The organism is Chitinophaga sp. GbtcB8 (assembly GCF_019091455.1).
Taxonomy (GTDB): Bacteria; Bacteroidota; Bacteroidia; order Chitinophagales; family Chitinophagaceae; genus Chitinophaga.
Genome location: NZ_JAGXJN010000006.1, coordinates 1 through 57,671 on the forward strand (window position 1 = coordinate 1; position 57,671 = coordinate 57,671).

A 57,671-nucleotide genomic window follows, 5' to 3' on the forward strand; every position below is an offset into this window, starting at 1 on the left:
TGGCCAACTGGATCATGAAGGTAAAACATCATAAAGGCCCGGATGGCAAGCCGCTTACAGAGCAGGAAGAATTTGAAGCTTCCGGCCCGCATGCAGGTGAAAGCACCTGGGACCAGAAGAAAGCGCTGGTAGAACATCCCGGTGGCCATAACAACGGAAAGCTGAGCCGCTTTGATAAGCTGCGTAACCGGTATTTACGTTTTATTGACAGGATGATGCCTTACCGCAAACCCATTGTAACCGCTTACCTGCTGATAGTTTCGGGTATCGTATACCTGCTTATTACCAACATTGGGCGTGATGTGTTGCCAAAGGTGAATGGCTCCCAGTTCCAGGTACGTATGCGCGCGCCGGATGGTACCCGTATTGAAGAAACAGAGAAGAAGACCATACAGCTTACCAATGCGGTGAATGATATAGTAGGGAAGGAGAACGTGTCCATTACCTCTGCCTTTGTGGGCCTGCACCCGCAGCTGTTTTCCACAGCGCCCATCTTTTTATGGATGGCAGGCCCGCATGAAGCGGTATTGCAGGTAGCGTTAAGCGGGCATTATAAAACCGACCTGGATGGGCTGAAAGATAAGATCCGGGACCGCATGCACAGCATAGACCCGCAGGTACAGCTTTCTTTTGAGCCGATAGAATTAACGGATAAAATATTGAGCCAGGGATCGCCCACCCCTATAGAAGTACGTTTTGCCGGCCGTAATAAAAAGCTGAATGAGCAGTATGCGGCAAAGATGATAGAGAAATTAAAACAGATCCCTTACCTGCGCGATGTGCAGCTGGGCCAGTCTATCCACTACCCGGCCATGAACATTAACATTGACAGGATACGTGCTGCGCAGCTGGGAGTGGACCTGAATGATGTAACCCGTTCCCTGATAGCCAGCACCTCCTCATCCCGTTTAACGGAAAAGAATATCTGGGTAGATGAGCGTGCCGGCCTGAGTTATAACGTACAGGTGCAGGTGCCGGAAAACCAGATCACCAGCCGGAATGATATAGGTGAAATTCCGCTGTTGCGCAACGCGGCGCGCCCCATCCTGAGCGATGTGGCTACCATTACGCCGGACCGTACCTACGGTGAAAATGATAACCTGGGATCCTTACCGATATTAACGGTAACGGCTAACCTGAGTGATAAAGATCTTGGAGATGCTTCTGATGATGTGCGTAAGGCCATTGCCTCCCTGGGTGACTTACCCCGCGGGTTAAACGTGGAGCTGATAGGTTTAAGCAGCACGTTAACGGATACACTGGATAGTTTGCAAAGCGGTTTGATAGTAGCCATTGTGGTAATATTCCTGATGCTGGCAGCTAACTTCCAGTCTTTCAAAGTATCTGCCATTGTACTGGCTACGGTGCCGGCCGTGCTGTTAGGCTCCCTGTCCCTGCTGATGCTGGCCGGATCTACGCTGAACCTGCAGTCTTACATGGGGATGATCATGTCTGTAGGGGTATCTATAACCAACGCGGGATTATTGAACACCAATGCGGAGCAGATCCGCGTACACAACGGGGATGCGCTAACATCTGCCAAAGAGGCTGCTGCCCTGCGTTTGCGTCCCATCCTGATGACCGCCCTGGCAATGGTGGCAGGTATGATACCTATGGCCAGCGGCCTGGGTGAAGCCGGCGACCAGTCGTCACCTTTGGGCCGTGCGGTAATTGGCGGGCTGATAGCCTCCACCTTTGCGGCGCTGTTTATTTTGCCTTTGGCATTTGCATGGGGACAGGGCAGAACCACTACCCAAAGCGTATCCCTGGATCCGGAAGATGCGGACAGCATTCACTTTATACCTGTAAAAGCATAAAATTATGAGCGAGAATATAAAAGCGAATAAAATTCATTTTATGAAACGAAGCATGATAAACATTTCTCACACAGGGACATGGATATGCGGAGTTCCATCCGGCCAGATTAAAAAGACAAAAAATATGCGGATGAAACGAATATCAAAAAGCGCCCTGCTGCTTTTGCCAGTAGCGGTACTGGCGGTGATCCTGCAGAGCTGCGGTTCTTCACAGGCAGAGAATGAGAAACCGAAGGAAACAGCTGCCGCTGCACCGGCGCTGGAAGCCTTTAACCTGCAAAAAGGGGAGCTGTCATCCTCCATTCAGATACCCGGTGAGCTGGTTGCTTTTCAGCGTGTGGATCTGTATGCCAAAGTAAGCAGCTTTGTGAAAAAGCTGTATGTGGATGTAGGTAGTGAAGTAAGCACAGGGCAGCTGCTGGTAACCATGGAAGCACCGGAAGTGAACTCCCAGCTGTCTGGCGCAGAATCCCGCCTGAAATCACAGGAAGCAGTTTACCTGTCCAGCAAAGCTACTTATGACCGTTTGCTGGAAACCAGCAAAACGCCGGGCACTGTTTCGCAGAACGACCTGGATATTGCTTTTGCCAAACAAAAGTCAGACCTGGCGCAGCTGGATGCGGCTAAAGCATCTTATAACGAAGTAGGGGCTAACCGTAATTACCTGGAGATCCGCGCTCCCTTCAGTGGTGTTATCAGCCGCAGGAATGTGAGCGCCGGTGCGTATGTAGGCCCGGCCGGCAAGGGTTCAGACCTGCCGATCTTTACCCTGCAGGAGCAAAAGAAATTACGTTTAGTGGTAAGCGTGCCTGAAGCATATATTGGTTACCTGGGTAATAAGAGTGAGGTGGATTTTACCGCTAAGTCCTTACCTAATCAAAAGTTCAAAGCTAAGATAACCCGTTTGTCCGGCGTGCTGGATGAGCGCCTGCGTGCACAAAGCATAGAAATGGATGTAGAGAATAAGGAAAAGAAGCTGCTGCCCGGTATGGTGGCAGAAGTATCTATTCCCTTAACCAGTGAGGATGCCGCTGCTTTTGTGGTGCCTTCCAGCGCAGTGCTGAATTCAACACAAGGTGTGTACGTAATAAAAGTAGCTGGCAATAAAGCTGACTGGGTGCCGGTAAAAACCGGCCGCCGCGTGGATAACAGAACGGAGATCTTTGGCGACTTAGCCCTGAACGATGTGATTGTAAAAACCGCCAGCGAGGAAGTAAGAGATAGCTCGGCATTAAAGAATGTAAAAGTTATAGCAGAAAAATAGCATACGGGAACCATGCAATCAGGAAAGAACCTGCCGGGCCTCAACCCCTGGCGGGTTTTTCATGTAAGGCCACCAGGCATTAAAATGGTAAAGTAATAGCCTTTTTCATTTAGGAGCATTTCGGCTCTCCAAAGCCCGATTAAATAGCCGGGTATGATCATGAACAAACGGATAGGATGTAGAGCGTACTGTTCTGATATTACCATCCACCGGTTATATTCAAACTAATCATTTGCTGTTGCCCGCTACTCAGGCCGCAGTGGTTTTTATTGAACGGGATGTGAATTATTTTGCCTAAATTGGTACGGTTGCATACACCGGGCAGTCTTTGCTTTTACTCTCTCTTGCTACTGCAACAATGATCAATAGCCAATTTTTTGCTGACGGATCTGTAGAAAGTTGTTTATTCCTACATTAGTTATATTGTACCGGGATCCGCAGTTGTGTATGCCTCCTTAATTTCCAAGCATGAAAAGTCACAGTGATCAGGGTCAACATTTTATTATTGCCATAGGCGCTTCTGCCGGTGGTATTGAAGAGCTGCATTCTTTTTTTGATCATACTCTTCAGGACCACGCATCCTATATAATTATACAGCACCTTTCCCCGGATTATAAAAGCCGGATGGTGGAAATATTATCGAAACACAGCGTGTTAAAGGTAAGCGAGGCAACCAACGAAATGCTGGTGGAGCCGAACGAGGTATACCTGATCCCCAGCCAGCAGTATATGACCATCTATAACGGACGCCTGCTGCTGCGCAATAAGGAAAAGTCCGGTTTGCCGCATAAAACGATCAATACATTCTTCAATGCATTGGCTGTTGACTGCGGCCGCAAGGCCATTGCCATTGTTTTATCCGGCACCGGTGATGACGGCAGTGAAGGGATTATGAATATTAAAAAGGCCGGCGGCCTGGTAATGGTACAGGACCCTGCTGCTGCGCAATACAGCAGTATGCCTATGAACGCCATCGCTACTGGGGCGGTAGACCATGTTCTTTTACCGGAAGATATGCCGCCTGTGATAACGCAGTATATCAATAACAACGGGCATGATGCTACTTCTGTCGCTAAAAGCATACTGGAAGAAAAAAGTGTGCTGGCGGTTATTAACCTGATAAGGGAAAGATTACCATTCGATTTTTCAGATTATAAGCCTACCACCATATTGCGGCGTATTAAACGGCGGATGACCTATCATAATTTTGAGCAGGCGGATGATTACTACCACTATTTGCAGGCACACTCCGATGAGGTTGAAACGCTGGCCAAAAGTTTTATGATCAGTGTTTCCGCTTTCTTCAGAAATGCAGAGGCATTTGATATTATTGAAAGCGCCGTGCTGCCTGAGATCATCAAGGCTAAAAATGATCAGGATGAAATAAAGATATGGGTAGTTGGATGCGCTACCGGCGAGGAGGCGTATTCACTGGCCATTCTGCTTTATGAACAGCTGGCCGCTGCCCATAAAACAATTAATGTAAAGGTATTTGCTACCGACATCGATAAAGGATCGCTGGACTATGCCGGCAAAGGCATATATGCTGAACATATTGCCAATGAAATATCGCCGGAAAGACTGAAACAGTATTTTATAAAAGAGGGTAATACCTACCGTGTTAAACAGCACATCCGCAAAATGCTGATCTTTGCGCAACATAATGTAGTAAAGAATCCGCCCTATTGCAATATGGACCTGATCAGCTGCCGGAACCTGCTCATTTACATGAATATAACCCTGCAAGCCAAAGCATTGTCCATGCTGCATTTTGGCATGCGGCAGAACGGTTTTCTGTTCCTGGGCTCCAGTGAAAACCCCGGTATGCTGATGCCTCACCTTGACGAGATCAGTAAAAAATGGAAAATATACCGCAACCAGGCATCCTCTAAGCTGGTGCGGTTTGATATGTTTACTCCTTCCCTGGTGCCTAACCCGCAGACAGCATTGCTTACGCAGTCTAAAAAAACCGGCAGAACAGATAAAAAAAACAACCTGATGGAAGAAATAACCGAAATCCTGATGGAAGAGGGCAACTGTGCAGGTATTTGTGTAGATCAGGATAATACTGTTGTAAGATCTTTTGGGAAGGTCAACAATTTCCTACTGCAAAAGATCTTCAACTTTAACCTGATGGAGCTGTTGCCCAAATTGCTGGCCGTAGCCTTTATTTCCGCTTCCCGTACAGCCTGGAAGCAAAATGAGCCGGTAACGGTAACGGGTATACCCATCCCGGATCATACGCATGCAAAAGTGGTGACCATGAAAATAAGGCCCCTGAGCACCGGGGAAACCGGGGTACAGCTGCTGTTAGTGCTTTTTAAAGAAGAAGCGGCGGTAGCAGAAGGCCCGGCGGCATTGGCGTTTGATCAGCAATTATACCTGGACTCCGGTGTAATAAGCCTGGAAGAGGAGCTGCAGGAAACCAAGTCCCGGCTGCAGGAGTCACTGGAAAAACTGGAAGCCTCCAATGAAAATATGCAGTCCTTTAATGAGGAGCTGCTATCGGCCAATGAAGAAATGCAAAGCGCCAATGAGGAAATGCAATCTGTAAATGAAGAGCTACAAACCATTAACGCGGATTACCAGCTGAAGATCAAAGAGCTGATCGTGCTGAATGATGATATGGACAATTATTTCCGCAGTAACCTGAACGGGCAGCTGTTTGTGGATAAAGACCTGCTGCTGAAGAAATTTTCCCCGGCTGCCGTCCATCACATTAATCTGCGGGAAAGTGATATTGGCCGGCCTATCCATAATATTACCAATAATATCAGGAGCAGCACTATGGAGCCGGATATAAAGGCGGTGATCAGTACCGGGCAGCCCCTGTCAAGAGAAGTGGAAGCGGAGAACGGCCACTGGTACCAGATGATGATCATGCCTTACATCCGGCAGTCTGATAATCAGCAGGACGGCGCTATTATTTCCTTTAATGAAATAACGGAGCTGAAAAAAGCCCAGTCGGACCTGAACCGTACCAACCAGAGCCTGAAACGCATCAATGAAGACCTGGACAATTTTGTGCACTCCGCCTCCCATGATCTGCTGGGGCCTTTAACCAGCATAGAAGGGCTGATGAAATTGCTGAATGAAAAGCTGGACATGCAGGACCCCGACGTGAATTTATATGCCAGCATGATACAAACGTCTATTATCAATTTTAAGGAGAACCTGCGGGAGCTGGCAGAAATAGGTAAGGTAGAAAGCGAAATGCTGAAAGACGCAAAGATGGTGAACATAGCAGAAGTGCTGGAAGAAGTACTTTTCAGCATCCAGGATAAAATAGCGGCTGCGGGGGCTACCATTTTTAAAGACCTGAAGGAAAAGCAACTGCTTTTCTCAAAAAAGAACCTGCGCAGCATCCTGTATAACCTGATCAGTAATGCGGTAAAATTCGCGGCTTCTGGCCGTACTCTGCAGCTGCATATCAGCAGCTACCCGGAAAATGGCTACCTGGTGCTACAGGTAAAGGATAATGGGATCGGAATAGAAAAAAGTAAGCTGTATAACGTTTTTAACATTTATAAGCGCCTGCATCATGACATAGATGGTACCGGCATTGGGTTATACCTGGTGAAAAAGATTGTAGATGCTACAGGTGGGATGACCAAAGTGGAGAGCGAAGTGGGGAGGGGCAGCACCTTCAGCATTTATTTTAAGCGCGATCAGGCTTTGAATTAGTAAAAGCCCGCAGGCTTAAAATGTAAAGTAATAAATGTAAGATCTTAAATGTAAAAGTGGAATGTCACGAATAATAACCACGGCATTCCACTTTTATATTTTAAATTCTTTATTCTGTTACCGTAAAAGTAGCTTCGTTCACTTTATTTAAGCCGCTCATGCCGCCGGCCTGGTATACCACTTTGTAGGCACCCGGTTTGGTAACAGCATATCCTTTCAGTATATCCACCGTTGTAGTTACACTATCATGCGCCGGCACTTTCATGTAGGCTGCAGGGGGCGGGGGCATGATCCGTTTAGCCATAACGCCCCTGTATTGCGCGTTTTCGCCGTTAGCATCTGTAATATCCAGGTAAGCCGCCATAAAGCCTCCTGAGCCTTCAAAAGGCGTATGCCATTTGCAGAATGTAAGCGCCTTGCCGGTATTGTTCTTAACGGTAAAGGTTAACATAACCGGGCTGCCTGTTTTTACAGCGGCCGGTAAGGATAGTACAGTTTCCAGTTCGCCGGTGCCGGAAGCAGCAGTGGTGTGTTGCGAATGCTTACAGGCGCTAAAGCTAAAGAGCGACAGGCATGCTGCCGTGAAAATCAGGTTTTTCATTTGTTGTTGATTGTTTGCGGCCGCCAAATTAGTGAAATTATTCATAAACGCGGGCCCGCAGGTTTTAAATACAGGAGCGTACATGCAACTTTTGCGCCACAATAGCGACTATATAATGGTATAAATTCCTTATTTTAATTCTAAATGAACCTACTATGAACAGGAGAAAATTCCTGCAAGCCGGCTCCCTCACCAGCCTGGGTGTAGCCGCGGCCAGCTTAAGCGGCTGGGCCACTACCGCTGGTCCTGCATTTGCTTTGGAAGAAATAACCATTGCGCAGCTGCAGGAAAAAATGCAGCAGGGCCAGGCCACTTCCGTTTCCATTACACAGCTGTATATTAACCGCATTAAAACCATGGACCGCCAGGGCCCTAAGATCAATTCCGTAATTGAGCTGAACCCCGAAGCATTGTCTATTGCAGCTGCTTTGGACAAAGAACGGAAGCAGGGCAGGGTAAGAGGCCCGCTGCATGGCATTCCCGTACTGGTAAAGGACAATATTAATACCGGCGACCAGATGATGACCACCGCGGGCGCACTGGCCCTTGCCGGTAATAAAGCAAAGGAAGATGCCTTTATTATCAAACAATTACGTTTAGCCGGGGCCGTGTTATTAGGTAAAACAAACCTGAGCGAGTGGGCTAACTTCCGCTCAGAAAACTCAACCAGCGCGTGGAGCAGCCGTGGCGGGCAAACCAAATGCCCTTACATCCTGGACCGCAATCCTTCCGGTTCCAGCTCCGGCTCAGGCGCTGCTACAGCGGCCAACTTGTGCGCCATCAGCATAGGTACGGAAACAGATGGCTCTATTGTAGCACCAGCATCTATTAACGGCCTGGTAGGCATTAAACCTACGGTGGGTTTATGGAGCCGCTCCGGCATTATTCCTATTTCTGCCACACAGGATACGGCCGGCCCTATGGCCCGCAGCGTGCAGGATGCCGCTATTTTACTGGGCGCCCTTACCGGTGTGGATGCGGCAGATGGCGTAACCAAAGAAAGCGATGGCAAATACCTGAAAGACTATACGAAGTTTCTGGATAAGAATGGATTAAAAGGTAAACGTATTGGTATAGAAAAATCGCATTACAAAGTTTACCCTGGCCTGCTGGGCCTTTTAAAAGAGGCTATCAGCATACTGGAAGCGCAAGGCGCTACAGTAGTGGAGGTGGACCTGTTCAAGGCCCTGGAGCCTATTGAACGCCGGGCTGAGTTCCAGGTATTGCTGTATGAGTTTAAGGATGGTGTGAACCGTTATCTGGCCGGTACAGATCTGAAAGTGCGTACGCTGGAGGATGTAATTGCCTTTAATAATGCCAATGAATCCAGGGCCATGCCCTTCTTTAAGCAGGAAACCCTGATCAAGGCCAACGGCAAAGGAGATCTTAACAGTAAAGAATATACGGAATCAAAAGAAAAAACGCTTAGCTCCCGCAAGATCATTGCTGACCTGATGGCGGAACATAAGCTGGATGCTTTGTCCGGCATTACAAATGGCCTGGCCTGCTGTATTGACCTGGTGAATGGCGATTATGATAACGGGCCTTCCTTATCCACGCCCGCTGCTATTTCAGGCTTTCCGCATATTACAGTGCCTATGGGTTTGGTGCATGGGCTGCCGGCCGGTTTTTCCTTTTTTGCAACTGCCTACCAGGAACCGCAGCTGATAGCAATGGCCTATGCATATGAGCAGGCATCGCACAAGCGGCAGGCGCCCACATTTAAAAAAGACCTGTTAGGGTAATTGAATGTTGCCTAAACATTCAAACAAGCGGTTTATATCCTGCTGATCATTGTAAACATGCGGTGCAATACGGATGGCATTACCGCGGAAGCTCACATGGATATTGTTTTCCGGGAGCGCTTTTCTAATGGCCTGCAAATAGCCAACATCCGGTATGGTAATGCCACGCATATGGCCTGCATATTCAATATCCTCGCATTGAACAAACGGCAGCTGTTTGGCAAGCGCGGGTATGCTGCCGGTAAGTGCGGAAAGATAGTTATGGATGGGCTGTACACCCCATTCATTCAGCTGTTCCACTGCTGCCAGCGCAATGGGCGCCAGGTTAAGCTGTGAATACTCGCCCATATCAAAGCGGTGCGCGCCGGGTTTATAATGCTCCGTATAATTTACCAGCTGCGTAAAATCTTCACTGCCTTTGCGGGTAAGCCAGGAATATTCCAGCGGTATACCTTTTTCCTGCCAGGCAGGATTAACATACAGGTAGCCCAGTCCATAAGGACCTAACATCCATTTATAACCTGCGCAAACGGCAAAATCCGGCGCTATTTCATCAATATTAATTGGATACGCGCCCAGGCTCTGGCTAAGGTCCAGCACCAGCGGTATGCCCAGCGCGCGTGTTTTTTTACTGATGGCATCCAGGTGCAGCAAAGACCCGTCTGTCCAGTGGCATTGTGGGAGGGCCACCAACCCGGTTTGCTCATCTATTGCGGCCAGCACGGCATTGGTCCAGTTCCCGCCAACGGCCCGCGTTACGGTTTTTATGTGTAATTGCTGCGCCTGCGCTAATTGCTGCCATACGTAATAGTTGGAGGGAAACTCACGGTCCAGCAGCACAATATTTTTTCCTGCAGTTATTTGCATATTCCTGGCTGCTGCGGCCATACCATAACTTACAGAAGGTACCAGCGCCACATTATCCGCAGCTGTTTGAAAGATCTTTGCGGCTGCTGCACGCAATTGCTCCGGCTCATTAAACCAGTCTGCCGCCTGGTATACCCAGGGGTGCTGTTTTTTGTGGAGTGCGTTAATACCTTTGTCAGTGGCAGCTTTCAGCTGTGGCGACATATTAGCGCAGTTCAGGAATGTAATGCCGGCCGGAATATCAAAGCTTGTTTTTTGGAACATGTAGATCGGTTTAGAAGGGGAGGTAGTAAGATACGCAAATATACAATGACGCGCCACCCGTGTTTTGAAATCCGGATTATAATTTTTACTTTAGGTACAGCTATTACCCCTTAATAGAAATTAAACCCCAATTAGTTATGTCTGATGTTCCCCCGGGATCCCCATCAACCAATAACGCGCCGCCGGATACCAGCTGGCAGCTGAAATTGCTCCCCTGGATGATTCTTTTGCCAACAGTGCTGATCGGTGTTTTTATTGTGCAGGCTACCTCGCGGATGAAAAAGTTTGAAACATTCGTATACCAGCAGGAGCGCTCCATTTTTGAAAAAAGCCTGCCATCCCCTGCAGATACGGGCAACGCCATCACCAGGGATACTCACTATCAGCAATTGTATGTGCTGGCGCGTATGGAAGAGTATACTATTAATAAACGTTACAACCAGGCGGGCATCATTACTATGTCTACCATTTACACCAAGTACCTGGGCTTCCTCACCGGTATGATCCTGGCTATTGTTGGATCGGTGTTCATTATTGGTAAATTAAGGGAAGATCAGACGCAGACCGAAGGCTCACTGAAAGATGTATTGACGTTTAAAGTAGTATCATCCTCACCAGGTGTGATCTTTGCCATATTAGGTACTGTGTTAATGTCGGTGAGCATTATCAGTAAAGGCGAGGTAGATGTGAATGATGTACCGCTGTACCTGAACGGCGCCAATTTTATGAATGTACAGGATAGCACTACCCGGAAAATAGACAGCAGTAAAATAAACAAGCTGCCCGTTACTATTACAAAAGAACAGGCAGCATCCTCCCACCCCTAAAAAACAGCGTATGCGGATCTTAATTTTCATCCTCGTCATGCTGACATGCAAAACGGCTCTTTCACAAATACAGGTAGACCGTGCAAGGCTCATCAAACTTTTACAGGAAGGAAAAACAGGCGAAGTATTTAAGGAAGCCAACCGCCTGCGTGATAGCGTGTATGGTAAATGCGCCCTGGTAGATTATTTTATTGCAAAGAGCCTTTGCATGGATAAGTATTATGACAGATCCGGCATCTGGTTTGATTATATTTTAGCTAAATACCCGATGGACGATGGCTCACTGGCATTCATACGGCAGGAGAAAAATGCCTGCCAGCCCGGAAGGCCCGCGCCACTGGCTGCTGGCAGCACCTTGCTAACGTCAATGACTATCCCGTTACCCAAAACAGGCGCCGGTGTACGGGGCAAGATAGGTAAAGGCGGTTACATAGTGGAGGGCTGTTATGAGAACAAAGCCCTGGTGAGCTATGATAACATGCTGCCTGATGAAGCTCTGGCTGCGCGCATTTTTAACCTGGACCAGCCGGATACAGCGCTGGCAAAGCTGCAAAGCTTTTTACCGGCGGCCTATGAAGCCAAAGTGTACAAACGGTTTATACTGGTTACGCTCAAAGACAGATCCTACAACGAAGCCAACCTGGAAAGCGTAGCAGGCAGCCTGGATCGTGCATACAATTTTTACATACAACATTATTCCCTGCGGCCGCTGAATAAATTTATAACAGTATACCTGCTGCCCTCGCAAGCCGCATTGCAGGCTGCTGCGCAGGAGGTGCATCATATTAAGATAGGCAATGATGCCCTGGGGTATTCCATCCTGTCAGACCTCAGCCTGCTGGGTATTGCAGAAGATGATCCATCCACCATAGGCACCTTATATCATGAGCTCTGGCATTTAGTGATCCGTGGCGATGCAGGCGATATTCCGGCCTGGCTGGATGAAGGCATTGCCGGCCTGTATTCCAATTCTTACTGGGAGAATGATGTATTGCTGGGGAATAAAACAACCTGGCGGCTGGATGATCTTCGCAGTAAACGCCTGTCAGAGATAGGAGAGACCGTGCCCTCCCTGGAAGAGCTGCTGGGATACGACTGGAATAACTTTTACGGCGGCGCAGATAAGAACCTGTGTATGGCAACGGTGAATTATGCGCTTTCTAATTACTTCATGATCTATTTGCAGGAGCAGGGCGTGCTGCAGCAGCTGATGCAAGCCGTGAAAAACCGCCGTCCGCCGGGGATAGACAGTGCTGCTAACATACAGGACATAACCCTGCTGCCGGCGGTTACCGGTAAAGATGTAAGCGCGCTGCAAACTGCTTTCCGTGCCTGGTTTAAAAAAGCCTATTCCTTTGACCCATATGATAGCCCGCTTACACGAACTACGGCAATCATGAAGTTTAATTTTCAGCAGGAGCAGGATTCCCTGAAGCAAATACTATCAAACAAGCGGATGCAGGGCCGTATTAATATTGAGCAGTATAACCGTTACATGAACCGGATCACAAAAATTGAAACCGGCTATACCACTGCTGCAAAAAAGATCGATGAATTTAATGCACAGCAACGTACTCAGCACCCACCGGCGAATATGAATAATATGGTAGCCCAGCAACAAATGCAGCAACAGCAGCAAACGCAATCAGAAAATAAAAAGGTAAGCAGGTGGCGGAAGAAAATGAATCATGCCAAGGCAGACCTGATGAAGCTGAAGGAGAAGATCAACAGCGATGCGTTTTAACCGGCAGCACTTATAAAATATTCACACTACTTTTTCATTAATCCCCGTTTGCAGATAACAATATTTGGTACAACATGTTTTTCACGGCCGTTGCTGCGGAGCATCAAAGAACGGTCATGTGGTATTAGTTGTACAAAATAGCATATAATAATTGTACGAGTGACACTATTAAAATTCGTTTTGATCGCAAGCTTCTAATTTTGAGGTGTATAGATCATATTAAGGTAAGATGCCCGCGCGTAAATTTTCTGCATGCCATAACATCTACATGTGATAAAGATATGATACGCTGCCAGTATCTTTACAACGTTAAAAGTAGATAACTATCCCTATCCTATAGCCTTATACCTTGTTGTAACTCATTCTATGATTGTAACATGTTTTTCAATAGCCGTTCCACAGAGCGGCTATTTTTTTGTTGTTAAACCGCGCTTTCTTTTTGTTTTCCGGGTTAAAATTTGAAGATTTGCAAGGACCATTTACGTAACGCTATGAAAGTTAAACGGATTGTTACTAATATAACAGCTACCGATGTAGCTGCAGCCCAACGTTTTTACAGGGAGGCCCTGGAGCTGGATATTGTAATGGATCACGGCTGGATTGTCACATGTGGGGCCGGGGAGCAAATGCCTATTCAGATAAGTTTTGCTACAGAAGGTGGAAGCGGAACACCGGTGCCGGATTTGTCCATTGAAGTAGATGAGCTGGAAGTGGTTTATAAACGCATGCAGGAAGCTGGTTTTCATATAACATATGGCCCCGTAAATGAAACCTGGGGCGTACGTCGTTTTTTTGTACGGGACCCATTTGGCAAGCTGGTGAATATTCTCAGTCATACCTGACCCCTTTTCGCTCACATGATATGATTATTGAAAAAGGAACGGCGGTTCCTTGGAAAGCACTGTAAAATGGGCTAACTTTTGGAAGTTAATCTATATCCTTTCCCTTAAAAAAAGCATCATGAAAAAAATCCCATCAAAAAAACTGTCGCTATCGAAGATCCGGATTGCCAGCTTAAGCAAAGACAGGCAACAAACGCTGAAAGGCGGTTCCATTGAAACCTTTGACAGGAACTGTAAAACCTGGTATGTGGAATGTGGTACTGGTCCTTTCACAATTGCAAGAACCTGCGTAGAATAATTAAAGGAAGGTAACTTATTGGTAAAAGCCCGGTAGCATACTACCGGGTTTTGTTTTTAAGGAAAGCGCAGCACCGGTCCCGGCTACATGATAATTAGAAGATTTGTCTTATTATTAGGCTTTAATATCAAAGGGACCATGAGCAAATTACTATCGCCCATCACTATTGGGAACACCACTTTTAAAAATCGTATAACCATATCACCCATGTGCCAGTATTCGGCGGTAGGTGGTTTTGCTACTGACTGGCACCTGGTGCATTTGGGCAGCCGCGCTGTAGGCGGTGCAGGATTAGTGATGCAGGAAGCCACGGCCATAAGCCGGGAAGGCCGCATCAGCTATGGAGACCTGGGCATCTGGGAAGAAGAGCAATGTGTGAAGCTGCAGCAGATCGTAGCTTTTCTGCACGGGCAGGGTGCAAAAGCCGGTATTCAGCTGGCGCATGCAGGCCGCAAGGCCAGCTGTGAAGTACCCTGGAAAGGCGGGCAGCAGATCCCGTCAAATGCGGCAGATGGCTGGCAAACTTTTAGCGCAAGCGCTTTGCCATTTAAGGAGGGCCAGGAAGCGCCTTTAGCATTGGACCAGGCTGGCATTCAACAGGTGATCAGTGATTTCACGGCAGCGGCTACACGTGCCATACGGGCAGGGTATGATGTGATTGAGATCCATGCCGCGCATGGTTATTTATTACACCAGTTCTATTCGCCGCTAAGCAACCAGCGTACAGATGAATATGGCGGCTCTTTTGATAACCGGGTTCGTTTAGTGGTAGCCGTAGTACATGCCGTGCGGCAGGTATGGGAAAAAGGGAAACCTTTGTTTGTGCGCATTTCCTCTACCGACTGGACGGAAGGTGGCTGGACCATAGAAGATTCCGTAAAGCTGGCCCTGATCTTAAAAGAGGCAGGAGCAGATCTGATAGATGCCTCATCCGGGGGCAATGTAGCTGCAGCCAAGATCCCTGTTGCACCCGGCTACCAGGTAGGGTTTGCAGAACAGATTAAAAAACAAAGCGGCATTCTTACAGGTGCAGTAGGCATCATTACCACGCCGGAACAGGCAGAAGAAATTTTAACCAATGAACAGGCAGACCTCATCTTTATAGCGCGGCAAAGCCTGCGTGATCCTTATTTCCCATTACATGCTGCCACTGCTTTACAGGATGATATACAATGGCCGCTGCAGTATGAAAGGGCAAAGCTTAAACCATAGTTAACGTTCCTTTACCGTAAAATAAACAAGCGGCCGTCGCTATTCTATTAGCGGCGGCCGCTTGTTCACTCCCTGCAACAAAATGCCTCCTACAATTCCTCTGTTAAACTCTTCTTCAGATCTGCCAGGAACTCCGTTACAGTAGTAGCTTTACCGGATTCCGGCATTTGCGTAGCACAATTCATCTTCACATATTTGTTTACATCCGCCATTTGCCAGATGCCGGCGCCGGTCATACCCGGGTACTCCTTTTTAAACCGGATCATTTCAGCTTTGATCTCATCCGGTGATTTACTGTTATGATCCGTGGCGCAGGTGCTGAATGCCCCGCGGCAAAGGAATATCGGGTAAATGGGTACATCCGTGGCCAGGTGTGTTTTCCAGGGGCCGGGCGTATTGCGCGTGCCGCCGTCATAACATTGTACATAGATGGCATCTATCAGCCCTTTCTTTGATCCGTCAAGAATGCCTTTCCAATAGGAAAATTTTGTATACGGGCACAGGGTCATGTGCATGTTCAGCTTACCGATCATTGATCCTAACCGTATAATTGAAATCGCATCGTAAACAGATTCATCGTCAATACAGACAGCATCAACGCCTACCGCATCTTTTAATACCTTACATATTTTATACAGGGTGCTGTTGGTGCCGGTGCCGGTAACAACGCCCGCAGGAGCGGTTGAATCATTGGCCCAGGTCCTTATATAATCATAAGTGTTCGGCGGCTGGTTATACCATCTGCCCTCAAATAAGATCTCGATCCGGGTAATGGAAGTTTTACCCTGTTTTAAAGAAGCTACCCGTTTAAGCCACTCGGGGTTGCCCACATACTTGCCATCGTGAATGATAGGATTTCTGCTATCATCGCCGGAATACAGGTCGCCATTGGAACGTATATAAAAGCTGGACAGGATCACGGTGGTGAACCCCGACTGTTTTAAATGTTCGTAAGTACTATCCTCACCCGGGTAAGTACCGCGGCCAAACATGGTCAGGTTGGTAGCGGCCGGTGATGCCGGATCTCCGGCTGCAAGCGGCCGGGCAAAACACACGTTTGAAAAAATGCCGGACACCAGCAGGATAAAAGTTAACAAGCGTAATTTCATGACATAGGTTTAAGGAGGTGAAATTAATGAACTAATCTTAAAGCATACAACCGCTTATCCTTAATGGCATAATAGGATATTCCCTCAAAAGCTAATAGTATATTATTTATTACGAGTTGATTTATAGTAGCTTAATTTCTTGTTTGTAGAAATATTTGTAAGTAAATAAACGTTTACTTACTTTTGAAATGTAAATGAAAACACAGTATGCGGCCTAAAAATTTAGAAAAAGAGCAAGCCATCCGCACGGTTGCGCTGGACATTATTGCCAAAGAAGGATTGGAAAATTTAAGCATGCAAAAGCTGGCTAAAGCAGCCAATGTTTCACCCCGTACCATTTATATCAAATACGAGAACAAAGAAGATTTCCTGGTTAAGCTGTTTATTAATGAAGTGCTGGAAGTATACGAACAGGCCGTATTAAAAGACTTTGATGAGCACATGGAGTTTGCCGACGGTGTAAAAAAGATCTGGATGAATACTTTCCAGTACCTGAAAAATAACCGCCCTGCTTTTGCGCTCCTCCAATATAGCAGAAGCTCGCCTTTATTAAATAAGGCCTATCAGCAGCAGCACATTCAGCAGGGACAGTTCTTTGCGCCCATTCACCGTTTTATAGCAGCCAATATTAAAGCCGGTACTATTAAGAACTTTCATTTTGATGTATACCGTGCAATGATATTCCCTGTGCTGCTGGAGCTGGTGAGTGAATACTTTGACTATACCGAACGGCCTAAGCAGATCATTACAGAAAAGGTGCTGCAGGAGTGCTGCGCCACTGTAATAAAAGGCATCATGAAATAATTTAAAAACACTGCATAATGAAAACAATTAAGCATAAGCAGATCGCCATTGTAGGTGGCGGTCCGGGCGGGCTAACGCTGGCAAGGATCTTACAAATGAATGGCGCCAGCGTAAAAGTTTATGAGCGGGATGTGAACCGGAACGTACGCGTGCAGGGCACAACGTTAGACCTGCATTATGACTCCGGTTTAAAAGCGCTGCGTAAAGCCGGTTTAATGGACGCATTTAATGCCAGCTACCGCCCCGGTGCAGATAAGCTGTGTATTACAGATAAACAGGCAAACATTCTGCTGGATGAATTTGCTATTGAGGAAGGTGAAAGCGCCCGCCCTGAAATAGACCGCGGCCCGCTCCGCAACATCCTGCTGGATTCATTGCAGCCCGGTACCGTGGTATGGGACAGCAACTTTGCATCACTGGAAAGGCAGGTTTCTTCCATTAAAATTGAATTTAAGAACGGTACTACTGCTGATGCTGATCTTGTGATTGCAGCAGATGGGGCTAACTCTAAGATCCGTCCTTACATTACTGCTGTAAAACCTTTTTATGCGGGCGTTACCGCACTGGATGGCACTGTGTATAATTCCGAAACTACTGTTCCCGGTATTCACAGGCTGTTAAACGGTGGGAAGATCTTTGCAATGGGAGATGAAAAGTCTTTGATGTTAAGCGCTAAAGGTGATGGCAGCCTTTCGTTTTTAATAGGTTTTAATGCAGATGAATTTTGGGTAAAGAACAGCGGGATCGATTTTGCTGATAAGATGCAGGTGCTGGCCTGGTTTAAAACAGCCTTTGCCGGCTGGGCGCCCATCTGGGACGATCTGTTTGTACATGCCGGCTCCGCATTTATACCCCGCCCGCAATACTGTATGCCGGTAGATCAAACCTGGGAAGCATTGCCGGACCTTACTATGCTGGGTGATGCTGCGCACCTGATGCCGCCCTATGCGGGCGAAGGCGTGAACATGGCCATGCTGGATGCATTGGAGCTGGCAGAGTGCCTGCTGAGTGATGATTTTGCAGATACACACACTGCCATAGCAGCCTATGAAAAACAGATGCGCGCAAGAGCTGCTGAAATTACACAAATGACGCTGGAACAAACCGCCGTCTTACATTCACCACGGGCGATTGCTCATTTGCTGGAAATGTTCCGCCCTGTTGAATAATGGCCTCATGGCCTGGGTTTCCAAAGATCCTTCAGCTGTTTAAGCATGAGCAGAAAACCCGGGCCAGGCATATCTCCATGGCCAAAACCATCAAACTCATACAGGTAAGTTCTTTTGTGGCCGGCCAGCTTCATCATCCTGGCCAGGTAGGCATTTTCCTCATACCGTCCCAGCATTTCCATTTCCCGGTCACCCGTGTAAAGGTACAAGGGGGGCGCATCTGCACGCACATGGTATAAGGGTGCATATTTATCAATGATGGGTTGTGTATCCCGAATGCCTTTTTCCTTGCGTACGGTAAAATGTGTGATAGCCTGCCCGCTAAAGGGGAACAGGGCTGCAATGCGGTTGGCGTCAATATTATATTTGGCTAAATATTCCTTATCCAACCCGATCATCTCTGACAGGTAACCGCCCGCAGAGTGGCCGGATACAATGATCTTAGCGGTATCGCCGCCATATTCCCTTGCGTGGCTAAACACCCAGGCCACTGCAGCTGCAGCATCTTCAATATAAGCCGGGCAGGATACTTTAGGGCTCAGGCGGTAGTTGGCCGCAATGATGATCATTTTATGACGCTTCAATTCTTCCGGGATGTTTTTGCTGCCGCCGGTTATTCCGCCGCCATGGAACCATACGATCACGGGTGCATTGGCATGTTTAGCCGGGTAATAAATATCCAGCCGGCAACGCTCTTTCATATAATCCGTCAGCTCCCCGCTTCTGTATAAAATATCTTTCTGCTCCAGGTAAGTAGTGGTATCCTGCGCCAGCACAGGCAGCGCAAAGCAGATCAGCAGCAATAAGAGCCGGTATTTCATGATAAAATGATTTACTTGTAAAGAAAATAAAAAAAACAGGAACATCCACATTCGGTCATGAAAAGAATAGGCATTCCGGGCACCATTTTTGAAACGATGGCACATCAATCATTCTAAACCAAGAGTATTACAGTATTACGTAGCAGTTATTCTTTATTAAAAACCTGTTCTCACATGAAAAAAACGTTAATCCTTTTTTCTGCCGGGTTATTGATTGCCTGGCTTTCCGGCTGTAGTAAAAAAGATGACAAAACACCTCAGGAAACACAGAACAAAGACATGGCCGGTTGCCTGGGCTATGCATCCGGGTACGCTAATTCCGGCGTTATGGGCGCCGCCAACACCTACGATTTTAAGTCGGCGCAGAATAACCAGTTCTTTGCAGGAGAAGTGAGCATACAAAAGGGCTTCTGGAATAATATTCCTGCTGAGGTACATGTATTGTATGAAAGCAGCGCAGACTACCGTAACGCATATGCCAGCCCGGATGGTAAGATCCTTTTTGGATATGAAATGTTCTACTACCTGGTGCGTTCTTTCAGCAAAATAGAAGGCAGCGATAACCTTTCGCCTTTACCGGTAGATGGTGTGCTGGCCCATGAATGGGGGCATCGTGTACAGTTCACCGTAGGATGGACGGATTATGCAAAAGCCTCTTACCGGGAGCTGGAAGCTGATTTCTTCTCCGGCTACTACATGGGACTGGCCAAGCAATGGTTATGGGCGCAGATCCAAACCTATTATAATGCCATTTATGCCTCCGGGGATTATTATTACAATTCCCCTGACCATCATGGTACGCCGCAGCAACGGCTGAATGCAGCTTACGCAGGGCTGACCGTTGCAGTGTATGAGCTTAATAACAATGTGCATTATACCTACAATCAGCTGCACAGCATTTTTAATCAGAAAGTGCATAGTGAAATAGGCGCCCGCAAAAGCAACGTATTCCCGGAAGTGGAGTATCCTAAAGATCTGACAAAAGAAAAAATAGAACGATTATATCCCACCCTGTAATGCCGGTTTAACCGGCATTACGCCTTTATAACCCCAAATAATTTTACCGGTTTCTGTTTTTTATTACTATTTTTATCCAGGTAACAGGATAAGATGCAGACTATGAGCGTTACCGTTTTTCAATCCCTATATAACCGACAATCCCAATCAGCAGTAAATTAACCTTTACAGATGTTCGATTCCCCTGTACTAAATGTGGTGATAGGGCTCACCCTGATCTATCTCCTATACAGCCTGCTGGCCAGCCTCCTGGGCGAGTTATTATCAACCACCTTTAACCTGCGTTCCCTTTTGCTGCGGGTAGCATTGGAAAGAATGCTCAATGATGGTTATTATGCCAGGCGGGATAAATGGCGCAATCGCTGGAGCTCTGTAGTGAACGCGGTACGGTGGTTTTTCCTTTTCCCCAATCATAATTTTAAGAGCAGCCTGGCCGGCCGTTTTTATGAGCACCCTTCCATTAAATATCTCGCCAAGGCAGAACGGCCTTCACCGTTTGCAGAAACGCGCCCCTCTTACCTTACAGACGTATATTTCGTAAGTACGTTCATCCGCATGCTTATAGAAATGGGCATGGGAACTACGGATGATGAAAAGATAGCCTCTGCCCTGAAGCTGAACACCCTGCACATGCAGCAGCGTACGGCAAAAAATGTGATCGGCATTTACCAGGAGGCAAAGGGCAACACCGCTGCTTTTAAAGAAGGACTGCGGCGCTGGTACAATGAAACCATGGACCGCACCAATGGCTGGTACAAGCGTAAAATGCAGTTCATGCTGCTGCTCATCGGCCTTTCGTTATCTATACTTTTTAATGTGGATACCATCCGTATCACAAAGCTCCTGGCCCGCGATCCGCAGGCAAGGTCTGAGCTGGTAAAAATGAGCATTGCCATTGCCAACGATACCACTTATGAAAATGTGATCACGGATAAAGACAGCCTGCGGCGGGCTACCATACTGGATTCCGGTTATGCGCGTGTGCAGCGTGATATTGATGATGCAGGTTTGCTCCTGGGCCTGGGCTGGAATTTTAACAAGCTAAGCTCTCCTATAAAATATGAAGTAGTACATAAAAAAACGCCAAAGCTGTATGACGGGTTGCTGGAGCTGGACGCTGCTGCAAGATCAGTAAGGGTGGCCGACTCCGTGCACCGGGCCAGTGAGGAGCGTAATAAGTGGGCGGTAAAAACACTGCTGCCGGAAATAAAACAAACAGACCGGCAGATCATGGATACCATCATGGCCGCATTGCAGGGAACTATAAAAGACACTTCAAAGCTAAAGGGGCTGCGCGAAAAAAAAGATAACCTGTTAAAGCTGCTGGCAGCCCGTAAGGAAATGCTGGCCAATGACAGCCTGGAATATGCTGCACTTACCACTTTGCAGCAACAGAACCTGCAGGCCATTAATGAGCTTACCGGCAAAAAATTTAAAGACATTCCTGTTGTTGAACGGGAGAATGAAGAAGTGTATTACCTGCGCGGAACAGGCCCCTTTACCGGCAACCGGCTTGGTTATATTATCTGCAACACCTTTAAAGACCTGCGCCTGCTGGGCTTTTTGCTTACTGCGCTTATGATCTCCCTGGGCGCTCCTTTCTGGTTTGATCTTTTAAAGAAACTGGTAAGCCTGCGCGGTGCCGGCGTAAGGCCCGATCCCAGCGACAATGAGGTGCTGGTGAAAAAAGTATTACCGGATGCCAATGCACCCGCCGTAGTGATGGCAGCGGAAGTAACGCCCTTATTTGCTACTGTGCAGGATGAATTTGTATGGAAATACCGTGTTTCGCTTTTAGCCCTGCCTTCGGTACGGGCTGTATTTACCTTTTATGATAATGACGGGAATTGCAAGGTGCAGGTAAATGTAACGGTAGCCACGGCAGCGCAGGAGGTTAGCGACCGGCTTGTAATGTTGGGCATTAACCCTGTACCGGGCTGGCTGGTAATTAAAGTAACGGGTATACCAAAGTCCAATGCACCGCTGCATGCAGTGGGTAATTTTAATAACATGGCCCTTACCCATGGTTCCCTGAGCTGTATCCTGAAAGATACTACCAATAAAGACCGCTTTGTATTGTCGTGCTGGCATGTGCTGAAAGGGGATACGGATTTTGATGCGCTTTTTATTCAACACCCGCTGGTTGTAAATAATACTAACACCATTATAGCTGACCTGGAAGCAGGCGGTATCCTGAATACGCTGGATTATGGGCTGGCGCGCTGCCGGCCCAATATGCCCGCTATCACCAATAACTGGCTGATCACCGGCCTGCAGCTGCCCACGCCCTTTAAACACCGCATGGTGGAAACGGATGATATTAAGAACCATATCACGCTCCGCTATTTTGATTTGGAAACGCAGGCGGCTGTAAAGGGCATTATTTACGCCGTTTGCCCGGAAGTGCAGGTGGATTACCGCGATAAGCCGCGTTTGGTGCAGGATGTAATTGTGCTGCAGAAAGGGCTGAATACTGTGCTCCCTATCTCTCAGCCCGGCAATTCAGGCGCGCTTTTATTTGATGAAAAAAATGACGCCATCGGCATGATCATAGCCGGTGATGAGAACTATACCTACGCTATAAAATTGTCCAATTTCTTCAACCTTCATAAGGAAAAATCCTTTGCCTGATGACAAAAATTTACCTGACGGTGGTGCTGTTTGTTTGCACCTTTTTTTCCGCCTTTTCCCAAAATGAAAATCTGTTAAAGATAGATGTAAACGGGCCTGCGCTTGCCGATGTGGCCTTTAGCTATAAAGGCCAGCTGCAGGTTAGTAGAATAAAACTGGACAGCTCCTGGCAGCTAATGCTGAATGATACCGGTCACCATGCGCTTAAAATAAACCTGGTGAACATGGTAGGGCGGGGAGATAGCATTTCTTTGCATAGCCTGAATTTTACATTGTCCGTTCCCGCCGGGAAAATTGAAGGCTTTCAGCTGGCGCAAATGTTTAAGCTGAAAGTGTACCTGAACGATAGCCTGGTCATTTTCAGGGAATGTGCCTATGGGACTGCTCCCGGTGGTGCCGTTGTTCCCGTTGCAGCACCAGGAGCACCTGTGACTGCGCCGGCCGGGACCGGGCAGCCGCCAACAGTTGCTGCTAATGTAGGCGCTATGATCAATGATGCATTAAAGCTGGCAGGCAATCCCACATTGGGTGATGCGCAGGAAATACTGGCCTATTATGCCCATGTTAAAAATACAGCCACCGCTGTAGGGGCTGCTTATGCAGACAACAAACACCTGCAGATCTTTGTAGCGTTAAAAATAGATGGCGCCGACGTCCACGGTAGCGACAACTTTGTAGGCTCCCTGCTGAATAATGTTGGCGGGCTGGATGTAACCAATCTTGCATTGGGCGCTACGGACTTTATTATTAAACGCGGGAAAGAGGAGCTGAATATTGCGTTCTTTAAAAAGTTCCAGGACTTAATTTCCAAACCGGAGCTGCGGGACCTGCAAACTGTTTTTCCCGCCACCTGGCGCACCTTATACCTGGTAGGCGATGACATTTATAATTACAACCGCTATTTACAAACCTTACAGAACGCCTTTAAGAACGATATTGCGCAGCTCTCAGCCAACCTGCCTTCTATTATTGATAATCATCCCTTGTTCTTTGCCGCGCATCCTGAGCTGGAAGCCAGCCTGCGCAGCGGTCTTTACTTTGCCAACAGCCTGCGCGACGGCGTGCATCCCGGTGAGATCATAGACCAGTATGATGCATCCTTGCTGGATAAATTTAACTGTACCTTTACCCCGGCAGGAGTGGTCACCAATCCTAATTACAGAACCTCAGTGGAGCTTTTACAGCTGCTTTCTTTTTCACTCCGTAACCAAACCAGTGAAACCAATACGGCCTATTGGGTTGCGCCTAAAATGCTGCAGCAATTAGTAGCCAACCCGATAGCTGCAAAATATTTTTTAGGACTGTTATACCAATACGGCAAAACCAGGTTTACGCAGCTGAACTTTAAAACCGGTAGCGATACTATTAATGTACTGAAAAGTATTAATGACCTGGCAGACCATGAAGCGGATATTAAAGCATGGTTCAACTACCTGTCAACCCTGGTTATAAAAACGCAAAGCCTCAATGCCCTGGTAAAAACCTATGAGCGGCAAAGCAGCGATTCTATGAAAATAGAGCAGCTTTATACCTACTTCCAGGCATCTGTAGACCTTTTAAAATATGCCACGCGTATAACGCAGCTGCCAGGGCTGAAGGATCCCGGGCTTGAACAAAAATTCTCCGTGTATTTTGAAACAGCAGATGCTGCCGCTTCACTCATCGTAAATGCTAACCGTGCCCAGTATACCGCTGCAGTATCAGATGCAGTGCGTATCTATGACCTGGTGCGCAATAAATATCATGAGGCAACGGTTAAGCTATTAAAGGATGCACTGGCTGTTAAAGACATCACAGATGCGGAGAAAGCAGTCCTTGAAGCGCAATTGAAAAAAGAGATGGCGGTTAGCGGGCTTACGAAGAACTTTTTCCGTTACGGTACTTTTATGGCCACGGTAGCAGATGCAGACTCACCGAAGGAAGTATCGGATGCTATTGAAGCATTTGCGTTGCCGGCCGGCTCCGCCCGCATTAAAAGGGAATCGCCGTTCAATGTTTCGTTGAATGCCTATGCAGGCCTGTATGCCGGTTATGAACGTATTAGCGGTCTTAAGGCCGACAGGAACGCGAAGATAAATTCCTACGGGGTAACCATACCTATTGGGGTAGCCATCAGCACCGGTTGTTCGCATTGGTCATATTCAGCGTTCCTTTCTCTTGTGGACCTGGGCGCAGTAGCGGCTTTCCGGGTAAAGAACGATTCGGTGAACGAAGTGCCCTCCATTCAGCTGAAGGATGTTTTTTCACCAGGCTTATTCTTTTCACTGGGCCTGCCGAAAAGCCCCATTTCCCTGAACCTGGGCGCACAGGTAGGGCCTAACCTGAGAAAGGTAACCACTACTGAGAATGATTATTCAGGCAATACTTACCTGCGGTTCAGCCTCTCTGTGTTAGTAGATATTCCCTTGCTTAATTTTTATACGAAAACAAAAGAGGATTAAGATCCTTAACAATTAACAGGCGAAGGTGCATCACATTTGTGGTGCACCTTTTTTTTAGAATGATCAAAAGGGATACAATAGATTACTAACGGATAAGAAAGTATGATCATTAGATAAACAAGTATTGTCGTGGAACTATGCCCTGCACGTAGCTTTGCTGTAACAATAACCCTTATCCGCTAAGCGGATGTATTCTCTTACCTAAATAATATCTATATGAAAACACCTATGATCAGGTACTGTATTTTCCTCATGCTGATGTTTGTCCTGAGCGGGCGCCTGATTGCGCAGGACATTTACATTGACCTCAACAAACCACGTCAAACGGTTGATGGCGCAGGGTTCTGTCATGAAGGCGACCGGCAGAACGGCAACTACTACATTATCAGCACCGCTATTCAGCAAATGCTGGATAACCATATGAGCTTATTCCGCGACATGTTCCCGAACAAAACTTTTGAACCCTCCAAAGGCAGCTTTAATTACACAGATGAACGTGTGGTGAACAGTTTTAAAAGGCTGAAAACAATGCAGGACAGAGGGATTAAAACCATCCTGGGTATCTGGGATGTACCCAACTGGATGGTCAGCAATCCATCTGCAGGATCTAACCGTAAGATCAACAACTTTGATGATTTTGCAAATTTCATTACAGCCTATCTTGTTTACGGGAAAAACAATTATGGTCTGAAGGTAGATTACGTGGATGTAAATGAAACCAAAACATCCGGTGTAAATATTGCCCTTACTGCACAGGAATACATTACCCTGATCCAGAAATGCCAGGCGCTTTTTACCGCCAATGGTATCCAGACAAAGATGAACATTGGCAGCGTGCTGTTATGGGATATCCAATACAGCAAAGACATTTACAATGCAGTAAGAAATCTGAGCGTAGCCGGGAATCCCAGCTGGCACACTTACAGGGGCGGCAGCACTACCGGCCGTGAGCCCATCTCTTATTGGGAAGGCTGGGGGGCCTGGCAGCAAACCCTGGACCGTAATTTATGGGGTACGGAAACAGATTACGACGCTTACTATTGGGAAAATGGCGATCGTTTAACCTGGCAGGGGGTGGAAGAAATGGCGGTTATGTATTACCGGAATTATTACGTAGCCCGTATGTCTACCTCAGCCGGTTGGTTCTGGCACCCGGAATGGCCTTCCAACAATGTGCACACTGCCTACATGAATCACTTTGAACCTGGCGGCCAGGTAGTAGAAACCAGCCAGCCCAATGCTGATGTAATGACGGTTGCGTACAAACACACGGCTAATAAAAAATTCGTGATCCAGGTAGTGAACCAGGCAGCTTCCGCACACACCGTAACTTTTCATGGTGTGCCTGCCAACAAGCCTTTAACGCTGATCCGCACCAGTGAGGCAGGCGACCGTTATAAAACCATTGGCGCCTATCCGGCTGCCGGAACGGATCTTACTGTTACATTACAGGCTAACAGTTTTAATACCTTTTATGGTGACCTGGAAACAACAATTGCTGATTCAACAGCTGCAGCCATCCTGTTCTCTGATTGTGCTTATAGCGGCAAGGCGGTTTCCCTGCCCATTGGCAATTATACCCTGGCACAGCTGCAGGCGCTGGGCGCTTTAAATGATGATGTATCCTCTGTGCAGGTGCAGAGCGGCTATAAGCTCACCTTATATGCGGATAATAACTTTACCGGCACCGCTGTAACCCTTACCGGAAATGACGATTGCCTGGCTAATGAAAATTTTAATGATCTTGCCTCATCCGTAAAAGTTGAAAAGTCTTCGTCTAACCTGGCTTACAACCGGCCTGTATTCACCACCTCCAGTGAAAGTGCAGATCTTGCAGGTGTTTACGCAGTAGATGCAAATGGCAATACCCGCTGGTCCAGCAGCTACGCCAATAACCAATCTATTGTAGTGGACCTGGGTGCTAATTATAACGTGAACCGTGTACGCCTGGCCTGGGAGGCAGCTTATGCCCGTGATTACCAGATCCAGTTCTCCACAGACAATATCACGTGGACGACTGTACGGGAATTCTGGGGTAAATCATCAGCGGCAGCAGATGACCAGACAGGGCTGAGCGGCGTAGCACGCTATGTAAAAGTTTATTGTATTAACCGGGCTACCACTTATGGTTTCTCTTTGTATGAGTTTGAGATCTATGGTACTGCTGCTGCGGCCCTGCAAACGGCCAAACAGGTTAGCAGTAATACTGTCAGCAATCATTTTACCAGCCAGGGCATCAAAGTTTTTCCCAACCCGGTTCATAACCAGGTAACCGTGCAGCTCACTGCTTCCTGGCAGCAGGGCAGCCGGCTGGAGCTGATGAACAGTGAAGGGAAAGCGGTTATTACCCGGCAGCTGAATGGCGCCAGCCACACGCTGCAGCTTTCACCGCTGCCGGCAGGATTGTATATGCTGCGGGTAACGAATGCCGGGCGGCAGGCTGTCCAAAAGATTATTAAAGAATAATAGTTAGAAGGGAAGGGAGTATCTCAAAGTGCACTTTTGAGATCCCCTCTTTTTTTGAGATGAAAGTATTGGACGATCTGTAGGATAATGAGCGCGGCATGGGACCTGGCCGCTAAGGGGGCATTCAGCCAAACATCGTGCCTCGGGTAAATTAAGTGTATGATTGACAGGAAGATATGTTCAAAAGCACTGCGTAAAATGCCCGGCAGATCCTGATTTATCCCTTGGAATTGTTATTTTTTTTCAGAAAAATGAAAATTAACTAAAACGTTTTAGCAAAAACCCTTATCTTTACGTCAGTTTTTCATAACGTGGAATTTATAAAGGCAAACGGCTTTGTTCACAGGGCCGTATTTTTTTTTAATACCACTTACCCTCAGTGCATTTTCCACCTGGTTTTTAACCTGTTAGCAGCAAAAATACCAATACACTAAACATACCAAAAAGGATTTCAAGCACCGGGCCGGTAATTGAGCCCTGAGCTCAGGACAATGATGTACACGTACTTTTCAGTTGGTAATGTTAAAAGCACTTTCTTAGGCAGGTAGTAGCCTGTGAATAGTGAGCAACTATCTAATTAAATAGATAGTGAAATACTATTTAATAGAATAGTGACCTAAGCCATTTCTCCGTTTTATTTTTATGAGCTATTACCCTAATAGTCCTGCCTGGAATATCCCTAGTTTATTAGTCTATAGAATAAGTAGGTTATTTGCAGATAATTGATATATTTGTGTATCAAACCAACCCTCCTTATTATTAAGTATGAAAAAAGCATTTAGGAATATCCTGCAAACCCTGTTGGTAGTGGCCATATCCGCTCTTGGGGGTAATCGTTTAAAAGCGCAGTCAGCTAATCATGAACAGGGCAAACAGACCGCTGATGCTAATTCCATCAACCGTGGTTACCTGGTTAACGTAGGGGAGCAGGCCCCGGACGATTTTGAGCTGCTGCTGCAGGATGGTAGTAAAACCTCTCTGAAACAGCTCCGGGGAAAAATAGTGGTATTACAGTTCACCGCCAGCTGGTGCAGTGTATGCCGGAAGGAAATGCCTCACCTGGAAAATGACGTATGGAAAGCCTACCAGGATAAGAATGTGGTCCTGATCGGTGTTGACCGCGATGAGCCGCTGGAAAAAGTGCAGCAGTTCCATCAGGATATGAAGATCACTTATCCGCTGGCCCTGGATCCGGGTGCTGATATCTTTGGCCGCTTTGCAGAAAAAAAGAGCGGAGTTACCCGTAATGTAGTGATAGACCCCAGCGGTAAAATAGTTTTTCTTACCCGCTTATATGATCCGAATGAATTTAGTGAAATGCTGAAAGTAATTGACGGATTGGCAAAACGATCGTAAAAAAGAATGTAAGATCATAGACGTGAAATTTCAAACCGGCGAAGGAGGTTCATAGAGATCATTTAAAAGACTTTATGAACGGGATAAAGATGCCGCGAACACAGGCCTGCCTGATTTCGCGGCATTTCTCTTTTTTCAGTCAATATTACTTTTATATGGTGTTAAGTGGGGGCCGGCTATCTGATATACTTGTATTAAATTTGATGCAGGGAACGTTTTTATGTGTAGCAGCAACGTATGGTGGCGCAATTAGTACTAATTTCGTAAACCAATTCTATCAATCGTTTATTATGCTAAAGAGTTACAACATTACCCTGCTTTTGCAAGCCATGCTGGTATTGGCGGCCTGCAATGAAACCCCGGCCACAGGCGGGGATCATACTGCTTATTTTACACCCGTGGATAGCGGCGTGCAAACCGGTGGTGTAAAGATCATCCCCATCAGCACCTCAAAAGGAACATTTAACATCTGGACCAAGCGTACCGGCAACAATCCCAAAATAAAGGTATTGCTTATAACAGGTGGCCCCGGCGCTACCCATGAATATGCGGAAGCATTTGACAGCTTTTTTCCGCAAGAAGAAATAGAATACATTTATTACGACCAGCTGGGATGCGGCAATTCCGATAATCCTAAGGATACTGCCTTGTATGATCTGAACCGCAGCGTGGAGGAAATAGAGCAGGTGCGCAAAGCGCTCAACCTTACGAATGAAAATTTTTACATCTGGGGTCATTCCTGGGGTGGGGTAGTGGCCATGGAATATGCGCTCAAATACCAGGATAACCTGAAAGCCCTGATCATTTCTGATATGATGGCCAGCGCAAAGGATTATAACGACTATGCAGATAATGTACTGGCCAAACAGATGGATCCTAAGATCCTGGATAGCATCCGCGCCATTGAAGCAAAAAATGATTTTGACAATCCCAAATACATGGAGCTGCTGATGCCTAATTTTTATGCAAAGCATATTTGCAGGTTACCGGAATTTCCGGACCCGGTTTTACGCGCCATGGGCAAAATAAATGAATCGTTTTACAGGACTATGCAGGGTCCCAGCGAATTTGGCTTATCCGGTAAGCTGACCAACTGGGATGTTAAAGGAAAATTACCGCAGATCAAGGTACCTACCTTAAGCATTGGTGCAAAATATGATACCATGGATCCGGAACATATGAAGTGGATAGCCGGCCAGGTGCAGAACGGTAGTTATTTATATTGTCCCAACGGCAGTCATTTGTGTATGTATGATGATCAGGCGGTTTACATGAAAGGGCTGGTTAAATTTATACTGGCAGTGAATAACGGGGAAAAGAAAGTGGCGCTTAATTAAAAGAATGTAAAATCTTAAATGTAAAATGTAAAAGTGGAATGCAGCGAATAAGGGACTGCATTCCACTTTTACATTTACCCCAGTTCCTTCTCAAAACATACACTATTCTCAACATCCACATACGGCCCAAAATTCGGCACCTGTTTATACCCATTCTTTTTATAAAGCGCAATGGCCTCCGGCTGATTCTTACCGGTTTCCAGTACGCAGGTTGTGATGTTAAGCTCTTTACACCAGGTTTCCAATGCATGCAGCACCACGGAGGCAATGCCCTGCCCGCGTTTATTTAATACAACATACATACGCTTTACTTCCATCACCCCCGGCGCGTAGGCTCTTAAAGCGCCGCAGGCTACAGGTATATCTTGATCATAAGCAACTATCACATATTCCAGGTGATCTGTTTTATTCAATTGCGCCAGGAACACATGTTCCTCTCCGTCGCGTTCCTTTAATTCCAGGTCCAGCAGGGTTACAAGCGCCTGGAAATTTCCGTGGTCAGAGTTACTGCGTTGCAGGGTGATCATAGTGCTGACTAATTTTTATTATCTAAGCATAAAGTTAACGATCCGCTGGCCCTGGCAAATAGTACATTACCCTCATTTTCCGGCTAAATTTTAGCAATTGTTAGCCAAACAAACCTGGACATGATTAAAAATACCCTGCAGCAAAGCGGTAATAACCAGGTAACGGTAAAGGTAATACCAGGGCTGAACCACCTGTTCCTGCACTGTAATACCTGCACCAATGAAGAGATCCCACAGCTGAAAGGCGATTTTGCGCCCGAAGCCTGGCAGGAAATAAAGCGCTGGCTGCAGCCATTCCTCTAACTTCTTTTAGGTTGATAATTGACTATCCGATCGAAAACCAACACGGATGAAGGCCCTGCTGAAAGGCAGTGTCAAGGTTGACAAAAAGGGCTGCTCTTTACAGGGCGGCCCTTGATTTTTTTAAGGCGCTTTTAAGGCTTCCCCGGGTCTGATACTTATCTTATTATTAAAAATATTGCTATTTTTACTGAACATATCCAATACCATGAGTAAGAATAGAACGGTGTTCCTGGTAGATGATGATACGGATGATCAGGATTTTTTTAAATCCGCTCTCCAGACAATTGATAACTCTGCTTTCCTGCTCTCCGCTTTTAACGGAGAACATGCGCTGGAAATGATAAATGGTGGAAATGTTGATCCGGATATTGTTTTCCTGGATCTGAATATGCCCCGCATGAACGGAGCTGAGCTATTAGTTGAGTTACGCAGAATGGAAAGTTTTGATTTGATACCCATCATCCTGTATTCCACCTCCTCAGAAAGATCCGCTATCATCGAATGCATGCAATTGGGAGCCAATGATTATTTGGTGAAGCCCAATAAATTTGAAACATTGATCGTTGAAATAAGAACGGTAATGGATAAGTACTTAAAATAACGGATACATTTTTGTGGTAGATAACAGCCGGGAAGACAGAACAGGCGAAAACTAATTACAGACAAAATATTTTACAAGTCATATGAGCAAGGGTGTTACGATTTTTTTGGTAGATGATGACGCTGAGGACCGGCGCGTATTTAAAGATGCGCTGGAAGAAGTGACCAGCACGGTGCAGCTCCTGTCTGCATATGACGGTGAGCATGCGCTGGAGTTAATGAACGACCGGAAATTCAGTAACCCGGACATTATTTTCATGGACCTGAATATGCCCCGGATGAATGGTATGGAATTGCTGGCTGAGCTCCGGCAAAGAAGGAATTTAACCGATGTACCCATTATTGTATTCTCCACCTCTGCCATGTTAACCTTTATCCAGCAATGCATGCAATTAGGAGCAGATGATTACCTGATCAAACCGGAAAGTTTTGCCATGCTGGTGAGCGGCATCCGGCAAAAGCTGGAAAAACATACCAATGCTGCTTAAAGCAGCTGTCTTAGTCTGACTATTTACCGCTTCCGTTATTCAGATATTTTGCCAGGAAAGGTGCCGTACGGCTGTGCTTATTTTCCGCAATGCCAGCTACAGGGCCTGCAGCCACCACTTTACCGCCTTCATCGCCCGCACCGGGACCAATATCCACAATCCAGTCGCTGTTGGCAATTACATGCATATCATGTTCAACCGTAATAACCGTATTGCCCTGGTCTACCAGCAAATTAAGCTGGTCCATTAGTTTTTCAACGTCAGATGGGTGCAGGCCGGTGGTGGGCTCATCCAGTATATACAGTGAGTTGCCGTGCTGTGTTCTCTGCAATTCCGTGGCCAGCTTAATACGTTGCGCCTCGCCACCGGAAAGTTCTGTTGCAGGGTGTCCCAGCCGCAGGTAGCCCAGGCCCACCTGCTGCACGGTTTCCAGCGGTCTTTTTATTTGCGGTTCGTTTATGAAAAAAAGGAAAGCATCATCCACCGTCATTTCCAGCACTTCTGCAATGTTTTTATCGTTGTACTTAATTTCAAGCGTTTTGTTATTATAACGGGTACCCTGGCAGGTGGGGCAGGGGGCATACACACTGGGTAAAAATAACAGCTCTACCATCACAAAACCTTCCCCCTCACAGTGGCTGCAACGCCCTTTTGCAACATTAAAGGAAAAGCGGCCTGCATCATAATGCCGGGCTTTGGCAATTTTGGTAGCTGCAAACAGCTTCCTGATGGGATCAAATAAGCCGGTATAGGTGGCCAGGTTGGACCTGGGTGTACGGCCTATGGGTTTTTGATCCACCACTATCAAACGTTTAACAGCATCCATACCCGCTGTAATACGGCCTTCCAGCGGTAAAACCTGCTGTTCCGGCATTTCTGTTTCTTCATAGGCTGCCGGTACTGTTTGCCCAAGGTGGGTAGCCACCAGCTCTACCAGCACCTGGCTTACCAGGGTGCTTTTCCCTGATCCGGATACGCCGGTAACGCTGGTAAAAACGCCTAATGGAAAGGCCGCGCTGAAATTATGCAGGTTATTACGCGTAATACCTTCCAGCCGCAGCCAGCCTTTGGGCGCCCTTGCTGTACGGGTTTTGTGCTGCTGTTCATTCAGATAGCGTTTGGTAACAGACGCGGGCACATGATTTAATCCCTCCGGCGGGCCGCTATATAATATTTCACCGCCCTTTTCACCGGCAGCAGGTCCTACGTCAACAATCCAGTCGGCATGCCGGATCACATCCACCTCATGCTCTACTACAAAAAGGGAGTTACCGGCTGCTTTAAGGCCGTCCAGCGCCCGTAGCAGGGCTTGTGTATCAGCGGGGTGAAGACCGGCTGAAGGCTCATCCAGCACATACACCACACCAAACAGGTGGGAATGGATCTGCGTTGCCAGCCTTAATCTTTGTAATTCACCAGGTGAAAGGGTGGGGGTGCTTCTTTCCAGGGTCAGGTAGCCCAGGCCAAGGTCTATCAGCACATCCAGCCTTTTAACCATATCCTCCGCTATCCGTTGCGTAACCAGGTTCTTTTCCGGGTGCCCTGCATTTTTATGGCCGGCAGCAGGGGCGCCTGCTGCATAGGGCTCAAAGATGTGTTTTAAGCGCAGCAGCGGTATGCCGGACATTTCTGCAATATCCAGCTTTGCAAATTTTACGGAAAGGGAGGCCGGGCGTAAACGTTTGCCATGGCATACCGGGCATTCCGCACTTAGCATAAACTGGGATACCCGTTTTTTCATCAGCTGGCTTTGCGAGTTGGCAAAGGTTTGCATCACATAACGTTGGGCGCTGGTGAAGGTGCCCATATAGCTGGGCTCCAGTTTTCTTTTCAGGGCATCCCGTACTTCTGCAGCTGTAAAGGCTGAATATACCGGCACCACGGGTTGCTCTTCCGTGAAAAGGATCCAGTCCCGCTGTTTTTTAGGCAGGTCTTTCCAGGGGGTGTCTACATCATAACCCAGCGTCATGAGGATCTCCCGCAGGTTCTGCCCCTGCCAGGCAGTAGGCCATGCCGCTACAGCACGTTCCCGGATGGTCAGGCTATCATCCGGCACCATGGATTTTTCCGTTACCTCGTACACACGTCCAAGACCATGGCAATGCGGGCATGCGCCTTCCGGTGTGTTGGGTGAAAAACCCTCTGCATAGATGATGGATTGGCCTTTGGGATAATCACCCGCCCGGGAATACAGCATCCGCAGCAGGTTGGATAAGGTAGTTACGCTGCCCACAAATGAGCGGGTGCTGGTTGCGCCCCGTTGCTGTTGTAAGGCAATGGCGGGTGGCAGCCCTTCTATGGCATCTGCTTCGGGCACCGACATCTGGTTAAAAAGCCTTCTTGCATAAGGCGAAACAGATTCCAGGTACCTGCGCTGCGCTTCGGCATACAGGGTGCCAAATGCCAGTGATGTCTTGCCGGATCCGGAAACGCCGGTGAATACAACAAAGGCATCGCGCGGTATTTCCAGGTCTATATTCTTCAGGTTATGTTCCCGGGCTCCGCGTACTTTTACGAAGCCGCTAAAATTCTTAGGTTGTAACATTTGCATCCTTTCTCACAGTGATAGCAACAAATGTGCACCTTTTTTAATTACAAATGGATGTATAACCTCAGTGATCTCCTGCCAGATTTATTTTTAAGGATGGATGGAAGTAGTATTTTGAGCTGAATTACCCCTTATGCCCAAAGATAAATATATGATCCCCACCATTGCAACCGATGAGGTCAAACATCATGGATTGCAGCTTGTCAGCTTTTCACAGATCATTAAAACAGCAGCTACCCAGGTCCCGCACCGCGATGAGAACTATATTTTTATTTTCCAGGAAAAAGGAAAGCTGAACCTGGAGCTGGACTTCCGGAAGGTACTGCTTAAAGGTTGTATGGTATATTTCATTCTGCCAGGGCAGATCCATCACTTTTCAGCGGCTGATGACGGCGTATGGATGCTAACGGTTGAGCCCTCCCTGGTGCAGCAAACCTATAAATCTATCCTGGATCAGTACTTCCTGCTGCATGAACCGGCAGCCGTTTCAGAACAAAAGAAAAAGAGGCTCAGCGGCTGTTTAACCTTCCTGGCGGATGAGGTGAGGGCCAGCGGGGCCGATGCCTGCCAGCAGCACATAAAACGCGGGCTGGTGGATGTTATAATAGGAACCATCACACGGGAATATGCCAATGGGGAAACGGCTAAAGGGCAAAAAGAATCCCGGAGCACTACCATCACCCGGCAGTTTAAAGCCCTGTTATTCCAGCATTATAAGGTTAAAAAAAGACCTTCTGACTATGCCGGTGTTTTAAAGATCTCTACCCCTTACCTAAATGAAGCCGTTAAAGACTTTACCGGTTTTACGGTAAGCTACTGGATCCAGAAGATGATCATCATGGAAGCCAAGCGCCTGCTGTATTATACGGATCTTACCATTAAAGAAATAGCCGGCGAGCTGGGATATGACGATCATGCTTATTTCTCACGGCTGTTCACTATATCTGAAAAGATCTCTCCACAGGGTTACAGAAAGCGGCACCGCTAAAAATCCAAACCTTACCTGCTTTTCTGCATTGCCTTGTACGGGCCGGTGCCGTTACTTTGCAGTGCCGGTAATCCCCATGCATGGTATTTACTAAGCCGGCCATTTCAAACAATTAAACTCCTACAGACACAATGGCAAACTTAATACATAGGTTAAAGGGCGCCTTATGCGCCGCACTGATCACCTTATCAGGCATAATGGGTTTTGCTGCAAAAAGTAACGCCCAACAGGTAAAAAATGTAGTATTGGTACATGGCGCTTTTGCAGATGGATCCGGGTGGAAGGCGCTTTATGAAATACTTACAAAAAAAGGATACCACGTAACTGTTGTTCAAAATCCTTTAAGCTCCCTGGAAGATGATGCAGCCGCCACAAAGGTGGTGCTTGATAAACAGGATGGCCCCACTATACTGGTAGGCCATTCATGGGGCGGCGCCGTGATCACGGAAGCCGGCAACCATCCCAACGTAGCTGCATTGGTATATGTAGCAGCCTTTCAGCCGGACAGTGGCGAATCAGCGCTGCAATGGATTCAAACCGCGCCCCCGGCTCCTGAGAATGGCATACAGCCGCCGGATGATAAAGGAATTGTATACTACGATAAGGCTAAATTTCATGCAGGTTTCTGCGCAGATATTCCCAAAGCAGAAGCGGATTTTATGTATGCCTCCCAGGGCGCTTTTTATGTCAAAGGATTTGCAACCCCCATTACCCAGGCGGCCTGGCATACCAAACCCGCTTATGGGATAGTAGCCACGGAAGATAAAAGCATTGCACCGGAAATAGAACGCAAAATGTACCAACGGTCTAACACTAAAATAACCGAATTGAAAGGCAGCCATGTGGTCTTTATGTCGCAGCCTGAAGCAGTAGCAAAAGTTATTATAACAGCAGCCAATGCTGTGAAGTAAAAGAATGTAAAATAATAAATGTAAAATTTAAAATGTAAAGTGGAATGCTGCGACAGATAAGGTTCGCGGCATTCCACTTTACATTTATGATTTGAAATTTTACATTTTACATTTTTGGATATTATTGCAGTTTCCAGTCAGGCCTTATAAAGTGGCAGGTATATCCATACGGATTTTTTTGCAGGTAGTCCTGGTGCTCTTCTTCTGCGTTCCAGAAATCGGAGGCAGGCACTACTTCCGTAACAATGGCCCCGGGCCACTTTTTGGAAGCATTCATTTCTGCAATTAATGTATTGGCGGTTTCTTTTTGCGCTTCGCTTAAATAAAAAATAGCGGAACGGTAAGAGGTGCCCCTGTCATTCCCCTGCCTGTTAAGCGTGGTTGGGTCGTGGATCTGGAAGAAAAATTCAAGTAAGGTACGGTATGATAATTTTTCCGGGTCAAAGATAATTTCAATTCCTTCCGCGTGTGTGCCGTGGTTACGGTAAGTAGCATTAGGTACATCTCCACCCGTGTAACCAACCACTGTGGATGTTACGCCGGGAAGATTGCGGATCAGCTCTTCCACGCCCCAGAAACAGCCACCGGCCAGTATCGCCTTTTCAGTGCTCATAGATCTTTTCTTTTAGATAAAAATAAATATTCGCGGTTACATTACGCGATCTATTTTTTGCAGGCGCGCTACCTCCCATCAGCGCCGCCATAACCCCATATTGGAAACGCGCAACCGGGTTGAGTGTTGAGAATATTCTACTAATTGTACGCTATTCCATACGCCGGAAATTCTGAGATAGCTCCCGTTATTCCGTTTTCCTCTAGGAGGCCGTTTCACGCCTCTGTCCGCTGTTTCAATGTGGCATATTAGTTGAAATACTACACTAAACTATTATTAACCTTAAACTATTAATATCATGTACACAACAGAAAAATCAGTAGATGTATTAAATGACCTGATTGAGCTGAATAACGACCGCGTAGCTGGTTTTGAAAAGGTAATTGCAGATATAAAACCTGAAAACATAGACCTGAAAACATTGTTCCAGGAATATGCTGCACAAAGCCGTCAGTTCAGCCAGGAATTAACCGCAGTAGTAGCCCGTTATTCAGATGATGTTGAAACCGGTACCAGCGCCAGCGGCACCTTACACCGCGCCTGGATAGATGTTAAGTCATTATTTGGCGGCAGTGACCGGGCCAGCATACTTGCTGAAGCAGAAAGGGGTGAAGATGCTATAAAGAAAGCCTATAAAGATGTGCTGTCTGAAGATGAATTACCAGCTGAAGCACTGCAGACAGTATCCATGCAGGCTCAAAAAATCCAGGCCGCACATGACCGGATCAAAGCGTTGAGAGACGCATCATAATTTTTGATCTTTAAGCAAAAGAGGGCGTCTCAAAGAGATGCCCTCTTTCGTTGTTTGCCGCCCCAGCTGCTCAGCTGGTTTAAAATAGGCCATAGCTCCAGGGCCATTTCCGTAAGCTCATATTCTACCCTTGGTGGAACTTCAGCATAAACGGTGCGCTTAACCAGGCCATCCTGTTCTAATGCCCGCAATTGCAGGCTAAGCATGCGTTCTGTAATAAAGGAAAATTCTTTTTTAAGCTCAGTGAACCGCAGCGTTTTGTTGTCGTTCAGCATACTGAGTATCTGTAGCTTCCACCTTCCACCGATCTTGTTAATAGCATAGCTAAGATCACATTCACTAAGAGAGGTTTCATTACGCGTATAAGTGGAGTTTTGCTTTCTGGCTGCCATTACTTACAATTTTGTAGGTACCATACAATTGATTGTACCACCGCAAAATTAGGGCACTACCTGGTACTTTTGGAAAGAAATTTTTCAAAACCAAATCAGGAGAAAGATCATGGATCTGTATTTAAAAGGAAAAACAGCGGTGGTAACGGGCGCCAGCCAGGGAATGGGCCGGGCCATTGCAAAGGAGTTGGCAATGGAAGGCGTAAAAGTGCTGGCCACTGCAAGAAAAGAAGACCTGCTGAACAGCCTCAGGGAAGAAATAACAGCAGCAGGCGGCGTAGAGCCGCTAACGTTTGTACAGGATTTTGTTGCAGCGGACGCGCCGCAAAAGATCGCGGCCGCAGCGCTGTCAGGCCTGGGACAGGTAGATATTCTTATTAACAATGCCGGCCGTAGCCGTCCATTGGATATTATAGGAGCGGAAGATGAATGGGCCGCATCTATGACGCTGGACTTTGACCGTCACCGGCAATTAACGCAGCAGCTTTTGCCCCATTTTATAACGCGTAAGCAAGGTGTTATCCTGAACATATCCAGTACGTATGAGTTACGGGAGGTGAATGCTTCTGCCGTTGCCAAAGCAAGCGTGGTGGTGTGGTCTAAACAGCTTTCCATGCAGCTGGGGCAGCATGGCATCAGGATCAACTGCCTGCAGCCGGGGCTTATAGATACGGACAATATCCGCCGTTTTTTCCCGGGCAATGAACGCAGGGAATTTGCCGGCCGCGAAATTGCGCTGGGCGATTTTGGCGAGCCGCAGGATATTGCTAACATGGCCGTTTTCCTGGTATCGCCGCGGGCAGGGTATATCACCGGCACCGTGGCCGTGGTAGATGGCGGCATGCGCCGCTCCCCGTTCTGATCTTTGCGCACCAGGCTCCAGGCTGCGCGCCGCCATGGGGCCCGGTGCTTACGTTGATAATTGAGCCGTAAATATTATCTTAGCAAAAGAAGATCAGGCTACTTTGTTATCTCAATGCCCTGCGCTGTATACTTTAGATGGCGCAGGGAATTAAAAACTATCCACTAAAAATGCAGGTTCCAATTACTACCAACAGGCTTTCCATAGGCGCGTTATCCATCAATGATCACGACTTTGTATTTGAGCTGCTTAATTCAAAGGGCTGGCTTGAATTTATTGGGAACAGGAATATTCATTCCAAAGAAGATGCTATAAATTATATAAACAAAATATTACTTACTCCCAACCTTACCTATTGGGTGGTGAGGCTCATAGACGGGAACATTCCTGTTGGCATTATATCCTTTATAAAACGGGATTACCTGCTGTATTACGACTTGGGTTTTGCATTCCTGCCACAGTATATGGGATTGGGTTATGCCTATGAAGCAGCTGCTGAAGTTAAGCTAAACATCCTGCAGGATCCGGCCCATGCACAGGTGCTGGCTACAACCGTTCCCCACAACACCAGCTCCATACGGCTCTTGAAAAAGCTGGGTTTTCAATATGAAAAACAGATTGAAATTAAGAATGAAATATTGCAGCTGTATTCAATAACAAACCGCTATTATCCGCCATCCCATGATTAAGCACTGCGGGCTGGGAGTGCAAAATGGAGGCAGGGCTGAGCAGTTTACCTGGTTTAAGCAGTAGCAATTAAACAGACTTCTGCTGCCCGGGAGAAGAACCGGCAGTGTATTTGATAACTAAGGGAACGGATGCCAGGTCCCGTATTTAAATTTCATCATAATTCTACCTATATGGAGATTCTTACCAACCCGGAAAACTGGGTGTCTTTATTAACACTCACGTTGCTTGAAATTGTATTGGGCATTGATAATATTATCTTTATTTCTATACTGGCCGGCAAGCTACCGGGTACACAGCAGAAAAAAGCCAGGCAGCTTGGCCTTGCGCTGGCCATGATAACCCGTATACTACTGCTGCTTTCCCTAAGCTGGATCATGACCTTAACAAACCCGCTGTTTAACATCGGCAGCTGGTTGAATATAAACAGCAGCCTTTGGCTGGAGAAACTGGCTATTTCCGGCCGCGACCTGATCTTACTAACTGGCGGTTTATTCCTTATTTATAAAAGCACCACGGAGATCCATGAGAAGCTGGAAGGGGATGAGCATAGCGCCGTATCGGTAAAAAAACATTCATTTACCGGGGTGATCATACAAATACTTTTGCTCGACATCGTATTTTCCCTTGACTCGGTGATCACCGCCGTTGGTATGGCCAATGAAATCGCTGTGATGATCGCAGCGGTGGTTATATCGGTAATAGTAATGATGTTTTCTTCAGCCGGTATCAGCAACTTTGTAAACCGCCACCCCACGGTAAAAATGCTGGCCTTGTCTTTTTTATTGCTGATAGGCGTATCGCTGATAGCTGAAGGTTTTGATCAGCATATACCTAAAGGGTATATTTATTTTGCCATGGCCTTTTCAATTTTTGTAGAAATACTTAACCTGAAGTTACGTAATAAAACAAGCGGCCCGGTAAAGCTGAAGGACAGCCAAAAACCATAAAAGCTTCAGTACATCACATCCGGATACCGGTTCATCACTTTTGCTAAAAGAATAACATAGGTACATTTATTATTACCTCAAATTTATGAACTTTCTCGGTTACGATTTCCTGTACCAGGCCACTTTTAACGGCCATCAGCAAATGTCCCTGGAAACCTTTAAGCTGAATACTTTCCTGGATCCGGCGGATTATAATGTATATGACAGCTATGGGGAAGCCCTTATGGAAAGCGGCAACCGCCGGGACGCCATTATTATGTACCGGTGGTCGCTGAAATTGAATCCTGGTAATGAGGGTGGAATAAAAGCGCTAAAGAAACTTAACGCGTTATAAAATTTGAAATTGTAACAGTCCCGTAAAAGGGGGGGACCGCCGGGTTAAAAAAGCCATCAAAAAAATAATGGTGAAAAAATTTGACGTTTCAGGTATTAATTGTCAAATTTACAATTGTTATCCTGTGGCAGGCCGTTAATCTTATAAGGTCCAGAAAAATGCCGGCGCCGCAGGTGATCATTAATCCACGTATGGACTATGCCGTCCTGCTGCTTGCGGCCAGCGCAACCGGGTACGCTGCTCCACGGGTATTTACTTATCTGTTATGAACTTTCCTGCGGTGTACTCCATGGACTATGGACCATCGGCCAAATAATCTGTTATGAAAATACTCAAGGACCAAAATTATCGCTATTACCTGTCTGCCGGAATAAGGTCAATGACCCTTATTGTAATGAATGTGCTGATATTCTCTTATGTATCGGCCCAGGGCCTGAAAGGAGGCAAAAAAATAAGCCCGGACCTCTTCGGCCTTTTCTTTGAAGATATCAACTACTCGGCAGATGGCGGCTTATACGCAGAGCTGGTGCAGAACCGCTCCTTTGAGTACAGCCCTACTGACAGGCGCGAGTGGCATTCTTTCTCATTCTGGCAATACATTACCCCGGGATTCTCCTACGGCTCATTGAATATAGAAACCAGCGCGCCGGTACATCCCAACAATCCTCACTATGCAGTGCTGAACATTGAACATGTGGGAGATAATGGCGTAGGGATCAGGAACGATGGATTTGCTAAAATACCTGTGAAGGCTGGTGAAAAGTATCACTTTTCTGTTTTTGCAAAATTGCTTTCACAAGCGCCCGTTAATGTAGTGGTAAGCCTTCAGAACCCGAAAGGAGAAACGCTGGCGGAAAGTAAGATCACCGTATCATCAGCTGACTGGCAAAAATATACCACAGACCTGGTAGCCTCCGCTACCAATGATAGCACCGCATTAGTGGTGCTGGCCACTACCAAAGGTAAGCTGGCATTGGATGTGGTATCGCTTTTCCCCGGCAATACGTTTAAGAACCGGCCCAATGGATTGCGGGCCGATCTGGCTCAGCTGCTTGCAGATATTCATCCAAAATTCATCCGTTTTCCCGGCGGCTGCCTGGCGCATGGCGATGGGCTGGGAAACATGTACCGCTGGAAAAACACTGTTGGGCCTGTTGAGCAAAGGGTAGAGCAAAAAAATATCTGGGGTTATCATCAAACAGCCGGATTGGGTTATTTCGAGTACTTCCAGTTTTGTGAAGATATAGGCGCCAAACCATTACCGGTATTGCCTGCTGCAGTTAGCTGCCAGAATTCCGGCGGCACCTGGCGCATTGGCGGTACCGGGCAAAAAGCGATCGATATGAGTGAAATGCAGGATTATATCCAGGAAGTGCTTGACCTGGTGGAATGGGCCAACGGCCCCGCTGCTTCTACCTGGGGCTCCAAACGCGCTGCAGCCGGCCATCCTGCGCCGTTTAATCTGCAATACGTAGGCATTGGTAATGAGGATAAGATCACACCTGAATTTGAGCAGCGCTTTAAAATGATCTATGATGCCGTTAAAGCCAAACACCCGGAAATAACTGTTATCGGAACCGTTGGGCCCTTTCCGGAAGGTGAAGATTTTGATAAAGGCTGGAAGCTGGCCAATGCGCTGCAGGTACCCGTGGTGGATGAACATTATTATAGCGCGCCGGAGTGGTTTATATCCAATCAATACCGTTATGATACGTATAAACGCAACGCTACAAAAGTTTACATAGGCGAATACGCATCCCGGGGCAACAAAATGAAGAATGCCCTGTCTGAAGCCGCTTACATGACAGCTATTGAGCGCAACGGCGATGTGGTAAGCCTGGCCTCGTACGCGCCCCTGCTGGCAAAATCCGGGTTCACTCAATGGAACCCCGACATGATCTATTTTGACAATACCTCCGCTTACCCAACGGTAAATTATTACGTGCAGCAACTATTCTCCGTGAACCAGGGGGATACTTATTTTGAAAATGTTGTTTCCAAAAACCCAGCTGATTCCGCACTGGCGGCTTCCTGTGTGCAGGACAGCAAAACCGGCGATGTGATCCTGAAGCTGGTAAATGCAGGGCCGGAACAAGGCAGTATGAAAATTAATCTCTCCGCCTTTGGAAAGCTGGATGCAGCTGCCGCAAAAACAGTATTGAGCGGCAGCCCGGAAGCGGCAAACGTATTTGGCAGCCCGGCTGCGGTTACACCTGTTACATCCGCATTCAATGCAGCCAAAACCTTTGAATATACCGCTCCGCCCATGTCCCTGACCGTTATCAGACTTAGGAAAAAGAAATAACGATTGGCCACATATTGAAGAACTTTTCACGTAAACGGTTGTATGAAAAAAATTATCACGCTCTTTGTGCTCACGTTTTCCATCTGTCAGTGCCTGCAGGCACAGCAGGCGCACAACCCTGTCATTTATGCAGATGTACCTGATTTGTCCATGATCCGCGTTGGAGACACTTATTACATGAGCAGCACCACTATGCATATGAGCCCGGGTGTGCCCATTATGAAATCCAAAGACCTGGTGAACTGGCAAATTGTTAGTTATGCCTATGATGTGCTGGATAATGTGGATGCGCTGAACCTTGCTAATGGCCAAAGTACCTATGGCAGGGGCTCCTGGGCTAGCAGCCTGCGTTACCACAATGGGGTTTATTATGTAAGCACTTTTGCCGGCACCACGAATAAAACCTATATCTATTCCACCAGGGATATTGAAAAAGGCCCCTGGAAAGCGGTTTCATTCAAACCGTCTTTACATGATCATTCCCTGTTCTTTGATGATGACGGCCATGTATACATGCTGGATGGCGTTGGCAAAATAACACTGTTGGAGCTGAACAGCGACCTCTCAGGACTTAAGCCGGGCGCCAGCCAGGTGATCATCGAAAATGCCGGCGCCCCTGCTGGTGCGGATAACGGCTTACCTGGAGAAGGATCACAGCTGTTCAAGGTGAATGGGAAGTATTACCTGTTCAATATCTGCTGGCCCAGAGGCGGTATGCGCACCGTGACCATTCACCGGGCAGATAAGATCACCGGCCCTTATGAGGGCCGTGTTGCCTTGCAGGACAAAGGCGTGGCGCAGGGAGGCCTTATCAGCACACCAGCGGGGGATTGGTATGCTTATCTGTTCCGTGACTTTGGCGCCGTAGGCCGTATTCCCTACTGGGTGCCTGTAAAATGGCAGGATGGCTGGCCGGTGCTGGGCATTAATGGCAAAGTGCCCGATTCTTTAGATCTTCCCGCAAATAAAAGCCTGGATCCGGGCATTGTAGCTTCAGATGAGTTTAGCCGCAAGCCGGGAGAAGCCCCGCTGCCACTGGTTTGGCAGTGGAACCATAATCCTGATAACAGCCACTGGTCGCTTAGCCGGCGCCCGGGTTACCTGCGGCTTACTACCGGCAGGGTGGATACATCACTGCTGCTGGCCCGTAATACGCTCACACAAAGAACATTCGGACCCTTTTCATCCGGCATAACAGCTATTGATGTATTAAACATGAAGGATGGTGATTGCGCGGGGCTCATGTTATTACAGCAAAAATATGGCTGGGTGGGTGTAAAGGCAGCAGGGGGCGCCAGGCAGGTGGTAATGGTAAGCGCGGAATCCGGCTTGCCTGTGGAGCTGCAAAGTATCCCGCTTACGCAGCATACCGTGTACCTGAAAGCTGACTGCGATTTTAAAGACAAGTCTGATAAAGCTTATTTTTATTTTTCTTTAGATGGCACATCCTGGACAAAGATCGGCGCAGCCCTGCAAATGGCCTATACCATACCGCATTTTATGGGCTACCGCTTTGGATTATTTAATTATGCTACAAAAAGTCCCGGAGGCTTTGTAGATTTCGATTTCTTTCGTATAAGCGATAAGGTTGCCTTTGAACAGTAAAGGAATTGTTTGAGGCAGCTGTCCACGTATTCAATAGCCGATTCCAAGTAACTGTTGTATGAAAAAATTGCTCCTGCTCCTTGTGTTCACGTTTTCCATCTGCCAGTGCCTGCAGGCGCAGGTAAGGCTTCCCCGGCTGATCCGCGACAGCATGGTGCTGCAGCGGGACCGGGATCTTACCATCTGGGGCTGGGCTGCACCAGGTGAAAAGGTGAGCGTACGCTTTAATAATAAACGGTTCCGGGCAGTGGCTGGCTCCGAAGGTAAATGGCGCCTGTTAATGCCGGCCATGAAGGCAGGCGGGCCTTATACCATGCAAATAGATGCCGCCAATCATATTACGCTGAAAGAGATCCTGGTGGGCGATGTATGGCTTTGTGCCGGCCAGTCCAATATGGTGCACCAGATGCGGCTGCATGATGTGCGTTATGAAGCAGACATTGCTGCGGCCAATTATCCCCTGGTAAGGCAATTTGCAGTACCCAATGTTACTGATCTGCAGGGCCCCCGGGACGATTTGCCCGGCGGCTCCTGGTTATGGGCCAACCCGGCTAATGTAAGGGACTTTTCAGCAGTCGCTTATTTTTTCGGTAAGCAGCTGTACGAAAAATATCATGTTCCCATTGGCCTTATCAATACCAGCTGGGGCGGCACGCCTATAGAAGCCTGGATGAGTGAGGAAAGCCTGGCAGATTTTCCTGCCGTAACAGGCACTATAACACAGAATAAGGATACCGCCTACCTGGGCGAAAAGGAACGCAGCCTGCCCGCTGTATACACCCCTGATCCGGCTAACGATAAGGGCTACACGGAAGGATGGGCCAGCCCATCGTATATCCCTAAGGGATGGAGAACGATCAATATCCCGGGTTACTGGGAAGACCAGGGCATTCATGATCTGAATGGCGTAGTATGGTACCGCCGTGAGATAACGGTGCCAGCTGTTATGGCCGGGTTGCCTGCAAAGGTTTTCCTGGGCCGCATTGTAGATGCCGATGTGTTATACATAAACGGGAAACAGGTGGGAACTACCAGCTACCTGTATCCCCAAAGGCGTTACCAGCTGCCGGCAGGTACGTTAAAGGCCGGCAAAAATCTTTTTGTGATCCGCGTAACCAATAATGCAGGCAAGGGCGGTTTTGTTCCGGATAAGCCTTACCAGTTAATTGCAGGCAATGATACCATTGACCTGAAAGGTTACTGGGCATATAAGGTAGGCCAGGTGAACCCGCAGGGCGCTGTTACTAATAACGGCCGTATAGCATTACAGAACCAGCCCACTGCCTTATACAATGCTATGTTAGCACCCATCTTCAATTTTAAGGTCAGGGGGTTTATCTGGTACCAGGGCGAAACCAATGCCGGGCGTGCCGCAGACTATGCCCGTATGCAGCCGGCCATGATCGCTGACTGGCGGCGCAAATGGCAGCAGCCGGATGCCCCTTTCCTGTATGTGCAGCTGCCTGGTTTTATGGAAATGAATTACCTGCCTATGGAAAGCCAGTGGGCCAGTTTCCGCGAAGCGCAATTACAGTCGCTGGCTGTTCCCCGCACGGCAATGGCTGTGGCCATAGATCTGGGGGAGTGGAATGATGTGCATCCCGACCGGAAAAAGGAAGTAGGGGAGCGGCTTGCTCTGGCAGCCCAACGGCTGGCATACGGCGACAGCACTGTAGTGTATAGCGGGCCACTTTTTCAATCAGCTAAGATAGAAGGCAACAGGATCATTCTTTCCTTTAGCCATACCGGCAGTGGGTTAATGAGCATTGACGGGGAGGAGCTAAGCGAATTTGCCATAGCAGGCAGCGATAAAAAATTTGTGTGGGCAAAAGCGCGGATAGAGGGAGATAAGGTAGTGGTGTGGAAAGATGAAATAGCAAAACCGGTATACGTGCGTTATGCCTGGGCCGATTTTCCGGTTAATCCCAACCTGTTTAATAAAGAAGGTTTGCCCGCATCCCCGTTCAGAACCGGCCCATGACTGGTATAGCTGATCTATGCTATTTTTGCAATACAAAATATACTCACATGAAGCCTGTTCTGCTAAAGCTGCTGACCGTTCTGTTGTTGTTTACAATGCCGGCCGTATATGCGCAGGAAGGCGCTGCATCCTTTAAGGTTAAAGGCTTCCACCTGGATCTGCGCATACAGGTAATGAAAATGCCTGCGCTTAAACAGTTTGCCCTGGATCTCAGCAAACATGGCATTAACACCCTGCTGGTGGAATGGGAAGCCAGCTATCCATTTGAACAGGAGCCTTTAATAGCTAACCGTTATGCCTATACGAGACAGGAAGTAGCTGATTTTATCCGTTTCTGTAAGAGCATTTCAATAGATGTAATCCCGCTGCAGCAAAGCTTTGGCCATGTGGAGTATATTTTACGCCACTATAAGTATGCCGCATTGCGGGAAGATAACCAGGACTTTTCACAGGTATGCCCCAGTGAACCGGCATTGAATAAAAAACTGTTCACAACACTCTACACCGACCTGGCAGCTACGCATTCCTCCCCATTCATACATATAGGCGGGGATGAAACATATTTACTGGGCCATTGCGAAAAATGTAAAAAAAGGGTGGCGGAGGTAGGTCTGTCCCGCCTTTATTTCGATCACATAAAACTGTTGTGTGATATTGTTGTGGGGCTGGGTAAACGGCCGGTCCTTTGGGCGGATATTGCGCTTAAATACCCGGAGTATATTCACTTGCTGCCCAAACAAACCGTATTTATTGACTGGAATTATGGCTGGCCCCTGGACAGGTTTGGCGACCATCAGCAGCTGGTGAACAGCGGATATGAGATCTGGGGAGCGCCTGCATTAAGAAGTGATCCTGACAACTATTTTATAACCTGCTGGCAAAAGCATTTCAATAATATCCGGGATTTTATACCCGCCTGCAGAAAACTAGGCTACCAGGGCATCCTCATGACATCCTGGTCCACCTCCGGCGCTTACTCCTCCCTGTTTGATTCAGAAGGCGACCTGATAGAGCTGTATGCAATCAGGCATGTATACCCCATAAGCGGTTTTGATCTGTTGGTAGCTGCCTATGAGAAAGCCATCAGCAGCCCGGCCCCATTGGATATAGACGGCTTTATAAAACAGTACTGCAGCCGGCAGTATGGCCTCAGTGAAAAAGACGCTTTACAGTTCAAAGCAGCCTTGTTTACAGCGCCTTATAAAATAAATAAAGGACAGGTAATAGCACCGGTAGCAATGACTATCAGCCAGCTGCTGGACAGTGCGCGCAGCGCAGCCGCTATTTTACAATCACTCCGGCCTGTGAAGAACCAGCAGGCATTTGCACATTCCCGGCTAATGGCGGATATCCGTGTTTATTATCTCACCTTTATGACAATAGAAGCCAGGGCAAATGCCGCGCACCTTACGCCGGAAGACAGGGCCTCATGTTTAGCGCAGCTGCAGCAGCTTATGAAGCAGGAGCCATCACTCAGCCAGGCCTTTGTGCAGCAGAATGGATCCTTGCTTTATCCATCTGCCCTGGAAGAAGAAAATATATTAAGAAGCCAAAAGGTGCACCAGCTGTACCAGCGCTTAGCGAAGATCAAATGAACAGTTGAACGTATGAACAATAATTTTTAATATTTTTATATGACTTAAAACCGATGTATGAAGGGGTGGGGGAACAGGATTGTCATTTTATTTTTATTCATTACTATCACGGGCCGCCTGTCCGCAACCAGCTATCCCATTAAATACCTGGGCATAGAGGACGGCCTTTCCAACAATGCAGTTACCAACATTTACCAGGACAATAAAGGATTTTTGTGGTTTGGTACCTATGATGGGTTAAACCGGTACGACGGTTATAAATTTAAAATTTACAGGAATAAGATAGGGGACAGCACCTCCCTGATGGATAATGGTATTTATACCATTGAGGGAGACCTGCGTCATAGATTGTGGATAGGCGGCCGCAAAGGCGTGAGCGTTTTTGACCCGGTGAATGAAAAGTTTTCCGTTGCCCGCTATATACCGGCAGGCAGTAATATTGCCGGGCCGGTGAACGGTAATATCCATATTATTAAAGCCAGCAGGGAAGGCATTATCCTCATTGGTTCAGAAAGTAATGGTTTGCTGTTGTTTGAAGGGGATATGCATACCGGCCGCCAGATCCCCCTGCAGGATGGCCGCCAGGCTATCACGGAGTATGAGGTAACCGCCATTGATTTTGAGCGGGGAGGCCGCTACGCCTGGTTATTTATACAGGGAAAAGGCCTGTCCAGGTACGATGCTGTAAACAAAACCCTGCAGGTAATAAATCAGGAGATCAATAAAGGCAACTGCCTGAAAGCGGATCCCAAAGGCCCGCTCTGGCTGGGTACAGACAATGGCCTTTTCCGGTACGACCAGCGCACTAATACCTATTCCGCCAACTATATCACGGAAAATAGTAAGATCGTTAACCTGTGTATTGACAAGCAGGGCGTGTTGTGGATAGCGTCAGATGGTAATGGGATGTATGTACTGCGCTCGCCGGCAGAGCAGGCCGCCCCTTTCCCGGCCCCTGGCAGCAAGCAGCAGCTGAGCAGCAATGCAGTTTATTCCATTTATGAGGACCGGGAAAACCGGAAATGGATCGGCACCTTACGGGGAGGCATCAATATTATTCAGCCCCGGCAGCACCTGTTTGAGCTGTATGCTTTTAATGATGACAGCATTTTCGGGTCCATCAACAATTTCATTTTTTCGTTTTGCGAAGATGAGGGGAAAAACATCTGGATAGGAACAGACGGCGGCGGCTTAAAATACTGGGACAGGGAGCACAACACCTATACCCGGTATACCCGCAACCCCGCAGTAAAAGGCTCTATCAGCAGCAATTTTATCACATCGATCATCCGCGATTCCCTGGGCGACATCTGGCTCTCCACCTGGTTCAGGGGCATAAACCGTTACAACAGGGCCACCGGCACCTTTGAGCATTTTTCCTGTTTTAACCCCTATACCGGTGTAGAAGAAAATAATGTATGGCTGGTGTATGAAGATGCGCGGAAAGATCTCTGGGCCAGCACTACCAACAATGGCACCTTATATACCTTTAACAGGGCCAAAGGAAAGTTTGAGGTTTTTGACCCCGGCATTGTAAATGTCCAGAGCCTCGCAGAGGACAGCAAGGGTAATTTATGGGCCGGTAACTATGGAAAGCTGATCCGGATTGACCGCACCCGCAAACATCACCAGGAATATAATATAGGTTATACCATCCGTGCCATTTATATGGATAAGCGGGGCAATTGCTGGCTGGGTACCGAGGGCGGCGGGCTGCTGCTTTTTAACACCGGCACCGGCACTTTCACCCGTTTTACAGATGCAGACGGGCTGCCGAATAATTCCATTCTCAAAGTGCTGGAAGATGATGCCGGCAACCTTTGGCTCAGCACCTACAATGGCCTGTCCTGTTTTAACCCGGAAAAGGGGACGTTCAGGAATTTTTCCCAGTCCGATGGCCTGCAGAGCAACCAGTTCACCTACAATGCAGCATTAAAGCTGCGCTCAGGCGAGCTAATGTTCGGAGGCATCAAAGGGTTCAACATCTTTCACCCGGATAGCGTGTACCAGCAGGTAGGAATGCCGCCCTTGCTGTTAACCGGTATGAAAATAAATAACATCCCGCTGGAGCAGCATGATGTGCAGGAGCTGAAGATCCCCTATGACAAAGCAGTTATTTCTTTTGATTTTGTTGCGCTGGAATACACCTCGCCCGATAAGATCAGCTATGCCTATTACCTGGAAGGCTGGGATAAAGGCTGGAACTATGTAGGGGAATCCCGTACCGCTAATTATACCCGTTTGCAGGAAGGCACTTATGTTTTTAAAATAAAGGCTACCAATGCCGATGGAAAATGGAGCCGGGAGGTACGCACCGTAAGCATTATTGTGCTGCCGCCCTGGTACCGCACTTGGTGGGCGCGGCTGCTGTATATTACCTGCGCAGCGGGGGCCATCTGGTTCTTTATCCAGTACAGGTCGCGGCAGGAACGCCTGCAGTATGAAATTAAGCTGGCGCACCTTGAAAATGAGAAAGAGAAAGAGATCAATGAACGCAAGCTGTCCTTTTTCACAAACATATCACATGAGTTCAGAACACCCCTTACCCTGATCATTAATCCATTAAAGGAGTTCATACAAAAACAGGAGCAGCGGGAAGATAATGAGACGCTGGGCGTAGTATACCGCAATGCCAGGCGCCTGCTAAGCCTCGTAGACCAGCTCTTGCTTTTCCGTAAAGCAGATACCCAGGGCGATCAGCTGAAAATAACCCGGCTGAATGTGGTGGAGCTATGTAATGAGGTATATCTGTGTTTTTCCCAGCAGGCTAAAGCAAGGGAAATGTTATACCAGTTCCGCTGCAGCCAGGAGCAGATAGTGCTGTATGCGGATTACGAGAAGCTTGAAATAGCCCTCTTTAACCTGCTATCCAACGCGTTTAAATTTACGCCGGATGGGGGCAGCATCCTGCTGGAGCTGCGGGAAGCGGAAAATGAAGTAGAGATCCTGATCAAGGATAATGGCTGCGGCATACCCGAAGGCATGGGCAACAGGATCTTTGATAAGTTCCAGCGGGCAGCGGGCCGGCGGGAACATTTGCAAACCGGCTTTGGGATAGGGCTTTACCTGGTAAAACATTTTGTTGAAAGCCATAAGGGTTCTATTAACTATACCAGCCCGGCAAATGAGGGTACCGCCTTTTTTATCCGCTTAAAGAAAGGCACCGGTCACCTGGAAGGCGCTGACCTGGTAGCCGATACCACGGCAAGGTCCGGGATCCTGCATGAGCTGGCAGAAGGAACAGACCTCGCCATCAAAAAGGAAAAAGGAAGCCCCCCGCTTAAACCTGTAGAGGAGCTGGTAACGGAAAAACGGTCCATCCTGCTGATAGATGACAATGCGGAAATAAGGGAGTACCTGCGGCAGCTTTTTGCAGACCGCTACATTATTTATGAAGCAGATAACGGGGATGATGGTTTTGCCCTGGTGGAAAAACATATGCCGGACCTGGTGATCAGCGATATCCAGATGGAAGGCATGAATGGTGTAGAGCTCTGCACCCGTATCAAACAAACAGAAACCCTGAGCCATATACCGGTTATCCTGCTCACCTCCGCTTCCGCTGCCGATGTGCAGATGAAAGGCCTGGAAGAAGGGGCAGACGATTATATCACCAAGCCGTTCGACAAAGAGCTGCTGATGGTGAAGGCAGAGAACATCATTAAGAACCGGCACCTGCTGCGGCAATACTTCCTGGATCATATAACCCTGAAACACACCAGCATACGCGTACCGGCAGACTACCGCGATTTCCTGAACCAGTGTATTAAGATCGTGGAAGCCAACCTGGATAACGAGGATTTTTCCATCAAAACATTTACACAGGCCATTGGCATGAGCCATTCCAGCCTGTATAAAAGGGTGAAATCTATGTCCGGCCAAACCATTAATGCCTTTATCCGTTCCATTCGCTTAAGAAGAGCCGCCGTATTAATGCTGAAGGAAAATTATACCATTAACCAGGCCGCCCAGCAGGTAGGCATTGGGGATATCCGGTACTTCCGGGAGCAGTTTGTAAAACTGTTCGGGATGAACCCTTCGGAGTATGTAAAGAAATACCGCCCCTCCTTTAACGGGGATCTGAATGTGATCAAAATATGATCGAAAGATGATCAAAATGTGATTTTACCCCCTGTTTTAAATGATTTACCCCCTATCCGGGGCCTCCCTTACCGGCTAATTTGCGCCTTGTAAACTGAGTACAAAAAATACAAGACCAAAATTTAAAGACCAGCTATTATTCATTTAAACAGGTTCCGTTATGAAAAAAAGATTCCTATCTATCTTTCTTTTCCTTATTCCTATTACCATTTGGGCCCAGCAATCGAAGATCACCGGGAAGGTGGTTTCCGGTGGGGAATCGGTGCCCGGAGTTTCGGTGCGGGTGAAAAATACCACCCAGGGAACAACGACAGATAATGCCGGGCAGTTTTCCCTGGCCGCCGGTATAGGAGATACCCTGGTATTCAATCACCTGTCTTATGTTACACAGGAATTAGTGGTAAGGAATAATGCATCCCTGTCTGTTTCACTGGCAGCTACCACCCAGAATGTGAACGAAGTAGTGGTGGTAGGTTACGGCACGCAGAAAAAAGCCACTCTTACGGGTTCCCTTTCCGTTATAAAAGGAGCGGACATTGTAAAAAGCCCGCAGCCTAACGTATCCAACTCCCTGGCCGGCCGTTTCTCCGGTGTAATAGCCAATAACCGCTCAGGAGAGCCGGGTTATGATGGTTCTAATGTATACATACGCGGCCTGGCCACTACCGGTAATAATGATGTATTAATAGTGGTAGATGGGGTGCCGGGACAAATAGGCGGCATGCAAAGGCTGGACCCGAACGATATTGAAAGCATGACGGTGCTGAAAGATGCATCTGCCGCCGTATACGGCAGCCGTGCGGCCAACGGGGTAATATTAATTACCACCAAACGGGGTAAAACCGGTAAGCCGGTGATCAGTTACAGCTTTAACCAGGGTTTTTCCTCACCTACCCGCCTGCCTAAAATGGCAGATGCGGCTACCTACGCTACGCTCGCGAACGAGATCCAATATTATACCAACCCGGGTGGCGGATTAAACCAGTTTTATACCGATGCGCAGATCCAGAAGTTCAGGGACGGATCAGACCCGCTGAACTATCCCAATACCGACTGGCAGAAGGCCACATTGCGGAACGTTGCGCTGCAGCACCAGCATAGCCTGTCTGTAAGCGGGGGCAGTGAAAATGTAAAATATTATGTATCCCTGGGTACCATCGGGCAGCAGGGCATCTACAAACATGGCGCTACCCAGTATGACCAGTATAACTTCCGTTCAAATATAGATGCCAATATAACCAAACGCCTGAAAGTAGGTTTGTATTTATCCGGCAGGGAAGAAGACCGTGTGTACCCGCAAACAGGCGCCGGTGATATCTTCCGTTCTATTTACCGCGCTTATCCTACCGTAGCCGCTATTTATCCCAACGGGCTGCCTACTTCGGGTATAGAAAATAACAACCCGGTGATGCAGGTAACAGATATAGGCGGTACAAACCGGAATCCCACACAGGTGTTCAACGGCATTCTGAAAGGTTCTTATGACATTCCGGGCCTGGAAGGCCTGTCGCTGGACGGTTTTTTCTCAGTAGATAAATCCTGGAGCTCCGATAAATCATTCGGCATACCTTACCCGGTATACAGCTATGATGCTACTGCCAATACTTATAATAAAGTAGTGGTAGGCGGTTCCGCCGGCCTGGCTTCCCTGACCCAGTACCAGCAGAACCAGTCACTGCTCACCTCCAACATCAAATTGAATTTTACCCGCCAGTTCGGCCAGCATCATGTGGATGCCTTTGTAGGTTATGAGCAAAGCAAAACCGTAATGGACAGCCTTTCTGCATCCCGGTTAAACTTCCCTTCCTCACAGCTGCCGGAACTGTCACAAGGCGGATCCGCTGCTACTGATAAGAACAATGCCGGCAAAAGCTACCAGTTCACCCGCAAAAGTTACATTGCAAGGCTGGCCTATAATTACCAGGAAAAATATTTGCTGGAAGGGCAGGCGCGTATAGATGGTTCTTCCACTTTCCCTAAGGGTAAACAATATGGATTTTTCCCTTCCATATCCGCGGGCTGGCGTATCTCCAAAGAAGAATGGTTTCAGCCGGTATCCTTTATCCAGGACCTGAAGCTGCGCGGTTCTTATGGTACATTGGGTAATGATAACGTAGGATTGTTCCAGTATTTTGATAACTATAGCTTCAGCAACCAATATGTAGTAGGCTCCAATATCCACCCGGGTATAGACATCATTAAACTGGCCAATCCCAATATTACCTGGGAAACAGCCAAGAAAATGGACCTGGGTTTGAATGCTGTTTTCCTGCAGCATTTCTCACTGGAGTTCATTTACTTCCAGCAAAAACGTTCCAATATCCTTACCCAGCGGAATGCTTCCATCCCGCAGGTATCCGGTATTGTGAATCCCTTTGGCAGCGATCCTTTGGTGCCTTCCGAAAATATAGGGAAAGTGAACAGCAATGGTATAGAAGCAACCCTGGGGTATGACAATTCCGCCGGCGGCGTTCATTACCACATCAACGGTAACTTTACCTACGCCAAAAGCAAGATCATTTTTATAGACGAAGCAGCCGGCGCATTGGATTACCAGCGCCAGACAGGCCGCCCCCTGAATACTTACCTGCTGTATGACGCCATTGGTATTTTCAGAACCCAGGCAGACCTGGATAATTATCCGCACCTGGCCGGCGCACAGCTGGGAGACCTGATCTACAAGGATTATAATGGCGATAAACAGATCACAGCTGATGATGCTACCCGTTCAAAATATGGTAACATTCCTGAAATAACCTATGGTATAGTATTAGGTGCAGATTATAAAGGTTTTGACTTTTCCGCCGTGCTGGCCGGGCAAACACATGTAAGCCAGTACGTACTGCCGGAATCCGGCACCATCGGTAATTTCTACAGCAGCTGGGCCGATAACCGCTGGAGCCCCAATAATCCCAACGGCAGCTATCCGCGTGCAGATAACCGCGCTTCTGCCTCTATTAACGGAGGCCTTTATAATAATACGTTCTGGTTGAATAATGCATCCTTTTTACGGTTAAAGAACGTTGAGCTGGGGTATAACATTAATGCAGATGTATTGTCCCGCATTAAAATAAGCGGGCTGCGTGTATACGCCAATGCCTTTAACCTGTTTACCATTACCAAAGTGAAGGACTATGATCCGGAAGGCGGTCCCACAGGGTCCACCACCAGCAGCAGCGGGCAGTTCTATCCGCAGCAGCGTATTGTGAATGTTGGTGTGAATGTTAAGTTTTAAACCGTAAAAAAGCAGCCATGAAGACTAAAAATATTTTAAGCATAGGGATCATTACACTGGCAGCAGCATTTGCTTCGTGTAAAAAGAATTACCTGGATATTGTACCTACAGACCGTGTACCCGATGTGGCGGTGCTGGCAGATTCTGCCTTGCTGGAAGATTATGTGATCAACCGTTATATGAGCGTTAAGCTGCAGGACAAAGAAGGCGAAGGCACCAATCCCGGTTTTGGCCGCGGGTTTGAATACGGCATGTGGAGCTCCCTTACAGACGAATCCATTTACAACAATGATGATAATACCTGGCTGATACAACGCGGGCAGCTGGCGCCGGAGAATACCGGCATTGCAGGCACCATCTGGGGCAGAAGCTACCGCAGCATCCGTGAGTGCAACTATGCGCTGAATCATATAGACAGTGTGGCAATGAGCGCCGGGCACCGCACCCAGCTACGAGGCGAGCTGCATTTTATACGCGCTTTCCGTTACCAGGACCTGATCCGCAATTACGGCGGCGTAGTGCTTATGGGCGATAAGGTGTATAACCTGGAGGATAACCTGGGCGATGATGCTTTATTTACCCGGGCTACCATAAAACAAAGCATAGACTATGCCGTGTCTGAGCTGGACAGCGCTATTCAGCAGCTGCCGCTGGCAAATGATGACAGCTGGCAGCTGGGAAGGGCCACCAAAGGGGCCGCACTGGCACTGAAATCCCGCCTGCTGCTGTACGCCGCCAGCCCCCTGTATAATACAGGCACCTGGGCAGCCGCCGCTGCTGCCGCAAAAGCAGTGATGGACCTGGGCAAGTATTCCCTGGATGCGGATTATGCCAAGCTGTTCCTGTCATACACCGGTAACGAGATCATTTTTGCAAGACAGTATGCCATTGGCGCACGCCACGTTTGTCTGGAAATTTCCAACGGCCCTAACGGTTATAACGGCTGGGCAGGTAACACACCTTTACAGAACCTGGTAGATGCCTACCAGATGAGCAATGGTAAAGATATTACCGATCCCACTTCCGGTTATAATGCGCAGCAACCCTATGCAAACCGGGATGCCCGTTTTTATGCCACCATATTATATAACGGCGCCTCCTACAGGAACAGTACCGTGCAGATCTATACCCCCGGTGGAAAGGATAGTAAAGACGGCCCTTCCAACTGGAACACTACCAAAACAGGGTATTACCTGCGTAAGTTTATGGATGATAAATATCCCATTGACAATCCCTGGAATGTGGCCGGCCTGCAGCCCTGGATCTATTTCCGCTATGCAGAAGTTTTGCTGAATTATGCCGAAGCGCAGAATGAAGCAACAGGCCCGGATGGTACGGTGTACAGCGCCATTAACCTGATCCGCCAAAGGGTAAACCAGCCTGTTCTTCCGGCAGGACTTTCCCAAACGCAAATGCGCGATGCCATCCGCAAGGAAAGGCAGGTGGAGCTGGCATTCGAAGAACACCGTTTTTATGATGTGCGCCGCTGGAAAATAGCCGATGTAACAGAGAATGTACCGGCCTACGGCATTGATGTTGCCGTAAGTGGCGGCAGTTATGTGTATACCCGGAAGGTAGC

General features: G+C 47.6%; 43 protein-coding genes (1 of these 43 running past the window's edge). 34 read left to right on the forward strand and 9 right to left on the reverse strand.

Translation table 11 applies throughout. The features are described from left to right. Together KVT36_RS08465 and KVT36_RS08470 are read left to right on the forward strand one after the other, a co-directional pair. Positions 1-1,817, forward strand: a 1,817-nt coding sequence (locus KVT36_RS08465; protein ID WP_217603059.1) for an efflux RND transporter permease subunit, incomplete at its 5' end; no start/stop codon positions are given. A 130-nt stretch (positions 1,818-1,947) separates the two neighbouring features. Continuing rightward, positions 1,948-3,081 (forward strand): efflux RND transporter periplasmic adaptor subunit, encoded by a 1,134-nt coding sequence (locus tag KVT36_RS08470; RefSeq protein ID WP_217603060.1) that lies wholly within the window; start codon positions 1,948-1,950, stop codon positions 3,079-3,081. Between the two features lie 59 nt (positions 3,082-3,140). On the opposite strand, the gene KVT36_RS32975 is transcribed toward KVT36_RS08470, so the two are convergent. After that, positions 3,141-3,287, reverse strand: coding sequence for a YiaA/YiaB family inner membrane protein (locus KVT36_RS32975; RefSeq protein WP_368670011.1), 147 nt, complete (start codon positions 3,285-3,287; stop codon positions 3,141-3,143). A gap of 262 nt (positions 3,288-3,549) precedes the next feature. Between KVT36_RS32975 and KVT36_RS08480 the strand changes: the two genes are divergently transcribed. Beyond that, positions 3,550-6,765: a CheR family methyltransferase gene (locus KVT36_RS08480; RefSeq protein ID WP_217603061.1), complete on the forward strand. Its 3,216-nt coding sequence runs from the start codon at positions 3,550-3,552 to the stop codon at positions 6,763-6,765. A gap of 109 nt (positions 6,766-6,874) precedes the next feature. Here the strand turns inward: KVT36_RS08480 and KVT36_RS08485 are convergent, their stop codons facing one another. Further along, complete coding sequence (locus KVT36_RS08485) at positions 6,875-7,366, reverse strand: hypothetical protein (RefSeq protein WP_217603062.1); 492 nt, start codon at positions 7,364-7,366, stop codon at positions 6,875-6,877. A gap of 155 nt (positions 7,367-7,521) precedes the next feature. Here KVT36_RS08485 and KVT36_RS08490 point away from each other — a divergent pair, with 155 nt between their 5' ends. Further along, positions 7,522-9,111 carry an amidase gene (locus tag KVT36_RS08490; protein ID WP_217603063.1) on the forward strand — a complete coding sequence of 530 codons (1,590 nt, stop codon included), beginning with the start codon at positions 7,522-7,524 and terminating at the stop codon, positions 9,109-9,111. Here the strand turns inward: KVT36_RS08490 and KVT36_RS08495 are convergent. Next, a complete protein-coding gene (locus KVT36_RS08495) occupies positions 9,103-10,242 on the reverse strand; it encodes an aminotransferase class V-fold PLP-dependent enzyme (RefSeq protein ID WP_217603064.1) in 1,140 nt (379 codons plus the stop codon). The genes KVT36_RS08490 and KVT36_RS08495 overlap by 9 nt on opposite strands. A 137-nt stretch (positions 10,243-10,379) precedes the next feature. Between KVT36_RS08495 and KVT36_RS08500 the strand changes: the two genes are divergently transcribed. The 5 genes from KVT36_RS08500 to KVT36_RS08520 all read left to right on the forward strand — a co-directional run bounded on the left by KVT36_RS08500 (position 10,380) and on the right by KVT36_RS08520 (position 15,165). Further along, positions 10,380-11,069 carry a hypothetical protein gene (locus KVT36_RS08500; RefSeq protein WP_217603065.1) on the forward strand — a complete coding sequence of 230 codons (690 nt, stop codon included), beginning with the start codon at positions 10,380-10,382 and terminating at the stop codon, positions 11,067-11,069. Positions 11,070-11,106: 37 nt separating this feature from the next. Then, positions 11,107-12,813 carry a hypothetical protein gene (locus KVT36_RS08505; protein ID WP_217603066.1) on the forward strand — a complete coding sequence of 569 codons (1,707 nt, stop codon included), beginning with the start codon at positions 11,107-11,109 and terminating at the stop codon, positions 12,811-12,813. Between the two features lie 491 nt (positions 12,814-13,304). Further along, complete coding sequence (locus KVT36_RS08510) at positions 13,305-13,655, forward strand: VOC family protein (RefSeq protein ID WP_217603067.1); 351 nt, start codon at positions 13,305-13,307, stop codon at positions 13,653-13,655. A gap of 118 nt (positions 13,656-13,773) precedes the next feature. Continuing rightward, complete coding sequence (locus KVT36_RS08515; protein ID WP_217603068.1) at positions 13,774-13,953, forward strand: class I lanthipeptide; 180 nt, start codon at positions 13,774-13,776, stop codon at positions 13,951-13,953. Positions 13,954-14,091: 138 nt separating this feature from the next. Further along, entirely contained in the window at positions 14,092-15,165 is a 1,074-nt protein-coding gene (locus KVT36_RS08520) for an NADH:flavin oxidoreductase/NADH oxidase (protein WP_217603069.1), read from the forward strand. Positions 15,166-15,254: 89 nt separating this feature from the next. Here the strand turns inward: KVT36_RS08520 and KVT36_RS08525 are convergent, their stop codons facing one another. Further along, the gene (locus KVT36_RS08525) at positions 15,255-16,274 is read right to left on the reverse strand and encodes a hypothetical protein (protein ID WP_217603070.1); all 1,020 of its coding nucleotides are present in this window, start codon (positions 16,272-16,274) and stop codon (positions 15,255-15,257) included. Positions 16,275-16,481: 207 nt separating this feature from the next. Here KVT36_RS08525 and KVT36_RS08530 point away from each other — a divergent pair, with 207 nt between their 5' ends. Together KVT36_RS08530 and KVT36_RS08535 are read left to right on the forward strand one after the other, a co-directional pair. Then, positions 16,482-17,078: a TetR/AcrR family transcriptional regulator gene (locus KVT36_RS08530; RefSeq protein WP_217603071.1), complete on the forward strand. Its 597-nt coding sequence runs from the start codon at positions 16,482-16,484 to the stop codon at positions 17,076-17,078. Between the two features lie 17 nt (positions 17,079-17,095). Beyond that, positions 17,096-18,247, forward strand: a complete 1,152-nt coding sequence (locus tag KVT36_RS08535; protein WP_217603072.1) for an NAD(P)/FAD-dependent oxidoreductase — start codon at positions 17,096-17,098, stop codon at positions 18,245-18,247. Positions 18,248-18,252: 5 nt separating this feature from the next. On the opposite strand, the gene KVT36_RS08540 is transcribed toward KVT36_RS08535, so the two are convergent. After that, positions 18,253-19,068 carry an alpha/beta hydrolase gene (locus tag KVT36_RS08540; protein WP_217603073.1) on the reverse strand — a complete coding sequence of 272 codons (816 nt, stop codon included), beginning with the start codon at positions 19,066-19,068 and terminating at the stop codon, positions 18,253-18,255. A gap of 174 nt (positions 19,069-19,242) precedes the next feature. On the opposite strand from KVT36_RS08540, the gene KVT36_RS08545 reads away from it, so the two are divergent. The 6 genes from KVT36_RS08545 (at position 19,243) to KVT36_RS08570 (ending at position 30,316) form a co-directional block, all read left to right on the forward strand. Next, on the forward strand, positions 19,243-20,085 hold the full coding sequence (locus KVT36_RS08545) for a neutral zinc metallopeptidase (RefSeq protein ID WP_217603074.1): 843 nt from the start codon (positions 19,243-19,245) through the stop codon (positions 20,083-20,085). A gap of 171 nt (positions 20,086-20,256) precedes the next feature. After that, positions 20,257-22,716, forward strand: a complete 2,460-nt coding sequence (locus tag KVT36_RS08550; protein WP_217603075.1) for a hypothetical protein — start codon at positions 20,257-20,259, stop codon at positions 22,714-22,716. Beyond that, on the forward strand, positions 22,716-25,157 hold the full coding sequence (locus tag KVT36_RS08555) for a hypothetical protein (protein ID WP_217603076.1): 2,442 nt from the start codon (positions 22,716-22,718) through the stop codon (positions 25,155-25,157). Before KVT36_RS08550 ends, KVT36_RS08555 begins: the two co-directional genes overlap by 1 nt. Positions 25,158-25,373: 216 nt before the next feature. After that, complete coding sequence (locus KVT36_RS08560) at positions 25,374-27,623, forward strand: discoidin domain-containing protein (protein WP_217603077.1); 2,250 nt, start codon at positions 25,374-25,376, stop codon at positions 27,621-27,623. 765 nt (positions 27,624-28,388) lie between these two features. Then, entirely contained in the window at positions 28,389-28,979 is a 591-nt protein-coding gene (locus KVT36_RS08565) for a peroxiredoxin (protein ID WP_217603078.1), read from the forward strand. A gap of 290 nt (positions 28,980-29,269) precedes the next feature. Further along, complete coding sequence (locus tag KVT36_RS08570; protein ID WP_217603079.1) at positions 29,270-30,316, forward strand: proline iminopeptidase-family hydrolase; 1,047 nt, start codon at positions 29,270-29,272, stop codon at positions 30,314-30,316. Between the two features lie 74 nt (positions 30,317-30,390). Here the strand turns inward: KVT36_RS08570 and KVT36_RS08575 are convergent, their stop codons facing one another. Continuing rightward, entirely contained in the window at positions 30,391-30,843 is a 453-nt protein-coding gene (locus KVT36_RS08575) for a GNAT family N-acetyltransferase (RefSeq protein ID WP_217603080.1), read from the reverse strand. A gap of 120 nt (positions 30,844-30,963) precedes the next feature. Between KVT36_RS08575 and KVT36_RS08580 the strand changes: the two genes are divergently transcribed. The 3 genes from KVT36_RS08580 to KVT36_RS08590 all read left to right on the forward strand — a co-directional run bounded on the left by KVT36_RS08580 (position 30,964) and on the right by KVT36_RS08590 (position 32,234). Next, positions 30,964-31,146 (forward strand): hypothetical protein, encoded by a 183-nt coding sequence (locus tag KVT36_RS08580; protein ID WP_217603081.1) that lies wholly within the window; start codon positions 30,964-30,966, stop codon positions 31,144-31,146. A gap of 205 nt (positions 31,147-31,351) precedes the next feature. Continuing rightward, positions 31,352-31,747 (forward strand): response regulator, encoded by a 396-nt coding sequence (locus tag KVT36_RS08585; protein ID WP_217603082.1) that lies wholly within the window; start codon positions 31,352-31,354, stop codon positions 31,745-31,747. Between the two features lie 82 nt (positions 31,748-31,829). Beyond that, complete coding sequence (locus KVT36_RS08590) at positions 31,830-32,234, forward strand: response regulator (protein ID WP_217603083.1); 405 nt, start codon at positions 31,830-31,832, stop codon at positions 32,232-32,234. Positions 32,235-32,253: 19 nt separating this feature from the next. On the opposite strand, the gene uvrA is transcribed toward KVT36_RS08590, so the two are convergent. Next, a complete protein-coding gene (gene uvrA / locus KVT36_RS08595; RefSeq protein ID WP_254639912.1) occupies positions 32,254-34,779 on the reverse strand; it encodes an excinuclease ABC subunit UvrA in 2,526 nt (841 codons plus the stop codon). Positions 34,780-34,915: 136 nt separating this feature from the next. Here uvrA and KVT36_RS08600 point away from each other — a divergent pair, with 136 nt between their 5' ends. Together KVT36_RS08600 and KVT36_RS08605 are read left to right on the forward strand one after the other, a co-directional pair. Then, positions 34,916-35,770, forward strand: coding sequence for a helix-turn-helix transcriptional regulator (locus KVT36_RS08600; protein ID WP_217603085.1), 855 nt, complete (start codon positions 34,916-34,918; stop codon positions 35,768-35,770). Between the two features lie 131 nt (positions 35,771-35,901). Further along, positions 35,902-36,681, forward strand: coding sequence for an alpha/beta hydrolase (locus KVT36_RS08605; RefSeq protein WP_217603086.1), 780 nt, complete (start codon positions 35,902-35,904; stop codon positions 36,679-36,681). A 121-nt stretch (positions 36,682-36,802) separates the two neighbouring features. Here the strand turns inward: KVT36_RS08605 and msrA are convergent, their stop codons facing one another. After that, positions 36,803-37,294: a peptide-methionine (S)-S-oxide reductase MsrA gene (gene msrA / locus KVT36_RS08610; RefSeq protein WP_217603087.1), complete on the reverse strand. Its 492-nt coding sequence runs from the start codon at positions 37,292-37,294 to the stop codon at positions 36,803-36,805. Positions 37,295-37,592: 298 nt separating this feature from the next. Between msrA and KVT36_RS08615 the strand changes: the two genes are divergently transcribed. Further along, complete coding sequence (locus KVT36_RS08615) at positions 37,593-38,045, forward strand: PA2169 family four-helix-bundle protein (protein ID WP_217603088.1); 453 nt, start codon at positions 37,593-37,595, stop codon at positions 38,043-38,045. 29 nt (positions 38,046-38,074) lie between these two features. Here the strand turns inward: KVT36_RS08615 and KVT36_RS08620 are convergent, their stop codons facing one another. Next, positions 38,075-38,437, reverse strand: a complete 363-nt coding sequence (locus KVT36_RS08620) for a helix-turn-helix domain-containing protein (RefSeq protein ID WP_217603089.1) — start codon at positions 38,435-38,437, stop codon at positions 38,075-38,077. A gap of 109 nt (positions 38,438-38,546) precedes the next feature. On the opposite strand from KVT36_RS08620, the gene KVT36_RS08625 reads away from it, so the two are divergent. The 11 genes from KVT36_RS08625 to KVT36_RS08675 form a co-directional block, all read left to right on the forward strand. Further along, entirely contained in the window at positions 38,547-39,299 is a 753-nt protein-coding gene (locus KVT36_RS08625) for an SDR family NAD(P)-dependent oxidoreductase (RefSeq protein ID WP_217603090.1), read from the forward strand. 170 nt (positions 39,300-39,469) lie between these two features. Further along, positions 39,470-39,988 carry a GNAT family N-acetyltransferase gene (locus KVT36_RS08630; protein WP_217603091.1) on the forward strand — a complete coding sequence of 173 codons (519 nt, stop codon included), beginning with the start codon at positions 39,470-39,472 and terminating at the stop codon, positions 39,986-39,988. Positions 39,989-40,159: 171 nt separating this feature from the next. Beyond that, positions 40,160-40,936, forward strand: a complete 777-nt coding sequence (locus KVT36_RS08635) for a TerC family protein (RefSeq protein ID WP_217603092.1) — start codon at positions 40,160-40,162, stop codon at positions 40,934-40,936. Between the two features lie 85 nt (positions 40,937-41,021). Then, positions 41,022-41,270 carry a tetratricopeptide repeat protein gene (locus tag KVT36_RS08640; RefSeq protein ID WP_217603093.1) on the forward strand — a complete coding sequence of 83 codons (249 nt, stop codon included), beginning with the start codon at positions 41,022-41,024 and terminating at the stop codon, positions 41,268-41,270. Positions 41,271-41,592: 322 nt separating this feature from the next. Next, entirely contained in the window at positions 41,593-43,575 is a 1,983-nt protein-coding gene (locus tag KVT36_RS08645; protein ID WP_254639913.1) for an alpha-L-arabinofuranosidase C-terminal domain-containing protein, read from the forward strand. 42 nt (positions 43,576-43,617) lie between these two features. Next, positions 43,618-45,180: a glycoside hydrolase 43 family protein gene (locus KVT36_RS08650; RefSeq protein WP_217603094.1), complete on the forward strand. Its 1,563-nt coding sequence runs from the start codon at positions 43,618-43,620 to the stop codon at positions 45,178-45,180. 58 nt (positions 45,181-45,238) lie between these two features. Next, the gene (locus tag KVT36_RS08655; RefSeq protein WP_217603095.1) at positions 45,239-47,161 is read left to right on the forward strand and encodes a sialate O-acetylesterase; all 1,923 of its coding nucleotides are present in this window, start codon (positions 45,239-45,241) and stop codon (positions 47,159-47,161) included. Between the two features lie 47 nt (positions 47,162-47,208). After that, positions 47,209-48,756 carry a beta-N-acetylhexosaminidase gene (locus KVT36_RS08660; protein ID WP_217603096.1) on the forward strand — a complete coding sequence of 516 codons (1,548 nt, stop codon included), beginning with the start codon at positions 47,209-47,211 and terminating at the stop codon, positions 48,754-48,756. Positions 48,757-48,813: 57 nt separating this feature from the next. Next, positions 48,814-52,857 (forward strand): two-component regulator propeller domain-containing protein, encoded by a 4,044-nt coding sequence (locus KVT36_RS08665; protein WP_217603097.1) that lies wholly within the window; start codon positions 48,814-48,816, stop codon positions 52,855-52,857. Between the two features lie 160 nt (positions 52,858-53,017). Beyond that, positions 53,018-56,092 (forward strand): TonB-dependent receptor, encoded by a 3,075-nt coding sequence (locus KVT36_RS08670; protein ID WP_217603098.1) that lies wholly within the window; start codon positions 53,018-53,020, stop codon positions 56,090-56,092. A 17-nt stretch (positions 56,093-56,109) separates the two neighbouring features. Further along, a protein-coding gene (locus KVT36_RS08675; protein ID WP_217603099.1) for a RagB/SusD family nutrient uptake outer membrane protein crosses the window boundary here: on the forward strand, positions 56,110-57,671 show its 5' portion. Its footprint extends 103 nt past the window's final position; only the first 1,562 of its 1,665 coding nucleotides appear in the window; its start codon is at positions 56,110-56,112; its stop codon lies off the right edge, out of view.

Excerpts from the sequence above, each read along its gene's own strand:
- KVT36_RS08470 (WP_217603060.1), top strand. The coding sequence starts at position 1,948 with ATGAAACGAATATCAAAAAGCGCCCTGCTGCTTTTGCCAGTAGCGGTA.
- KVT36_RS32975 (WP_368670011.1), bottom strand. The coding sequence starts at position 3,287 with ATGGTAATATCAGAACAGTACGCTCTACATCCTATCCGTTTGTTCATG.
- KVT36_RS08480 (WP_217603061.1), top strand. The coding sequence starts at position 3,550 with ATGAAAAGTCACAGTGATCAGGGTCAACATTTTATTATTGCCATAGGC.
- KVT36_RS08485 (WP_217603062.1), bottom strand. The coding sequence starts at position 7,366 with ATGAAAAACCTGATTTTCACGGCAGCATGCCTGTCGCTCTTTAGCTTT.
- KVT36_RS08490 (WP_217603063.1), top strand. The coding sequence starts at position 7,522 with ATGAACAGGAGAAAATTCCTGCAAGCCGGCTCCCTCACCAGCCTGGGT.
- KVT36_RS08495 (WP_217603064.1), bottom strand. The coding sequence starts at position 10,242 with ATGTTCCAAAAAACAAGCTTTGATATTCCGGCCGGCATTACATTCCTG.
- KVT36_RS08500 (WP_217603065.1), top strand. The coding sequence starts at position 10,380 with ATGTCTGATGTTCCCCCGGGATCCCCATCAACCAATAACGCGCCGCCG.
- KVT36_RS08505 (WP_217603066.1), top strand. The coding sequence starts at position 11,107 with ATGCTGACATGCAAAACGGCTCTTTCACAAATACAGGTAGACCGTGCA.
- KVT36_RS08510 (WP_217603067.1), top strand. The coding sequence starts at position 13,305 with ATGAAAGTTAAACGGATTGTTACTAATATAACAGCTACCGATGTAGCT.
- KVT36_RS08515 (WP_217603068.1), top strand. The coding sequence starts at position 13,774 with ATGAAAAAAATCCCATCAAAAAAACTGTCGCTATCGAAGATCCGGATT.
- KVT36_RS08520 (WP_217603069.1), top strand. The coding sequence starts at position 14,092 with ATGAGCAAATTACTATCGCCCATCACTATTGGGAACACCACTTTTAAA.
- KVT36_RS08525 (WP_217603070.1), bottom strand. The coding sequence starts at position 16,274 with ATGAAATTACGCTTGTTAACTTTTATCCTGCTGGTGTCCGGCATTTTT.
- KVT36_RS08530 (WP_217603071.1), top strand. The coding sequence starts at position 16,482 with ATGCGGCCTAAAAATTTAGAAAAAGAGCAAGCCATCCGCACGGTTGCG.
- KVT36_RS08535 (WP_217603072.1), top strand. The coding sequence starts at position 17,096 with ATGAAAACAATTAAGCATAAGCAGATCGCCATTGTAGGTGGCGGTCCG.
- KVT36_RS08540 (WP_217603073.1), bottom strand. The coding sequence starts at position 19,068 with ATGAAATACCGGCTCTTATTGCTGCTGATCTGCTTTGCGCTGCCTGTG.
- KVT36_RS08545 (WP_217603074.1), top strand. The coding sequence starts at position 19,243 with ATGAAAAAAACGTTAATCCTTTTTTCTGCCGGGTTATTGATTGCCTGG.
- KVT36_RS08550 (WP_217603075.1), top strand. The coding sequence starts at position 20,257 with ATGTTCGATTCCCCTGTACTAAATGTGGTGATAGGGCTCACCCTGATC.
- KVT36_RS08555 (WP_217603076.1), top strand. The coding sequence starts at position 22,716 with ATGACAAAAATTTACCTGACGGTGGTGCTGTTTGTTTGCACCTTTTTT.
- KVT36_RS08560 (WP_217603077.1), top strand. The coding sequence starts at position 25,374 with ATGAAAACACCTATGATCAGGTACTGTATTTTCCTCATGCTGATGTTT.
- KVT36_RS08565 (WP_217603078.1), top strand. The coding sequence starts at position 28,389 with ATGAAAAAAGCATTTAGGAATATCCTGCAAACCCTGTTGGTAGTGGCC.
- KVT36_RS08570 (WP_217603079.1), top strand. The coding sequence starts at position 29,270 with ATGCTAAAGAGTTACAACATTACCCTGCTTTTGCAAGCCATGCTGGTA.
- KVT36_RS08575 (WP_217603080.1), bottom strand. The coding sequence starts at position 30,843 with ATGATCACCCTGCAACGCAGTAACTCTGACCACGGAAATTTCCAGGCG.
- KVT36_RS08580 (WP_217603081.1), top strand. The coding sequence starts at position 30,964 with ATGATTAAAAATACCCTGCAGCAAAGCGGTAATAACCAGGTAACGGTA.
- KVT36_RS08585 (WP_217603082.1), top strand. The coding sequence starts at position 31,352 with ATGAGTAAGAATAGAACGGTGTTCCTGGTAGATGATGATACGGATGAT.
- KVT36_RS08590 (WP_217603083.1), top strand. The coding sequence starts at position 31,830 with ATGAGCAAGGGTGTTACGATTTTTTTGGTAGATGATGACGCTGAGGAC.
- uvrA (WP_254639912.1), bottom strand. The coding sequence starts at position 34,779 with ATGTTACAACCTAAGAATTTTAGCGGCTTCGTAAAAGTACGCGGAGCC.
- KVT36_RS08600 (WP_217603085.1), top strand. The coding sequence starts at position 34,916 with ATGCCCAAAGATAAATATATGATCCCCACCATTGCAACCGATGAGGTC.
- KVT36_RS08605 (WP_217603086.1), top strand. The coding sequence starts at position 35,902 with ATGGCAAACTTAATACATAGGTTAAAGGGCGCCTTATGCGCCGCACTG.
- msrA (WP_217603087.1), bottom strand. The coding sequence starts at position 37,294 with ATGAGCACTGAAAAGGCGATACTGGCCGGTGGCTGTTTCTGGGGCGTG.
- KVT36_RS08615 (WP_217603088.1), top strand. The coding sequence starts at position 37,593 with ATGTACACAACAGAAAAATCAGTAGATGTATTAAATGACCTGATTGAG.
- KVT36_RS08620 (WP_217603089.1), bottom strand. The coding sequence starts at position 38,437 with ATGGCAGCCAGAAAGCAAAACTCCACTTATACGCGTAATGAAACCTCT.
- KVT36_RS08625 (WP_217603090.1), top strand. The coding sequence starts at position 38,547 with ATGGATCTGTATTTAAAAGGAAAAACAGCGGTGGTAACGGGCGCCAGC.
- KVT36_RS08630 (WP_217603091.1), top strand. The coding sequence starts at position 39,470 with ATGCAGGTTCCAATTACTACCAACAGGCTTTCCATAGGCGCGTTATCC.
- KVT36_RS08635 (WP_217603092.1), top strand. The coding sequence starts at position 40,160 with ATGGAGATTCTTACCAACCCGGAAAACTGGGTGTCTTTATTAACACTC.
- KVT36_RS08640 (WP_217603093.1), top strand. The coding sequence starts at position 41,022 with ATGAACTTTCTCGGTTACGATTTCCTGTACCAGGCCACTTTTAACGGC.
- KVT36_RS08645 (WP_254639913.1), top strand. The coding sequence starts at position 41,593 with ATGAAAATACTCAAGGACCAAAATTATCGCTATTACCTGTCTGCCGGA.
- KVT36_RS08650 (WP_217603094.1), top strand. The coding sequence starts at position 43,618 with ATGAAAAAAATTATCACGCTCTTTGTGCTCACGTTTTCCATCTGTCAG.
- KVT36_RS08655 (WP_217603095.1), top strand. The coding sequence starts at position 45,239 with ATGAAAAAATTGCTCCTGCTCCTTGTGTTCACGTTTTCCATCTGCCAG.
- KVT36_RS08660 (WP_217603096.1), top strand. The coding sequence starts at position 47,209 with ATGAAGCCTGTTCTGCTAAAGCTGCTGACCGTTCTGTTGTTGTTTACA.
- KVT36_RS08665 (WP_217603097.1), top strand. The coding sequence starts at position 48,814 with ATGAAGGGGTGGGGGAACAGGATTGTCATTTTATTTTTATTCATTACT.
- KVT36_RS08670 (WP_217603098.1), top strand. The coding sequence starts at position 53,018 with ATGAAAAAAAGATTCCTATCTATCTTTCTTTTCCTTATTCCTATTACC.